The 57,671-nt window shown below is 53.0% G+C and carries 52 protein-coding genes (1 of these 52 running past the window's edge); 10 read left to right on the forward strand and 42 right to left on the reverse strand.

Annotated elements, in window-relative coordinates; all coding sequences use genetic code 11:
• The first annotated feature begins 243 nt into the window (after positions 1 to 243).
• From Dpoa2040_RS08995 to Dpoa2040_RS09005, 3 genes are all read left to right on the forward strand, one after another.
• Positions 244 to 1,392 carry a porin gene (locus tag Dpoa2040_RS08995; RefSeq protein ID WP_042871120.1) on the forward strand — a complete coding sequence of 383 codons (1,149 nt, stop codon included), beginning with the start codon at positions 244 to 246 and terminating at the stop codon, positions 1,390 to 1,392.
• A gap of 545 nt (positions 1,393 to 1,937) precedes the next feature.
• Positions 1,938 to 3,017 carry a porin gene (locus Dpoa2040_RS09000; RefSeq protein ID WP_168641042.1) on the forward strand — a complete coding sequence of 360 codons (1,080 nt, stop codon included), beginning with the start codon at positions 1,938 to 1,940 and terminating at the stop codon, positions 3,015 to 3,017.
• A gap of 190 nt (positions 3,018 to 3,207) precedes the next feature.
• Positions 3,208 to 4,398 carry an amino acid aminotransferase gene (locus Dpoa2040_RS09005; protein WP_168641043.1) on the forward strand — a complete coding sequence of 397 codons (1,191 nt, stop codon included), beginning with the start codon at positions 3,208 to 3,210 and terminating at the stop codon, positions 4,396 to 4,398.
• Positions 4,399 to 4,494: 96 nt separating this feature from the next.
• On the opposite strand, the gene Dpoa2040_RS09010 is transcribed toward Dpoa2040_RS09005, so the two are convergent.
• From Dpoa2040_RS09010 to btuC, 10 genes are all read right to left on the reverse strand, one after another.
• Positions 4,495 to 5,133, reverse strand: a complete 639-nt coding sequence (locus tag Dpoa2040_RS09010) for an MBL fold metallo-hydrolase (RefSeq protein WP_042871122.1) — start codon at positions 5,131 to 5,133, stop codon at positions 4,495 to 4,497.
• Positions 5,134 to 5,201: 68 nt separating this feature from the next.
• Positions 5,202 to 5,750: a YcbK family protein gene (locus Dpoa2040_RS09015; protein WP_168641044.1), complete on the reverse strand. Its 549-nt coding sequence runs from the start codon at positions 5,748 to 5,750 to the stop codon at positions 5,202 to 5,204.
• 194 nt (positions 5,751 to 5,944) lie between these two features.
• Entirely contained in the window at positions 5,945 to 7,621 is a 1,677-nt protein-coding gene (ldtD, locus tag Dpoa2040_RS09020; RefSeq protein WP_168641045.1) for a L,D-transpeptidase, read from the reverse strand.
• Between the two features lie 391 nt (positions 7,622 to 8,012).
• Complete coding sequence (locus Dpoa2040_RS09025) at positions 8,013 to 9,464, reverse strand: protein adenylyltransferase SelO (protein ID WP_168641078.1); 1,452 nt, start codon at positions 9,462 to 9,464, stop codon at positions 8,013 to 8,015.
• A 156-nt stretch (positions 9,465 to 9,620) separates the two neighbouring features.
• Positions 9,621 to 10,355 (reverse strand): EAL domain-containing protein, encoded by a 735-nt coding sequence (locus Dpoa2040_RS09030; protein ID WP_168641046.1) that lies wholly within the window; start codon positions 10,353 to 10,355, stop codon positions 9,621 to 9,623.
• 329 nt (positions 10,356 to 10,684) lie between these two features.
• Positions 10,685 to 11,701, reverse strand: a complete 1,017-nt coding sequence (locus tag Dpoa2040_RS09035; RefSeq protein WP_168641047.1) for a lipoate--protein ligase A — start codon at positions 11,699 to 11,701, stop codon at positions 10,685 to 10,687.
• A 45-nt stretch (positions 11,702 to 11,746) separates the two neighbouring features.
• The gene (locus Dpoa2040_RS09040; RefSeq protein ID WP_042871132.1) at positions 11,747 to 12,211 is read right to left on the reverse strand and encodes an NlpC/P60 family protein; all 465 of its coding nucleotides are present in this window, start codon (positions 12,209 to 12,211) and stop codon (positions 11,747 to 11,749) included.
• Positions 12,212 to 12,404: 193 nt separating this feature from the next.
• The gene (btuD, locus tag Dpoa2040_RS09045) at positions 12,405 to 13,172 is read right to left on the reverse strand and encodes a vitamin B12 ABC transporter ATP-binding protein BtuD (RefSeq protein WP_168641048.1); all 768 of its coding nucleotides are present in this window, start codon (positions 13,170 to 13,172) and stop codon (positions 12,405 to 12,407) included.
• Positions 13,173 to 13,174: 2 nt separating this feature from the next.
• Positions 13,175 to 13,726, reverse strand: coding sequence for a glutathione peroxidase (locus Dpoa2040_RS09050; protein WP_168641049.1), 552 nt, complete (start codon positions 13,724 to 13,726; stop codon positions 13,175 to 13,177).
• Between the two features lie 54 nt (positions 13,727 to 13,780).
• Positions 13,781 to 14,782, reverse strand: a complete 1,002-nt coding sequence (gene btuC / locus Dpoa2040_RS09055; protein WP_042871137.1) for a vitamin B12 ABC transporter permease BtuC — start codon at positions 14,780 to 14,782, stop codon at positions 13,781 to 13,783.
• 256 nt (positions 14,783 to 15,038) lie between these two features.
• Between btuC and Dpoa2040_RS09060 the strand changes: the two genes are divergently transcribed.
• On the forward strand, positions 15,039 to 15,293 hold the full coding sequence (locus Dpoa2040_RS09060) for a hypothetical protein (RefSeq protein ID WP_168641050.1): 255 nt from the start codon (positions 15,039 to 15,041) through the stop codon (positions 15,291 to 15,293).
• On the opposite strand, the gene cobB is transcribed toward Dpoa2040_RS09060, so the two are convergent.
• From cobB to lolC, 5 genes are all read right to left on the reverse strand, one after another.
• Positions 15,285 to 16,115 (reverse strand): Sir2 family NAD+-dependent deacetylase, encoded by an 831-nt coding sequence (gene cobB / locus Dpoa2040_RS09065; RefSeq protein ID WP_042871141.1) that lies wholly within the window; start codon positions 16,113 to 16,115, stop codon positions 15,285 to 15,287. The two genes, Dpoa2040_RS09060 and cobB, sit on opposite strands and share 9 nt — an antisense overlap.
• Before the next feature lie 98 nt (positions 16,116 to 16,213).
• Positions 16,214 to 17,140 carry an N-acetylglucosamine kinase gene (gene nagK / locus Dpoa2040_RS09070; RefSeq protein WP_168641051.1) on the reverse strand — a complete coding sequence of 309 codons (927 nt, stop codon included), beginning with the start codon at positions 17,138 to 17,140 and terminating at the stop codon, positions 16,214 to 16,216.
• 63 nt (positions 17,141 to 17,203) lie between these two features.
• Positions 17,204 to 18,451 carry a lipoprotein-releasing ABC transporter permease subunit LolE gene (gene lolE / locus Dpoa2040_RS09075; RefSeq protein ID WP_168641052.1) on the reverse strand — a complete coding sequence of 416 codons (1,248 nt, stop codon included), beginning with the start codon at positions 18,449 to 18,451 and terminating at the stop codon, positions 17,204 to 17,206.
• The gene (gene lolD, locus Dpoa2040_RS09080) at positions 18,448 to 19,155 is read right to left on the reverse strand and encodes a lipoprotein-releasing ABC transporter ATP-binding protein LolD (RefSeq protein ID WP_042871146.1); all 708 of its coding nucleotides are present in this window, start codon (positions 19,153 to 19,155) and stop codon (positions 18,448 to 18,450) included. Before lolD ends, lolE begins: the two co-directional genes overlap by 4 nt.
• On the reverse strand, positions 19,148 to 20,353 hold the full coding sequence (lolC, locus tag Dpoa2040_RS09085; RefSeq protein ID WP_042871149.1) for a lipoprotein-releasing ABC transporter permease subunit LolC: 1,206 nt from the start codon (positions 20,351 to 20,353) through the stop codon (positions 19,148 to 19,150). Before lolC ends, lolD begins: the two co-directional genes overlap by 8 nt.
• Before the next feature lie 128 nt (positions 20,354 to 20,481).
• On the opposite strand from lolC, the gene mfd reads away from it, so the two are divergent.
• The 3 genes from mfd (at position 20,482) to yegD (ending at position 27,208) form a co-directional block, all read left to right on the forward strand.
• The gene (gene mfd, locus Dpoa2040_RS09090; protein WP_210423888.1) at positions 20,482 to 23,934 is read left to right on the forward strand and encodes a transcription-repair coupling factor; all 3,453 of its coding nucleotides are present in this window, start codon (positions 20,482 to 20,484) and stop codon (positions 23,932 to 23,934) included.
• Between the two features lie 297 nt (positions 23,935 to 24,231).
• On the forward strand, positions 24,232 to 25,737 hold the full coding sequence (locus Dpoa2040_RS09095) for an EAL domain-containing protein (protein WP_042871152.1): 1,506 nt from the start codon (positions 24,232 to 24,234) through the stop codon (positions 25,735 to 25,737).
• 121 nt (positions 25,738 to 25,858) lie between these two features.
• The gene (gene yegD / locus Dpoa2040_RS09100; RefSeq protein WP_168641053.1) at positions 25,859 to 27,208 is read left to right on the forward strand and encodes a molecular chaperone; all 1,350 of its coding nucleotides are present in this window, start codon (positions 25,859 to 25,861) and stop codon (positions 27,206 to 27,208) included.
• 24 nt (positions 27,209 to 27,232) lie between these two features.
• Here the strand turns inward: yegD and Dpoa2040_RS09105 are convergent, their stop codons facing one another.
• The 3 genes from Dpoa2040_RS09105 to Dpoa2040_RS09115 all read right to left on the reverse strand — a co-directional run bounded on the left by Dpoa2040_RS09105 (position 27,233) and on the right by Dpoa2040_RS09115 (position 31,963).
• The gene (locus Dpoa2040_RS09105; RefSeq protein ID WP_168641054.1) at positions 27,233 to 28,048 is read right to left on the reverse strand and encodes an arylamine N-acetyltransferase; all 816 of its coding nucleotides are present in this window, start codon (positions 28,046 to 28,048) and stop codon (positions 27,233 to 27,235) included.
• Between the two features lie 188 nt (positions 28,049 to 28,236).
• Positions 28,237 to 30,636, reverse strand: a complete 2,400-nt coding sequence (locus Dpoa2040_RS09110) for a TIM-barrel domain-containing protein (protein ID WP_042871158.1) — start codon at positions 30,634 to 30,636, stop codon at positions 28,237 to 28,239.
• A gap of 28 nt (positions 30,637 to 30,664) precedes the next feature.
• Positions 30,665 to 31,963: an MFS transporter gene (locus Dpoa2040_RS09115; protein WP_168641055.1), complete on the reverse strand. Its 1,299-nt coding sequence runs from the start codon at positions 31,961 to 31,963 to the stop codon at positions 30,665 to 30,667.
• A gap of 303 nt (positions 31,964 to 32,266) precedes the next feature.
• Here Dpoa2040_RS09115 and Dpoa2040_RS09120 point away from each other — a divergent pair, with 303 nt between their 5' ends.
• The gene (locus tag Dpoa2040_RS09120) at positions 32,267 to 33,340 is read left to right on the forward strand and encodes a LacI family DNA-binding transcriptional regulator (RefSeq protein WP_042871162.1); all 1,074 of its coding nucleotides are present in this window, start codon (positions 32,267 to 32,269) and stop codon (positions 33,338 to 33,340) included.
• A 71-nt stretch (positions 33,341 to 33,411) separates the two neighbouring features.
• Here the strand turns inward: Dpoa2040_RS09120 and Dpoa2040_RS09125 are convergent, their stop codons facing one another.
• The 23 genes from Dpoa2040_RS09125 to yceD form a co-directional block, all read right to left on the reverse strand.
• Positions 33,412 to 33,951 carry a glycine zipper 2TM domain-containing protein gene (locus Dpoa2040_RS09125; RefSeq protein WP_042871164.1) on the reverse strand — a complete coding sequence of 180 codons (540 nt, stop codon included), beginning with the start codon at positions 33,949 to 33,951 and terminating at the stop codon, positions 33,412 to 33,414.
• 489 nt (positions 33,952 to 34,440) lie between these two features.
• On the reverse strand, positions 34,441 to 35,748 hold the full coding sequence (locus tag Dpoa2040_RS09130) for an NAD(P)/FAD-dependent oxidoreductase (protein WP_042871167.1): 1,308 nt from the start codon (positions 35,746 to 35,748) through the stop codon (positions 34,441 to 34,443).
• Between the two features lie 289 nt (positions 35,749 to 36,037).
• Positions 36,038 to 36,580, reverse strand: coding sequence for an alpha/beta hydrolase YcfP (ycfP, locus tag Dpoa2040_RS09135; RefSeq protein WP_042871169.1), 543 nt, complete (start codon positions 36,578 to 36,580; stop codon positions 36,038 to 36,040).
• A 35-nt stretch (positions 36,581 to 36,615) separates the two neighbouring features.
• Positions 36,616 to 37,641 carry a beta-N-acetylhexosaminidase gene (gene nagZ / locus Dpoa2040_RS09140; protein WP_168641056.1) on the reverse strand — a complete coding sequence of 342 codons (1,026 nt, stop codon included), beginning with the start codon at positions 37,639 to 37,641 and terminating at the stop codon, positions 36,616 to 36,618.
• Positions 37,642 to 37,725: 84 nt separating this feature from the next.
• Positions 37,726 to 38,580 (reverse strand): phosphotransferase, encoded by an 855-nt coding sequence (locus Dpoa2040_RS09145; protein WP_168641057.1) that lies wholly within the window; start codon positions 38,578 to 38,580, stop codon positions 37,726 to 37,728.
• Positions 38,558 to 39,151: a penicillin-binding protein activator LpoB gene (gene lpoB, locus Dpoa2040_RS09150; protein ID WP_042871175.1), complete on the reverse strand. Its 594-nt coding sequence runs from the start codon at positions 39,149 to 39,151 to the stop codon at positions 38,558 to 38,560. Before lpoB ends, Dpoa2040_RS09145 begins: the two co-directional genes overlap by 23 nt.
• Positions 39,152 to 39,172: 21 nt before the next feature.
• On the reverse strand, positions 39,173 to 39,556 hold the full coding sequence (locus Dpoa2040_RS09155; RefSeq protein WP_168641058.1) for a YcfL family protein: 384 nt from the start codon (positions 39,554 to 39,556) through the stop codon (positions 39,173 to 39,175).
• 7 nt (positions 39,557 to 39,563) lie between these two features.
• Positions 39,564 to 39,914, reverse strand: a complete 351-nt coding sequence (hinT, locus tag Dpoa2040_RS09160; protein WP_042871178.1) for a purine nucleoside phosphoramidase — start codon at positions 39,912 to 39,914, stop codon at positions 39,564 to 39,566.
• A gap of 114 nt (positions 39,915 to 40,028) precedes the next feature.
• Positions 40,029 to 41,090: a malate/lactate/ureidoglycolate dehydrogenase gene (locus Dpoa2040_RS09165; RefSeq protein ID WP_168641059.1), complete on the reverse strand. Its 1,062-nt coding sequence runs from the start codon at positions 41,088 to 41,090 to the stop codon at positions 40,029 to 40,031.
• A 238-nt stretch (positions 41,091 to 41,328) separates the two neighbouring features.
• A complete protein-coding gene (gene ptsG, locus Dpoa2040_RS09170) occupies positions 41,329 to 42,762 on the reverse strand; it encodes a PTS glucose transporter subunit IIBC (protein WP_042871182.1) in 1,434 nt (477 codons plus the stop codon).
• A gap of 316 nt (positions 42,763 to 43,078) precedes the next feature.
• A complete protein-coding gene (locus Dpoa2040_RS09175; RefSeq protein ID WP_042871184.1) occupies positions 43,079 to 43,873 on the reverse strand; it encodes a metal-dependent hydrolase in 795 nt (264 codons plus the stop codon).
• Between the two features lie 18 nt (positions 43,874 to 43,891).
• On the reverse strand, positions 43,892 to 44,902 hold the full coding sequence (gene holB, locus Dpoa2040_RS09180; RefSeq protein WP_168641060.1) for a DNA polymerase III subunit delta': 1,011 nt from the start codon (positions 44,900 to 44,902) through the stop codon (positions 43,892 to 43,894).
• Between the two features lie 7 nt (positions 44,903 to 44,909).
• Positions 44,910 to 45,554, reverse strand: coding sequence for a dTMP kinase (tmk, locus tag Dpoa2040_RS09185; RefSeq protein ID WP_168641061.1), 645 nt, complete (start codon positions 45,552 to 45,554; stop codon positions 44,910 to 44,912).
• The gene (gene mltG, locus Dpoa2040_RS09190) at positions 45,547 to 46,578 is read right to left on the reverse strand and encodes an endolytic transglycosylase MltG (RefSeq protein ID WP_168641062.1); all 1,032 of its coding nucleotides are present in this window, start codon (positions 46,576 to 46,578) and stop codon (positions 45,547 to 45,549) included. The genes tmk and mltG overlap by 8 nt, the downstream gene beginning before the upstream one ends.
• 6 nt (positions 46,579 to 46,584) lie before the next feature.
• Positions 46,585 to 47,388 carry an aminodeoxychorismate lyase gene (gene pabC / locus Dpoa2040_RS09195; protein WP_168641063.1) on the reverse strand — a complete coding sequence of 268 codons (804 nt, stop codon included), beginning with the start codon at positions 47,386 to 47,388 and terminating at the stop codon, positions 46,585 to 46,587.
• Between the two features lie 124 nt (positions 47,389 to 47,512).
• Complete coding sequence (fabF, locus tag Dpoa2040_RS09200) at positions 47,513 to 48,751, reverse strand: beta-ketoacyl-ACP synthase II (RefSeq protein ID WP_042871192.1); 1,239 nt, start codon at positions 48,749 to 48,751, stop codon at positions 47,513 to 47,515.
• Positions 48,752 to 48,832: 81 nt separating this feature from the next.
• Positions 48,833 to 49,069 (reverse strand): acyl carrier protein, encoded by a 237-nt coding sequence (gene acpP / locus Dpoa2040_RS09205; protein WP_012765204.1) that lies wholly within the window; start codon positions 49,067 to 49,069, stop codon positions 48,833 to 48,835.
• A 154-nt stretch (positions 49,070 to 49,223) separates the two neighbouring features.
• Positions 49,224 to 49,958, reverse strand: coding sequence for a 3-oxoacyl-ACP reductase FabG (gene fabG, locus Dpoa2040_RS09210; RefSeq protein ID WP_042871194.1), 735 nt, complete (start codon positions 49,956 to 49,958; stop codon positions 49,224 to 49,226).
• 14 nt (positions 49,959 to 49,972) lie between these two features.
• Positions 49,973 to 50,902, reverse strand: coding sequence for an ACP S-malonyltransferase (fabD, locus tag Dpoa2040_RS09215; protein WP_042871196.1), 930 nt, complete (start codon positions 50,900 to 50,902; stop codon positions 49,973 to 49,975).
• 19 nt (positions 50,903 to 50,921) lie between these two features.
• Positions 50,922 to 51,872, reverse strand: coding sequence for a beta-ketoacyl-ACP synthase III (locus Dpoa2040_RS09220; RefSeq protein ID WP_042871197.1), 951 nt, complete (start codon positions 51,870 to 51,872; stop codon positions 50,922 to 50,924).
• Positions 51,873 to 51,878: 6 nt separating this feature from the next.
• Positions 51,879 to 52,925, reverse strand: coding sequence for a phosphate acyltransferase PlsX (gene plsX, locus Dpoa2040_RS09225; RefSeq protein WP_146411199.1), 1,047 nt, complete (start codon positions 52,923 to 52,925; stop codon positions 51,879 to 51,881).
• Between the two features lie 26 nt (positions 52,926 to 52,951).
• Positions 52,952 to 53,122 carry a 50S ribosomal protein L32 gene (gene rpmF / locus Dpoa2040_RS09230; RefSeq protein WP_012769343.1) on the reverse strand — a complete coding sequence of 57 codons (171 nt, stop codon included), beginning with the start codon at positions 53,120 to 53,122 and terminating at the stop codon, positions 52,952 to 52,954.
• Positions 53,123 to 53,138: 16 nt separating this feature from the next.
• Positions 53,139 to 53,660 (reverse strand): 23S rRNA accumulation protein YceD, encoded by a 522-nt coding sequence (yceD, locus tag Dpoa2040_RS09235; RefSeq protein ID WP_042871201.1) that lies wholly within the window; start codon positions 53,658 to 53,660, stop codon positions 53,139 to 53,141.
• Positions 53,661 to 53,820: 160 nt separating this feature from the next.
• Between yceD and Dpoa2040_RS09240 the strand changes: the two genes are divergently transcribed.
• The gene (locus Dpoa2040_RS09240) at positions 53,821 to 54,405 is read left to right on the forward strand and encodes a nucleoside triphosphate pyrophosphatase (protein ID WP_168641064.1); all 585 of its coding nucleotides are present in this window, start codon (positions 53,821 to 53,823) and stop codon (positions 54,403 to 54,405) included.
• 49 nt (positions 54,406 to 54,454) lie between these two features.
• On the opposite strand, the gene rluC is transcribed toward Dpoa2040_RS09240, so the two are convergent.
• Entirely contained in the window at positions 54,455 to 55,417 is a 963-nt protein-coding gene (gene rluC, locus Dpoa2040_RS09245) for a 23S rRNA pseudouridine(955/2504/2580) synthase RluC (RefSeq protein ID WP_042871204.1), read from the reverse strand.
• Between the two features lie 580 nt (positions 55,418 to 55,997).
• On the opposite strand from rluC, the gene rne reads away from it, so the two are divergent.
• Positions 55,998 to 57,671, forward strand: the 5' portion of a protein-coding gene (gene rne / locus Dpoa2040_RS09250; RefSeq protein ID WP_168641065.1) for a ribonuclease E. The gene runs 1,467 nt beyond the window's last position; only the first 1,674 of its 3,141 coding nucleotides appear in the window; the start codon lies at positions 55,998 to 56,000; the stop codon falls past the right edge of the window.

The following is a 57,671-nucleotide window of genomic DNA, read 5'->3' on the forward strand; positions in this document are numbered from 1 at the left end:
CGTCTAAAACGAAAAACGCCCCTCAACTATAGTGTGACACGCCTCAAATTTTACATATTTAAACATAAAAAAACAATATGTTTCACAAATCATCAATTGGTATCATTTATGGAGTGGATAATCATCATTATGAATGAAACACTGCCTTCGGACACATAGACACCGACGTATCGCAGAAGTTCAATTCAGATTTCTCTGTAAATATGATCGGACGTGAACCAACACAATGAGGGTTATTTATAAATGAAACGTAATATTCTTGCAGTGGTAATCCCGGCATTGCTGGCCGCTGGCGCAGCGAATGCGGCTGAAATTTATAACAAAGACGGCAACAAACTGAACCTGAATGGTAAACTGGACGGTCTGCACTACTTCTCCAAAGACAACACCGGTAGAAACAGCGGCGACCAAAGTTATGTCCGTCTTGGTTTCACCGGCGAAACCAAGATCAACAGCGACCTGACTGGTTATGGCCGTTTTGAATATCAGTTCAACGCCAACCGTACTGAAGAAACAGAATCTAAAAATTCCACCGCCGCTGGTCAGACTCGTTATGCCTATGCCGGCCTGAAATTTGCTGATTTCGGTTCTCTGGATTACGGTCGTAACCGCAACGTGTCTTACGATGGTATCTCTTACACCGACGTGCTGCCGGAATGGGGTGGCGACTCTGCCTACAACGACGGTTTCACTGGCCGCAGTGCAGGTGTGGCGAACTACCGCAACAAAAACTTCTTCGGTCTGGTTGATGGCCTGAACTTTGGCCTAAGCTACCAGTCAGCACGTTCTGATTCCACAACGCGCAAAAGTAACACTGGCGCTGGCTACGCCCTGTCCACCTCTTATACCTCTCCGTATGGCGTAGGTATTATCGGTTCATACGGCCATGCTAAACGTACTGCGAATACATTCTCTAATGCTACATCACCTGCTACATCAAATGACCAGGCACAAGATGGCCGTGGTACTGATGCTGAAATGTGGGCGACCGGCCTGAAATACGATGCTAACAACATCTATGTAGCCGCTACCTACGGTGAATACCGTAATATGACCTACGGTAACACTTATAAATTTAATATTAGCGGAGTCTCTCAGCACACCACTGCTGCCTTTGACAAAACCAAAGTGTTTGAAGCGGTTGCACAGTATAACTTCGACTTTGGCCTGAAACCGTCTATCGGCTACGTATCAGCTAAAGCGGAAGATAACACTGCGGCCCAAAAAACCAGCGATTATCTGGTCAAATACGCCAGCCTGGGCCTGACCTACTCTTTCAACAAAAACTTCTCGACTTACACCGAGTATGACATCAACCTGCTGAAAGACGACAACCTCTACAAACAAGCAACTAACGACCGTGTTGCTGTCGGTGTGGTTTACCAGTTCTAATCCAGCCTTGCTTCTCTGAAGTAAGCGCATATCAAGCCGAGGCTATGCCTCGGCTTTTTCTCTTCACAGTAGCTCTTCACAATTGTTATTTTTCCGCCGCAGCACATGTGATTCGCACCCGCACCGTTTCTTCCCGGCTATGACGCGGCCACACCCTCTTCTGTTATTACGTCCACGATGTGGAACAAACCCGTCACGAGGTAAAACAGCAGGTGTATTAATAAGAATAAATTCGACACTGACATCGATATTTAAAATTACATATAAAATTAATAAAAACCCAACAAAGCAATACAGCAATAACCCATTGTTTTTCATTCATAAAAAAATAAATAAAAATGAAACATAATATTTTTATTCGAATAAAAACATAATATTTCACCAACAACATTCTGGTATCACTTTCATTCTGGTTACCTCCCCCTCCTGATGTAAGACTGCGGGCGCACATAACAACACATCGACAATGCTCCTGCTGTATCTCTATTGCTGTCAGGCAGAAATGCCTCAGTGGTGATTAACATTTAGTGAGGGTAATGATGATAATGAAGCATCTGATAACTATGCTAACCGCATCAGTATTATTGTCTTCAACCGGGTTGGTCAACGCGGCTGAAGTTTATAATAACCAGGGTAATAAATTTGATTTGTATGGCAAAGTGCGAGCGGGTTATTACTTTGGTGATAACACCAATAGTTTCAAAAGCAATGGTGATTCAACCTATGCACGACTGGGTGTAAAAGGTGAAACGCAGATCACCCCATATATTACCGGTTACGGCAATTACGAATATCATTTTGATGCCAGCAAGGCGGAAGACACCAATGGCGCTAACGGGAAAACCCGCTACGCCTATGCCGGTTTGAAGTTCGATAAATTTGGCAGTATTGATTACGGCAGAAATAAAGGCATCGCCTATGACGGTTTATCCTACACCGACGTATTGCCTGAATTTGGCGGCGATCAAGGCTATACCGACAATATTACTGGCCGCACCGCCGGGGTGGCGACATACCGTAACAAGAACTTCTTTGGTCTGGTCGATGGATGGGACATTGGGCTGCAATATCAGTCCAGCCACAATGACTCCACTGATCCGGCGCGTCAGGTCGGTAATGGCTGGGGAGTCTCTTCTGCGTATACCACACCTGTCGGTATCGGCGTTATCGCCTCTTATGAAGCCGTCAGCCGAACAGCGGCACAGCGAGCGACAAATGAAGGCGACAAGGCTGACGCCTGGGCTGCCGGCGTGAAATACGATGCCAATCGCACCTATTTAGCGATGATGTACGGCATACTCCATAACCTGACACCAATTGGCACCTCAACCGCCGCCTTTGCTGATAAAACCAAAATATTTGAGGCGGTGGCGCAATATCACTTTGATTTTGGACTCACGCCGTCTCTAGCCTATGTATCCGCCAGAGCATACGATGAGACGGATATTGGGCAAGGCACCAGTGGTTATGTCACCCGGTATGCCAGTTTGGGGGTAAATTATACCTTCAATAAGAATATGGTTATGAATGTGGCTTATTTGCGCAATCTGATAAGCAGCACTGATAATCCATTTGCCAGAAAGACCGGTGATACGGTGTTCACCGGTCTGGTATATCAGTTCTGACAGGTGTACACCTTCCCGATACCTGCGGCAAAGTCGGCATATGCGCCGACTTTGCCGGTTTTCAGGCAAAAATCTCGACGGCTTCACCGCTATCACTATTTCCGTTTCTTTTGATGCAAACGGTTGGCAAAGCCAGACGCTGGCGTTAACCTGCTATTTCTATTTAATCTCTGTTATGGATTACTTCGCAATGTTTGAAAAAATCGCTGCCGCACCTGCTGACCCAATTCTGGGGCTGGCCGATCTGTTCCGCGCTGATGAACGCTCCCACAAAATCAATTTGGGGATCGGCGTTTATAAAGATGAAACCGGTAAAACGCCGGTACTCACCAGCGTAAAAAAAGCAGAACAGCTGCTGCTGGAAACCGAAACCACTAAAAACTACCTGAGTATTGATGGCATACCGGAATTCGCTCGTTGCACTCAGGAGCTGTTATTCGGTAAGCAGAGCGAGATCATTGCGAACAACCGTGCGCGCACCGCACAGACACCGGGCGGCACCGGTGGCCTGCGCGTAGCAGCAGACTTTATCGCCACCCAGACCAGCGCCAAACGTATCTGGGTAAGCAATCCGAGCTGGCCGAACCATAAGAATGTTTTCGCTGCCGTTGGTCTCGACGTCTGTGATTACACCTATTACGATGCAGCTCGCCACGAACTGGATTTTGACGGTATGCTGGCCAGCCTGAGTGCGGCACAAGCCGGTGATGTGGTGCTGTTCCACGGCTGTTGCCATAATCCTACCGGTATTGACCCGACCAAAGCGCAATGGGAACACCTGGCCGCACTGGCGCTGGAAAAAGGCTGGCTGCCGCTGTTTGACTTCGCCTATCAGGGCTTTGCCCGTGGTCTGGATGAAGACGCCGAAGGGCTGCGTATTTTTGCCGCCAAACACACCGAGCTGATTGTTGCCAGTTCTTACTCCAAGAATTTTGGTCTGTACAACGAGCGAGTAGGTGCCTGCACTATCGTGGCGGCAGAAGCCACGATTGCCGATACGGCATTTAGCCAGGTCAAGGCGGGAATTCGTGCCAACTACTCCAACCCACCGTCACACGGTGCGGCTGTCGTGGCTACCGTGCTGTCTAATGAGTCGTTGCGTAACATCTGGGAACAGGAATTAACGGCCATGCGTGAACGCATTCAGCGTATGCGTCACCTGTTTGTCAGCACCTTGCAGGAAAAAGGCACTACTCAGGACTTCTCCTTCATTATCAATCAGAACGGCATGTTCTCTTTCAGCGGGTTGAGCAAAGATCAGGTACTGCGCCTGCGCAACGAATTCGGTATCTACGCCGTCAACTCTGGCCGAATCAACGTAGCAGGTATGACGCCGGAAAACATGGCGCCGCTGTGCGAAGCCATTGTTGCCGTGCTGTGATGATGCATCCTGCCTGACTCCCTTTCAAACGGGCGACGGCACACAAAAAGCCAGCAGATCTGCTGGCTTTTGTTTTTTACGCAGATAAAACAGGAGTCAGCCAGCATCGCGCACAAACGGATTGCTAAGGCGCTCTTCTCCGAAAGTGGACATCGGCCCATGACCTGGAATAAAGACGATATCATCCCCCAAAGGGAATAACTTATTACGAATAGAGTCCACCAGCGCCTGATGGTCGCCCTGTGGGAAATCGCTGCGCCCTATGCCGCCATGGAAAATAACATCACCCACCTGAGCGAAGCGTGCCTGCTTATCAATGAATACCACATGCCCCGGCGTGTGACCCGGACAATGCACAACAGATAACACCGACTCGCCAATGCTGACGGTATCGCCCTCTTCCAGCCAGCGGGTCGGCGTCAACGGTGGACAATCATTCAGCCCAAACATGCGGCTCTGAGCGGGTAATCCATCAAGCCAGAAAGCATCGGCACGCTGCGGGCCAACAATAGGCGCCTGATAGTGTTCAGCCAGCGCGACAGCAGCACCGACATGGTCCAGATGACCATGCGTCAGCAGAATCTGGGTGACGACGACACCCGCCTGCGCCACTGCCTGTTTGATTTTTTCTGCTTCACCACCGGGATCAACAATAGCGGCCTGCAACGTTTTCTCACACCACAGTAGTGTGCAATTTTGGCTAAAAGCCGTAACAGGAATAATTTGGTACTTCATACCGCTCCGTTCTTACTTCAAATCCTTGTGCGAGGAGAAAGCCTACCCCGCCCATTCCGTCATTCACATTACCAGGTGCGAACAGCCCCGGTATCAATGTGCACAAAGTTGCTCTGTGGGTAATAACCAACACCGCCCGCACGCATTTTCACAGCAGCTTTCCGGATATTCGCCAATTGAACGCCTTCAATATGGAAATCCATCGCTTTGCCCTGGGTGTGATAGCTCTGTTTCGCCACGCCCTTACTGTGCGACCGCAGATCTTCATTGGTGCTGTAAGAACGATAACCTGAGATCAGCTGTACCGGCTTGGTAGAACCTAACATCACCTGCAGTCGGTATAGCTGATCAAACAGCGCGGGATCAATAATTTTGATTTTATTGGCCCGATAGTCGCGGAAAAAGTGATTCAATCGGGATAACTCTGCTTTGTTATAACGACGACCATCAAAGAATTCGACTTTGATGTGCTCGCCGGTATTAATATTATTCAGTGTGAGAATACGTGGACGAGCAGTGGATAACGAAGCCAACGATTGACCTGGCAACAGCGCTATTCCTAAGGCTGCACCGCCAAGCGCCAGCCATTTGCGTCGATGATTATCAATGTGTTCCATAAAGATCGAGTACCCTGGGCTAAAAAAGCGAAGAGAATAACAGGCGAAGCGGCACCTAATGCACCGCATTGCACCTTAACTGCCTGCAGCAGACCCGTCAACCCGCTTTCTTCGGACTCTGGCGCAGGCTCCCACGGTTTTTTGCTTCACAACACCCAGTGATCTCATCCGGGAATTGCCCGGATTACGCATAGTTACTGTAATAATAATCCCACTTTGGACAAAGCCAGTGCGCCGGTTTTTACCGTATCATCATAATTGTAAATATCTGTGCGGAATTGCGGCTTACCATCATCAGCGACCCAGGCGGTGAGATAATAGAAATTGACCGGCACCCTTTGGCGTACCGCCACGTAGGTGGTGTTGCCCTGCTCTATCGTTGATGAGATGCGTGCATTATTCCACCCAGCATCCTGTAACAACAACGCTGCCAGCTCAGAAGCCTTATTAACGCGCACGCATCCCGAACTCAGCGCCCGGATATCCTTCTGAAACAGATTATGGTTAGGCGTATCATGCAAATAGATGGAATCCGTATTGGGTATATTGAACTTGTAACGCCCCAGCGAATTGCTGTCTCCCGGTGCCTGACGCAGGCGGTACGGGAAGTTGTTGGCAGATACCATCGGCCAGTCGATCGTTGCCGGGTCAATCGGCTGGGCGCTTTCGGTCCAATCTGACAATACCGTGTACCCGTGGCGCTGCAGATACCCAGGGTCCTGAATCACCTTAGGAATAATATCCTGACGGGTAAGCGTAGTCGGCACATTCCACGGTGGGTTCATCACTACATTGCTCAGTGAGCTTATCATCAGTGGCGTCTTGCGTTTAGGCTGGCCGACAATCACCCTCGACGACAGGATCTCTGCTCCATTTTGATAGTAGCTGAGCGAATAGTTAGGAATATTAACCATGATGCCGCTGCTGACTTTATCCGGCACCAGCCGCAAACGCTGAATATTTAACGCCAGCAAAGTAGCACGCATTTGCGATGACACATTGAGCCAGTCGCGGGTGCGCTTGCCGATGACGCCATCATCCTGTAGCCCCTGCGAATGCTGGAAACGTTTTACGGCTTCCACTACCTCTCCGTCATAACGCAATGACGACGAGCTGCCTGACGAGGCATCGTTAAACAGCGGCATTGCCGGGCCATCCTGAGTCAACATACTGGTTCGCCGCAAAATCTCTTTCAACACCGGTAACGCGGTGCTTTCATCACCGGGACGTAATGAGTCCGCCAGTATCAGTTTTGGCCAGGGGCGGTTGTCCGTGAGCATATTTTTCAGCGCATCGTGCATTTTTGCATACTGGGAATGATGAGGCGCTAACGATGCAATAAACGCCAGGCCGTTGCCCGATGCAACGGCCTGCTTCCACTGTCCAACCATCGCTGGTGACGGCGCAGCCAGCTTATAAGGCTCGCTGCCATACAGCCAGTTATTGCCATTTCTTTCTACCCCGGAGACAAACTGCATATACCCCAGCAGGGCATCCGACAGGACTACGTCACGGGCAAAACCGTTTAATTTAGGATCGGTTAACCAGCTCACCCAGGTGGTGAACTGTGGCTGAATACCAGAAAGCGCGAGTTCCGCCAACTGCTGCTGAAAAGCGTTGACGACCTGTTTATCACCCCACATCGGCTGCATGTGCTGGCGCGTATAGAGCGCGGTTAATTCACCGAGATAATGCGGTGTAATGCCCGCGGGCAGAGCACGGGTGACAGAGGCATGATTTTTTGACACGGCGGTTACCGCCACACTGTCTGGTGCCGCCTGAACGGAAAACGAAGCCAACAGACTGCCCAGCCAAATCGAACCGGCTACTCCCCAAAGCAGTCTTTGTGTATTTCGTTTGACTAACAACATCCATTTATCCCCTGTACATAAAATGACACTGCTTTTATTACACCGCGTGTTTTGAGCACACCGAATGTTTTGATTACACCGGGTATGTTGCAACCACCCAGTTTCTGTCAGCTAATACGGTTTTCGCAACCAGTATACGTTTTAAAAACAACATGTTTTTAAAAATTAATCTACCCGTTACCGCAAACGCGTGTCGTGCACCGGAATCATCCTGCGCCAACGGTTTAATCCGCATCACGAAAAACGACCAGATACACCCCATGTTATACTGATTTTACGGAGTGACAGGGGAAATACCGAGCGCGATACACCTGCCATTCTGACCATCATACAATCAGTTATCTGGCTTTTCTTCACCCATGTTGCCTATCGGACTCGCCCAGACCAGATACTAGCTGGAGCAGGAAATCACCAGATGTTTGCCCCAGTCGGGCGGCAGAGCGGCCAGGTCCGCCATATCGGGTTGATCGGCATACGGTTGACGCAAAACCTGATGCAGGCGGGCAAGCAAGCTAACATCCTCTTTTTGTGCCCGCTCAATCGCCTGTTGCGCCAGATAGTTACGCAATACGTAACGCGGGTTGGCCTGCTTCATCCGCCGTTGACGCCCGGCGTCATCCTCGCTTTCCAACGCCAGCCGCTGCCGGTATACACGAAACCAATCGTCAAATGCCGCACGATCAATAAACACATCCCGTAACGGTGAGTGACTGCTGTGACATTCTGTTTCCGACAACAATCGAAAGATATGGCTATAGTCGGCCTGTTCACGCTTCATCAGTTGCAGCAACCCGACCAGCAAATCATTATCCTGCGCCTGCGGAGTACCAAAACCCAGTTTGGCGCGCATTAATTCACCGAACTGCTGCATCAGTGCAGGTTCATAACGGTCCAACGCCTGTTGCAGGAGATTGGCAGGCATCAGCCCTGATAGGGACTGCGCCAGACGATGCAGGTTCCATAACCCTACCGAGGGTTGATTATCAAACGCATAGCGCCCCTGATGATCCGAATGATTACAAACATAATCTGGCTGGTAGTCATCCATAAACCCGAAGGGACCGTAATCGATAGTCAGTCCAAGAACAGACATGTTATCGGTATTCATGACGCCATGGGCAAAACCCACGGCCTGCCAGTGGGCTATCAGCCGCGCAGTACGCTCCACCACATCGCTGAACCACAGATAATAGCGATCCGCTTCTTGCTGCCACTGCGGCCAATAACAGGCAATGACGTACTCAGCCAGCTGACGTACCTTTTCTGGTTCGCGGCGATAATAGAAATGTTCGAAATGACCGAAACGGACATGGCTATCCGCCACCCGCAACAGCATCGCACCCTGCTCTTCCTGCTCACGCTGAACCGGGTGGTCGCTGCTGACGATAGTTAATGCACGCGTGGTGGGAATACCAAGGTGGTGCAACGCTTCCGACGCCAGAAACTCACGCACGACAGAACGCAAGACCGCCCGCCCATCCCCCATACGCGAATAGGGGGTTAATCCCGCGCCTTTGAGGTGCCAGTCTTGCGTACGTCCATCCGCCAATTGTTGTTGTCCGAGCAGGATGCCTCGCCCATCGCCTAACTGTCCGGCCCATACGCCGAACTGATGACCGCTATACACCTGAGCCAACGGCGCCATTCCCGGCAACAGCTGTTCTCCGCTCCAGATACGACCGTTATCACCTTCAAACCAGTCAGCGGATAACCCCAGTTCTTCAGCCAGTGTGGCGTTGTGATACAGCAAACGCGCACCCTGTAGCGGTGTAGGTGTCAGTTCGGTATAAAACCCCGGCAATTGCTGGTGGTAATGATTATTGAACGGCAGGTGATGCGGCATCATTCTCACTCCCTTTTTTATCAGTGTAGAACTGAGGCAGGAGAATTAACACGGAATAAAAACAAGGCTATTTAGCCAGACAGAAAAGCTAAGAATACCAATAAAATAGATAACCAAAGCAGTGGGCGACAGCCACAACTGAACGCCCAAGGGTGCTTAGCCGTAACAGGCAACCGGCATTAACGCATTATCCAGCGCTTCTGGTGGCAAGGGCGACCACAGTTGCCCCTGCACCGCGTTGACATCAAGCTCAAAAACCCGTTCAAAGCTGGCTATATTATCCACCCCTTTCGCCACTACCTTCAGTGAAGGGCACTGCTTTTTCATAACCTGTAACATGGGGTTAACGATAGAAACAGAAACAGGTCGAATTAATAACTTATTAATAAACCCCGCGTCCATTTTTACACAGGAAATGACGCCATCATAAAATGGCTTCATATTCACATTGCCAGCGCCGAAATTATCCAACCACAAATGGAAAGACTGGCTTAATTTCATCAAATCAGGATTATCTCGCCCATGTGATATATCCGGGAAGTGCTCATTAATCTCAAGTTGCAAAAAAGGCAGCGAACGAAACTCATGCCGCAGCAACGCGTCATTAATCAGAATTTCCGTCAATGTATGATCGATTTTCAACGCCACGATCACACGATTATTGATAAACCAGGCTGATTTATCTTTCAGAATCGCCAGTTGTTCTCTTAGCAGCGCTTGCTTGTGCTGGTGATTCAACGCTCCCAGTAAAATCTCCTGCGGTATGGACAAACTTCCCCCCTCACGCTGGAAGCGTCCGACCATTTCCAGCGCCATCAAACGGGAATCCAGATGGTAGACAGGAGAGAAAAAATACTGACTGACATAGTCAACTTCAAGCTGGATACGCATAGTGTTATAGCCAGAGTTAGAAAATTGAACCCGCCGTAACGGGCAGCCAGACAAAAGGTATGCCTGACCTGATCCTATTCGCTGCTACCACTCCAGAAACATCAAGGATTATTAACAATAATATTCAAACGGAGCGCGTGACGCTTATTTAACTCAAACAATATATGTCTGAATCTCCGAAAGAAAATACAATAAATAATCTCTTCCTTTTACGCGAATACCTTATTTCATTACTGCCGAAACCGACATTAAATTTATAATTTACCGTTCATCTAAAAACAATTTGCTTTGCATTTTTCAGACAAATCCCCATCATATATTGCAAATTATTAACGAATACCTTCCGATAACCAGACAATTACTGTGTTTATCTCATTGTGTTGTTGGGGATATTCCGATGCCAGCTGCTCACCAACCTTAGCCAGCGCTTCCGGACGATAAAATATACCGTTAAGCCGGGCAGCCAACACCTCCAACGGAGTAGGATTAAGACTATCAGTAAACAGCTGACAGCGACTGATGACACCGCGCTCTACGTCAAAATGCAGTTCCACACCTCCCCAATCGAAGCGGGTATCCAGCGTATGAGTGAATTCAGGCGCCTGGCCAAAATTCCACGCCCAACTGCTCTGGCGCGCAAACAACTCATCGAACCCCGGCAGTTCGGGGACAACATCAGGCGAAATTCTCTCTGGCTGACACTGGGTTTGATAATGGTCGAAAAATGCCTGAGTAACAGCGCTGCAAACCGTCTCATGATCAATCTCCGGCAATAACTCCACCAGATTCGCAACCCGCGAACGTACCGACTCAATGCCTTTAGCCTGCAATTTCTTAACATCCGGATTGAGATAATCCGCCAGACGAGACAAGTTGGCTGCCAGCAGCAGCGTTCCATGATGAAAGCCGCGATCAGCGCTTTCCCGATAGGCAGAACCAGAAATTTTTCTGACGCCGTCATGCGTTTCAACCACCAGGTCATTACGCCCCGACGCATGGGCTTCAATGCCAAGCGCCGTCAGTGCACGTAAGATAATGCCTGTGGACACACTCTTGTCATAGCCGGGTTTACCCGCCATAAAAGTAAAACAGGTGTTGCCGAGATCATGGAACACCGCACCGCCGCCACTGCTGCGCCGGGCCAGCTTGACGCCATCCTGCTCCATACGCCGGGTATTGCACTCTTTCCACGGGTTCTGAGCGCGGCCAACCACTACCGTTTCAGCATTACGCCACAAAAACAGCACCCGTTGTGTAGTCGGCATCTGGCGGAAAATACACTCTTCCACCGCCAGATTGAACCAGGGGTCAATAGAATCAGAGATCAGCAAACGCAGCGCGGACACAGCAAGGCTCCAAAGACAACAGGCCACCCACCGGTGGCCGGGGAATCAGATGCGGCGAGCCTGCCAGTAGGCCCGTTTCCAGTAAACATTGTTGAGTGATGAACGCATAACACCGCGGCTGGTCGAGGCGTGAATAAACTGGTCATTACTGTCGTAGATGCCGACATGCAATCCATTCTCGCCGCTGCCGGTGCGGAAAAAGACCAGATCGCCCGGCAATAAGGCGTCACGGTCAACACGAGTACCGATTTCCGTCTGCTCCTCGGTCGAGCGCGGCAACGTCAAACCAAACCGATCACGAAACGTCAGATAAACAAAGCCCGAACAATCAATACCATTGTGATCCAGCCCGCCGTAGCGGTAGGGCGTACCACGCCACTTCGCCAGTTGGGCATGTAGCTGTGCGCGCACCTCACTGGCATCGCCCAGGCGGGTACTCTGCGGAACATGGCTGCTACACCCGGCCAGAAACAATGCCACCAGAATTAACCAGACTCTCCAGAACCTCATGCCATCATGCTCACTGTTGCCGGGGACAGCCCCGCAAAATCGAATTACGTCATATTATCATTTGCACTTTGAAGCCAATCGCCAGAAAAAAAGAGAGTTTTCCTATTGTAACGAAATATTATGACTACTTTGACACCACCAGCCATGTAGCCCGTCACCATGCGGATAACCTGACTGGCTCCTCTATCGTCACTCACTCCTGCTGCGCCAGCATCCAGCGACGACCATCCAGCACATAATGCGTAAACGCCACGCCAAAAACCGAAGACAACGTCTCAGGTTGCATCACATCCGCCGCTATCCCTTGCGCTACCAGTTCACCACCGGACATCAGCCAGACTCGATCAGCATGGTGCAAGGTATGGTTCAGATCATGCCCGGAGGCAATCACCGTTACACCAGCCCGGCATAGCTCCGCCAGCAATGCATCCAGCGCCACACGTTGAGCAATATCCAAACTGGCAACGGGTTCATCCAGTAACAATAGCCGGGCAGATGGATTTAATGTCGGCCAGACTTGCAACAACACCGCAGCCAGCCTGACGCGTTGCCATTCACCGCCGGACAGCCGGGTAAGAGGACGACGCAGTTTATCCGCTAACGACAGCCGTTCCGCCAACTGCTGCACCACCGTATCCACATTATTAGTCTCTGCGGAAGGCTGATGCAGGTGCAGGTACTGGAACACCGGCATCATCGCCAGTGCGCCATGGTGCTGTGGCAGATAAGCCCGGACTCTGGCCAGATCGCGCGCCGACCAGACAGCCAATGCTTGCCCCAGCAGCTGTATCTCGCCCACTCCCGGCTGCAACCCAGCCATCAAGGCCAGCAAGGTGCTTTTACCTGCACCGTTAGGGCCAATAATGTGTACCTGTTCACCCCGGTGGCAGCTTAGCTCCACCGAGGATAAGCGCCCGGCGACACTGACATGGCGCAGGGACAGCAACGGTTGAATCGTCACGCTTACTGCACCAGCGCCTGTTCAATGGCTTTAATAATCGCGCTGTCATCCGGCGTCATGTCGGGCGAAAAGCGCGCCACCACATCACCACGACGATTAATCAGAAATTTTTCAAAATTCCACAGAATATCGCCAGGATGTACCGGTGCCTGCCCTTTGCTGATACGACGCTCGTAAAATTCACTCCCTTGTGGTCGCAACGCGTCTGGTTGAGCCTGAATCAGCGCCTGATATAAGGGGTGACGTCCGCTTCCGTTGACCTCAATTTTACTAAACATCGGAAACTGCACACCGAAGGCTCCGCGACAGAAAGCCTGTATCTCTTCGTTACTACCCGGCTCCTGTCCGGCAAATTCATTGGACGGAAACCCCAATACCGCAAACCCGCGTTCACGATAAGTTTCATACAGGTTTTCCAGCGTTTCGTATTGCCGGGTCAGTCCGCACTGTGACGCGACATTCACCACCAGCAGCACATTATTGCGCCAGTTTTCCAGTGACGTTGGACGACCATCGATGGTTTGCAGGGGAATTGCGTAGATGTTATTGCTCATTGTCTCTTCCTGTTTTTTCTAACCGGCTTTTCGCCGAACTGTTTATTATCGGAATCACGCCTGATGGCGCAGCAGCAGCCAGATAAACCAGGGTGATCCCAGTGTGGCGGTGACCACGCCAACCGGCAATTCCGCCGTGGCCAGCAAAGTACGCGCCAGCGTATCTGCCAGCATCAGCACCACTGCGCCAGCCAGCCCACACCCGGTTAATAGATAGCGCTGATCGGTCAAGCCACACAAGCGCAAAATATGCGGGATAACCAATCCGACAAAACCAATCACGCCAGCCAGCGCTACACTCATGCCCAGTAGCGCTCCCATCGCCAAAACCAGCACATTACGCCAGTAGACTACCGCAACGCCTAATTGCCGGGCAGCCGGTTCGCCCAGCGCCAACTGGTTTAGCACCCCGCCGCAACACGCCAGCCAAACCAGCAAAGGGAACATCAGTAGCATTAATGCGCCGTAACGCCAGTCCACGCCACTGAACCCGCCCATCATCCAGTACATTAGCTGGCGTAAATCAAGGCTGGTGCTGAAATAAACCGCCCAGGTCATCATCGCGCTGCAAATAATGCTCAGCGCCACACCAATCAGTAGCAACCGCGTGTTAGACACCCCAGCACGGGAAAAACGCAGCAACAGTAAGGTCACCAACAGCGCACCGGCGATGGCGCACAGGCTAAGGCTCCAGACCGGCAACATTCCATGGCCGATCAACACTGCCAAGACCAGTGCCACGCCCGCGCCGCTGGAAACGCCAAGCAACCCCGGCTCGGCCAATGGGTTATCGAACACCGCCTGCATCACCGCACCGCCCATCGCCAGCCCGGCCCCCACCAGCATCACCGCCAGCGTGCGCGGCAGTCTGAGTTGCCAGATAAATAAGGAGGATTCCGAATCGAACCAATGCGTTGGGCCAATCCAACGCTCACCGACGCACAAGCTCACGATGATTCCCAGCACCAGCAGCAGCCATAACCCCAACAAACGCTGGCGATCTCGCCTGCGCTGCTGGTGTTTCAGTTGGGTATAGCCTACCGGGGTTAACTGCATGGGCGACCTGCAATGAAAAAATCGGACAATGTCACCATGATGCGCATATACACAGTGATATCAAGCTGATGCTGGGAAATTTCGCCGGGGAATGGAAAGCAGTCCGCAACGTATGCTGCAAGGGGCTATGGCGAATATCCCCTGCAACATGGTATGACAGGTGATTACTTCATCTGGCTTGATTGTTTTTTGATCTAAATGACGTCTCAACGACCTGAGTAAGAAATCGTCACCAACCATCCTGCGGGGTAATTGTATGCTGACATCCCTTCTGCGCTTGCTGCAACGCATCCGGCAAAAAGGCGAACATTGGCATAGTAAATCGTCCAACGAGTGCGCCGAATGCGAATACAGCTTCTACAATCATGAAGCCAACCTGCCATTCGACCAGATCGAAGAGTGTCTGCGCGCCCGCCGGGATGCGCTGATGCAGGAACAGCCGCCCGTGGCAGAACCGATGCCCGCAATCATACGCCCACGCTGGGCACGCAAGTCATCAGATTCAGGTTGAGGCTAGCGAGTGGCGCGTAAGCCAGGTGCGGACGAACTCCACCACGACCTTACTGGCAGGGCCATAAATGTGTTCGTCGAACTGACTTTGAACCTGACTGGGTTCCAGATTGAGTTCCACGGTATGTGCGCCATGCACCCGCGCTTCGTGAACAAAACCGGCTGCCGGATAAACATGGCCCGACGTACCGATAGCAATGAAAAGATTCGCTTCTGATAACGCATGATAGATGCGATCCATCCCCAACGGCATTTCGCCAAACCACACCACATGAGGACGCAGCGGCGCCGGAAACTGGCAACAATGGCAACGTTCATCCGCCGAGACATCGTCCGTCCACTCAAACACCTGTCCGCTCTGGCTGCAACGCACTTTCAACAGCTCGCCGTGCATATGGATGATACGTTTGCTGCCGGCACGCTCATGCAGGTTGTCAATATTCTGGGTGACCAGCAGAAAATGATCGCCAAGTGCCGCTTCCAGTTCCGCCAGCGCCAGATGCGCGGCATTGGGCGCAATGTCCGGCTGCTGCAACTGACGACGGCGTTGATTGTAGAAATGTTGAACCGTTTGCGGATCGCGATGAAACCCTTCCGGGGTGGCGACATCCTCCACCCGATGCTCTTCCCACAGTCCATCCGAAGCACGGAACGTGCGAATACCGGACTCAGCAGAAATCCCTGCTCCGGTAAGTACAACAACACGTGGTTTATTCACGTTTTTGACCACCAGATAATCACGATGAAAAATGCGGGCACACAAACGCTGATGACGCAGACGTTTTCGCTGCCGAAAACGGTGTAATCGTTGATGCGAGTGCATGTCTGCTCCTTAGAGTGTCTGTCTTTAGCGCACCAGCGCGACGCTATCGGTTCGCTTTATCTCCGCTCTGACAGCGGGTAATGATAACGCCACAGGAATCAGGGCGATATCGGTTGACTCATCAAGTGTAGCAATGCTGCGCCGCGCACGCCGCCCGCATCGCCATGGCGGGCTTTTTCAATACGCGGCACGCGCGCTACCGGCAACAGGCTCTCTGGCAATCGCCGCGGCAACTGCCGATAAATTTCGTCAACGTTCGACAAGCCACCACCAAACACCACCAGATGCGGGTCAACCAACGTTAACAGATTACCCAGACACACCGCCAGTAATGCCAGATAACGGTCTACATGCGCCTGTGCCCGTGGCTCGCCGGCGTAAAACGCCGTGATAATGTCCGGTGCTGATAGGGGGTGCGAGTAAAAGTGCGCGTATAACCATTCAAATCCGCGGCCAGAGAGGTAGTTTTCCACACAACCGGTGCGACCACAGCCGCATTTTACGCGTGGAATCGACTCGCCGAGGATATCCAGCGCGTCCACCGGCAAGCGAAAGTGACCGAACTCACCGGCAATACCGTTTTTTCCCTCCACAACCTGACCATTCACCACCAGGCCGCCGCCCATACCGGTGCCGAGAATAATCCCCAGTACCACCGGATAAGCGCGAAACTCGTCGTCCCAGGCTTCTGATAGCGCAAAACAGTTCGCATCGTTACTGAGCCGGACTTCACGTTGCAGCAGTCGGCTGAGATCGGCACGCAGCGGTTTCCCCATAGCAGCAGGCAAATTTGCAGCGAATAAGGTGCCATTGTCAGCGTTCTCCATGCCCGGCACGCCGACGCCAACCAGCCCGCGGCCACCTATCTGTGCGTCGGCTTCTTGCGTCAAGTTCAATAAGACACGTAGCAGATGTTCATAATCATCACGCGGAGTGGGAATACGTTTTTGCCAGATGCGCTGCAACCCGGCGTCAAATACCGCCAGTTCAATCTTGGTGCCTCCAATATCAAAACCGTAATACATGGACGCTCCCCAACTTCGGCTGAAAAGGACAAGGCCATTGCTCAAGCGCAATGGCGTTGCAGATTACTGGCCGCTCAATATCCGGGCCGGATCGATACGGCTGGCACGGCGAGCCGGATACCAGCTGGCTACCAGGCTCAGCACCAGCGAGGTACCCAACACAATGACCACATCCAGCATATGTAACTCAGACGGCAGAAAATCGATGAAATAGATATCGCCGGACAAAAAACGGTGACCGGTAAGCCGTTCAAGACCACGGATGATCGGTGTCAGTTGCAGGGTGACCACAATCCCCACCACCGTGCCGACCACACTGCCGAGCAATCCGGCCAGCAAACCATACCAGACAAAAATCGCGCGGATTAACCCATCGCCAGCGCCCAAGGTGCGCAATACGGCGATATCGCTGCTTTTGTCCTTCACCGCCATCACCAGCGTGGAAACGATGTTGAAGCAAGCCACGCCAATCACCAGCACCATCGCCAGATACATAATGGTGCGGATCATCTGAATATCGCGGTACATATAGCCGTAAGTGCCGATCCAACTGCGAATATAGACAAAGAGGTTGGTCGCCTCACCCGCGTCATGCACCAGCTTCTGAGCGGCAAACACATCCTGTGCCTTGATGGCGATACCGGTAATACCGTCGCCCAACTCCAGATACTGCTGGGCATCGGCCAGCGGCACCAACGCCAGACCATGATCCAACTGACCGCTCAACTGCAAGATCCCGGCAACCTGCAAACGGATGCGTTTCGGTTGCAGCAGCTTCATCTGTGGGTCGCTGTTGGGAATCATCACTGTGACCCAGTCACCGCTTTTCACACCCAGCGTATCCGCAACACCTTTACCGATAATCACCTGCTGCGCGCCGGCATGAAAACGAGACCAGGCATTATCCAGCACAAACTGCGGTAACGCGCTGAGCTTCAGTTCCTGCTGCGGGTCCACCCCTTTAAACTGAATCGCCTTCAGGCTGGCGCCGTTTTCCAGCAGCCCGGTAAAACTGACGTAAGGCGCGGCGGCGGCAACGCCGGGCACCTGTTCAATCTTCGACAACTGCGGTCGCCAGTTGCGGAATGGCTGCTCGCCCGCTTCGATCTCGCCATGCGGCACAACCGCCAGAATACGGTTATTAAGCTCACGCTCGAAACCGTTCATTGCGCTTAAGCCAACTATCAATACCGCCACGCCGAGCGCAATGCCGAGCGTGGAAATCACCGAAATCAACGACACCATGCCGCTGCGGCGACGCCCGCGGCTGAAACGCAATCCAACCAGCAGCGAAAGCGGAGGAAAGGTCATTGCGACGCCCCCATCAGGGTTAACTCCTGCTGCAACTGTCCATCACGCATTTCCAGTTGTCGGCCGAGACGGCGGGCCAGACTCAGGTCGTGGGTGACCACCAGAAACGCCGTGCCTTGACGCACATTCAGCTCACCCAGCAGCTCAAAAATGGCATCGGTAGTACGCTGATCAAGGTTGCCGGTCGGTTCGTCCGCCAGTACCAGCGACGGGCTATTCACCAGCGCACGGGCAATTGCCACACGCTGGCGCTCACCGCCGGACAGTTCCGAGGAACGATGCTGGCTGCGTTGTGCCAGACCGACGGCGGCCAGCATCGCCTGCGCCTTTTCTTTTGCTTCTTTCGGCGTCACGTTACCGATCAGAAGCGGCATCGCCACGTTTTCCAACGCGGTGAAATCCGGCAGCAAATGATGAAACTGATAGATGAAACCCAGTTCGCGGTTACGCAGCGCCGCTTTCGCCGCCGCCGACAGCTGATTCAACGTCTTGCCTTTGAACACCACGTCACCGGAGGTCGGCGCATCCAGCCCCCCCAGCAAATGCAGCAAGGTACTTTTGCCAGAGCCGGAACTGCCGACAATCGCCATCATCTCGCCATTCTGCATCTCGAATGACACATCACGCAGCACATCAGTCGACAGGTTGCCTTCCTGATAACGTTTACACAGTTGACGACACTGTAATAAGGGTGAACTACTCATAACGTAAAGCCTCTGCGGGATGGGTGGCGGCCGCGCGCCAGGAAGGATAAAGCGTGGAAAGCAGCGCCAGCAGCATGGCCACCAGCGCAATGGCGATCACCTGCAGCGGTTGAATCTGCACCGGCAGCGCACCGCCGTCAATCAACAGTCCAAGCATCGGTATCAGGGTGTTCAACTGGCTGGCCAGCACCATACCCAATATTGCCCCGACCAGCGCCCCCACCACACCGGCACCACCGCCCTGAACAATAAATACCGCCATGATCTGGCGCTGAGTCAGCCCCTGCGTCTGCAAAATGGCGACCTCGCCCTGTTTCTCCATCACCAGCAAGCCCAGTGAGGTAATAATATTGAACGCCGCGACAGCCACAATCAGACTTAACAGCAGCCCCATCATGTTTTTCTCCATCCGCACCGCCTGGAATAATTCGCCTTTGCGCTCACGCCAGTCTTTCCACACCGTCCCCGGCGGCAACACCTGCTGGCTCAGCGTATCCACCGTGAGCGGTTGATCAAGCCACAGCCGCCAGCCGGTAACGTTACCAAGCGGGTAGCGCATCAGGCGCGACGCATCCTGCTGGTTCACCAGCAATTGATAGCCATCCACTTCACTGTGGGCGTAAAACGTGCCAGCCACGGTAAATAACCGCTGGCTGGGCACACGCCCCATCGGCGTCAACTGGCTGGCGCTGGTCACCATCAACCGCAATTGATCACCCGCTTTGACGCCAAGCTGGTTGGCAAGTTGCTCGCCGAGAATCACCTGATACTGCCCCGGCTGCAACCGTTGCAATGACGTCGCATTGGTCAGGTAGTGCGCCAGCGGTTCCTGTTCATCTGGATTCACGCCGAGCATCACGCCCACCGCGACACTGCGGGCGCTTTGCAGCACCACATCGCCGGTCGTCAGCGATGCGACACGCCTGACGCCTTTCAGGCTGGATAGCGAAGAAGCAGGTAATATCTGTGGATTAAGGGAGCCTTGCGGCGTGGTGATGAGCGCCTGCGGCATCAGCCCCAGAATGCTATTTTCCAGTTCCCGCTCAAAACCGTTCATCACCGACAGCACGGTGACCAGCGCCATCACGCCGAGGGTAATGCCAATGGCGGACAACCAGGAAACAAACCGCCCGAAGCGGTCCGCGGCCCGTCCTCGCATATAGCGCAGGCCAATGAAAAGTGCGACAGGTTGATACATGAAATCCGTCTGGATGAGGTTGCTAAAGCAAAGTGAACAAGGATAATAAAGGGTAGTACTACTTTATGGAACCCTAAGCCCCTCTCTTCCCGACTTTTTCTTAGTGGATATCGAGACCTGATAATCGGATGATGCCTGAACAATATCGCTATACCTTGCCTGGCAAAGCGGGTGAACAACGCCTGCTTGGTCAGCTTACCGGCGCAGGTTGCGCCGTCGAATGCGCCGAGATCGTTGAACGCCACGCCGGGCTGGTGGTACTGATTACCCCCGACATGCAAAATGCCCTGCGGTTGCGCGACGAAATCCGGCAGTTTACCGGGCAACACGTCATGATGCTGCCGGACTGGGAAACCCTGCCCTACGACAGCTTTTCTCCTCACCAGGAAATTATCTCTACCCGTTTATCAACCCTATACCAGCTTCCTTCGCTGACGCGAGGCGTATTGATTCTGCCAGTCAATACCCTGATGCAGAAAGTGTGCCCCCACACCTTCCTGCATGGCCACGCGTTGATGCTGAAAAAGGGCCAGCGCCTGTCGCGCGATACATTACGCAGCCAACTGGAGCAGGCAGGTTACCGTAGCGTCGATCAGGTGATGGAGCATGGTGAATTTGCTACCCGCGGCGCACTGCTCGACCTGTTCCCGATGGGAAGCGAGGAGCCGTTCCGTATCGATTTCTTTGATAATGAAATCGACAGTTTGCGGTTATTCAATGCCGATACCCAGCGCACACTGAATGAAGTCGAACACATTCACCTGTTGCCGGCGCGGGAATTCCCTACTGACAAAAACGCCATCGAACTGTTTCGCAGTCAATGGCGCGAGCAATTTGACGTCAGACGCGATGCTGAGCACCTCTACCAGCAGGTAAGCAAAGGCACCCTGCCCGCCGGGATTGAGTACTGGCAGCCGCTGTTTTTCAGCCAGCCGTTGCCGGCGCTATTCAGCTATCTACCGTCCGATACATTGCTGGTTAACACGGGCGACATTCAACAGGGCGCTGAGCGCTTCTGGCAGGATGTCCAGCAGCGCCATGACAGCCGCCGTATCGACCCGATGCGTCCGCTGTTGCCGCCGGATGCATTGTGGCTGCCGGTTGATGCGCTGTTTGCCGAACTCAAACACTGGCCGCGCGTACAACTGCGCAGCGACACGTTGCCCGATAAGGCCGCCAACCTCAATCTGGGCTACCAGCCGCTGCCGGACCTGGCGGTTCAGCATCAGAGTAAATCGCCGTTGGATGCGCTGCGCCGTTTCGTAGAGCAGTTTGATGGGCAGATTATCTTTTCCGTAGAGAGCGAAGGCCGCCGGGAAACATTGCAGGAACTGTTGTCGCGCATCAAGTTGTCCCCGGTGCCGGTGAACAACGTTGAACAGATGACGTCACCGGGTTGCTACCTGATGATAGGCGCCAGCGAGCACGGCTTTATTGATACCCTGCGCCAACGCGCGCTGATCTGCGAAAGCGACCTGCTGGGCGAGCGCGTCAGCCGCCGACGTCAGGACAATCGCCGCACTATCAATACCGATACCCTGATCCGCAATCTGGCGGAATTGCGCCCAAGTCAGCCGGTGGTGCACCTTGAACACGGTGTTGGCCGTTACGCCGGATTGACCACGCTGGAAGCCGGCGGCATCAAAGCGGAATACCTGATTCTGCATTACGCCGGTGAAGACAAACTGTACGTACCGGTCTCCTCGTTGCACTTGATCAGCCGCTACGCCGGTGGCGCGGAAGAAAGCGCACCTCTGCACAAACTGGGCGGGGACACCTGGACGCGAGCACGCCAGAAAGCGGCGGAAAAAGTGCGTGACGTGGCCGCCGAACTGTTGGATGTCTATGCCCAACGCGCTGCTCACACCGGCTTCGCGTTTAAACATGACCGGGAACAATACCAGTTGTTCTGTCAGGGCTTCCCGTTTGATACCACGCCGGATCAGGCGCAAGCCATCAATGCAGTGCTAAGCGACATGTGCCGCCCGCTGGCGATGGACCGGCTGGTATGCGGCGATGTCGGCTTCGGCAAAACCGAAGTGGCGATGCGCGCCGCGTTTCTGGCGGTGGAAAACCATAAGCAGGTGGCGGTGCTGGTGCCGACCACGCTGCTGGCGCAGCAGCATTTCGACAATTTCCGTGACCGTTTTGCCAACTGGCCGGTACGCATTGAAATGCTCTCTCGCTTTCGCAGCCAGAAAGAACAGACCCAGGTGCTGGAGCAAACCCAGGAAGGCAAAGTGGATATCCTGATCGGGACGCACAAATTACTGCAAAGCGATGTGCGCTGGCGAGATTTGGGCTTGCTTATCGTTGATGAAGAGCACCGCTTCGGCGTGCGTCACAAAGAACGTATCAAGGCGATGCGTGCCAATGTGGATATTCTGACGCTCACCGCGACACCGATTCCGCGTACCCTGAACATGGCGATGAGCGGCATCCGCGATTTGTCGATCATCGCCACGCCGCCGGCGCGCCGTCTGGCGGTGAAAACCTTTGTACGCGAGTACGATAGTCTGGTGGTGCGTGAAGCCATCCTGCGTGAAATCCTGCGTGGTGGGCAGGTCTACTACCTCTACAACGACGTAGAGAATATTGAAAAAGCCGCCCAACGACTCAGCGAACTGGTGCCGGAAGCCCGCATCGCCATCGGCCACGGCCAGATGCGCGAGCGTGACCTGGAACGAGTCATGAACGATTTCCATCACCAACGTTTCAATGTGCTGGTGTGTACCACCATCATCGAAACGGGAATCGATATTCCAAGCGCCAATACCATTATCATTGAACGCGCCGACCATTTCGGCCTGGCACAACTGCATCAGTTGCGTGGCCGTGTCGGACGTTCTCATCATCAGGCTTACGCTTACCTGCTTACCCCGAATCCCAAAGCGATGAGCAGTGATGCCCACAAGCGGCTGGAAGCCATCGCCTCGCTGGAAGATCTGGGCGCGGGTTTCGCGCTCGCCACCCACGATTTGGAAATTCGTGGCGCAGGCGAATTGTTGGGCGAAGACCAGAGCGGCCAGATGGAGAGCGTGGGTTTTTCGCTGTACATGGACTTGCTGGAAAGCGCGGTAGAATCGCTTAAGGCCGGGCGGGAACCGTCGCTGGAAGACCTGCTCAGCAGTCAGACCGATGTGGAACTCCGCCTGCCGGCGCTGTTGCCGGACGATTTCATCCCAGACGTCAACACCCGCTTATCGTTTTATAAGCGTATCGCCAGCGCTAAAGACGGCAACGAGCTGGATGACCTGAAAGCAGAGTTAATCGACCGTTTCGGCACGTTGCCGGATGCCGTCCGTCATCTGCTACAGGTAGCCGCGCTACGCCAGCAAGCGCAGACGCTGGGCATCAAGCGTATCGAAGGCAATGACAAAGGCGGATTCGTCGAGTTCAGTGAGCGCAATCGTGTAGACCCAACGCACCTGATCGGCCTGTTGCAGCGCGAGCCTAAGGTTTATCGGCTCGATGGTCCCACCCGGTTGAAATTCATCAAAGATCTGGGTGGATACCCGCAGCGGCTAACGTTTATTACCGACCTATTGGAGGAGATGGCACAACATACGTGCGCCACCTGATTATTTTTCTTATCTAAATTATGATGGTCCGACTAAAATCAAAAGAATAATAGCCGATATATATCCGGGATAATTTAAGTTGCAGAAAGGCAACCATTACGTCACTCCCCAGGAACTGAGTCAAATCAAGTGACTGGGGGCGACGATAACACTGCCGGATGTTGTGTTGAGCGTTGCCTGTCGTTGCTCCCAAAGAGCAAGTCCCATGAATAAGCCGGGTAATAAAACCAACACGCCTGGAACCTGAAGCACCACAGGTATAGAAAAACTAATAAGGTCATCCAAGGGCCATCACAAATGAATAAACTAATCGCTTTCTTGACCTTTTTAGCGATGTTCGCCATGGGTTTATGGGCTATTTATTATCAGGACTATCGTACTGATAATCAGCGCGCTTATGACAATGCGCAACGGGCGGTCAAAAATATTGAAGAGATCCTCGATGAAGCCAGAGAAGCGGTGGAACACAGTAAACCGCTGCTGACACAACCCTGTACGCCTGACGTGATCCGTCAGTTGAATATGACGGCGGCCATTGAAACCCATTTGCGTACCGTCAGTCTGCTCAAAAATGACGTGGTGTACTGCTCATCGCTGTATGGTGTAGATAACCGTCCTGCCGCGCTGGAACGCTTTCATATGCGGCAACTGGCGTTATTAGCCGGCAATCCCGTCACCCCGGACAAAACTCTAATGATGTATCTCGGCAATACGGCAGACGGCAGTGTTGGTGTCGCGGTACATGGTCAGCATTTCACTAATGTTTTAGACCTGCTCAGTAAACGGCGAAATCTTTATTTGGCCGTCGGCAATACCTGGATATCCCGTGATAATAAGGTGTCGAGATTTAATTCTGAAGATTTACGTAATTTCGTTATTATCCCTTCCAGCCATTACCATTTTTGCATCCTGTTTCCTCGCGACGAAAAATATTCTTTTGCCGACTTTTGGGAACAGGAAAAAATGACGTTGTTGGTGGTTTTCCTTGTTGCCCTCGGTTCTGGCTTCCTGGCTTATAAATATTCAACACATCTTAATTCGCCTTATGACGGCATTCGGCGCGCCATCGAAAATCAGGAAGTGCAGCCCTATTACCAGCCCGTCATTTCTACTGAATCACGGGAAATCTATGGCGTAGAAGTGCTGGCGCGCTGGCACCATCCAGAAAGTGGTTTTATTTCCCCCGATATTTTTATTCCGTTGTGTGAGCAAAGTGGGCTAATTATCCCGATGACTCGCTCACTAATGAGCAGCGTGGTGCGTGATTTAACGCCGCATCTGAACACCCTGCCGGACAATTTGCACATTGCCCTCAATATCAGCGCCCAACACTGTCAGTCAGACGACTTTATTACCGACTGCCAGAATTTCATCTCCGCCTTTGGCGATAAAAACGTGCATTTGATGATTGAGATTACTGAGCGGGAAAAAGTCGAGATTACGCCGGAAATCGTCGCCCGCTTCAAAAAACTCAGCGACGCAGGGGTGCTTATCGCGCTGGATGATTTCGGTACCGGTTATTCCAATTTTGATTATCTGAGAAAACTGCACGTGAATGTCCTCAAGATAGACCAGTCGTTCGTCAGCATGATCGATGAAAACGATCCGCAATCCAGCACACTGGTGAACTGCGTTATCGCTCTGGCGCAACAAATGAACCTGATGACCATCGCCGAAGGGGTGGAAACCGAATATCAGGCCGAATTTTTATCGCGTAAACAGATTAATTTTATGCAGGGGTATTTCTTCTCCCGGCCACTGCCGTTTGATGAACTGGCGCAAACCTGGCTCAGTAAACGCTGAGTCAGGCGGTAGTGCGTTAATGCCTTAACGACACGCGATTTTTATCCGTTAGCGCTCTTTACAAGCACCAAAGCAAACGGTAAATTCCCGCCCCTTCTCTACTGGCATGGGGATAACAATCATGTTTGTCGGCTTTGACTACGGTACGGCCAACTGCTCGTTGGCCGTCATGGAACAAGGAACACCACGTTTGTTGCCACTGGAGCAACACACACCTTACTTGCAATCAATGTTGTGCGCGCCCAGCCGCGAAGCCGTCAGCGAATGGCTGTGGCGGCATCATCAGGTCGTTGCAGAGGGAGAAAATGCCCAACAACTACAACGCGCCATCAACCACAACCGTGAAGAAGATATTCGGGTTCAGCCAGATAGCATCAGGTTCGGGCTGTCGGCGCTGGCGCACTACATGGATGACCCGCAAGACATCTGGTTCGTGAAATCACCCAAGTCATTTCTCGGCGCTACCGGACTAAAACCACAGCAGATAGCGCTGTTTGAAGATTTGGTCTGCGCCATGATGCTGCATATTCGCCAGCAGGCCGAGCAACAACTCGACCAGCCGATTGAACAGGCGGTGATCGGGCGGCCAATCAACTTTCAGGGGATAGGCGGCGAAGACGCCAACCGCCAGGCTCAGGGAATTCTGGAACGCGCCGCACAACGCGCCGGGTTCCGGCAGGTGGCGTTCCAGTTTGAGCCGGTCGCTGCCGGCCTTGATTTCGAAGCTACGCTGCAACAGGAAAAACGGGTTCTGGTGGTCGATATCGGCGGCGGCACCACCGACTGCTCAATGCTGTTGATGGGTCCCGACTGGCGTACGCGCCGCGAGCGTGCGGAAAGCCTGCTGGGCCACAGTGGTTGTCGGGTAGGCGGCAACGATCTGGATATTATGCTGGCGTTCAGGCGATTCTGCCCACTATTGGGGATGAACGGTCTTACCGAAAAAGGCACTGCGCTGCCGGTATTGCCCTGGTGGAATGCGGTTGCTATTAACGACGTACCCGCACAGGCGGAGTTCTACAGCAATGCCTGCGGCAGACTGTTGCGCGATTTGATCCGCGATGCACGCGAACCTGAACGGGTGAAGCGCCTGCTGACGGTATGGCGTCAAAAGCTCAGCTACCGCCTGGTGCGGCTGGCAGAAGAACAGAAAATCGCCTTATCGCAGGCAGAAACCTCACGGGCCAGCCTGCCGTTTATCACCCCTGGACTGGAAACCGATATCAGCGAGAGTCAACTGGAAGAGGCCATTGTCCAGCCGCTGGAACACATTAAGCAGCAGTTGATTCTGGCTCAGCAAAGCAGCCAGACGCAGCCGGACGTCATTTATCTGACTGGCGGCAGCGCCCGTTCACCTTTGCTACGGGCAGCCATCAGCCGCTGTCTGCCCGACGTGCCGATCGCAAGCGGCGACGACTTCGGTTCCGTCACCGCGGGGCTGGCTCGCTGGGCCGAGACGCTATTCCGCTAGGCGATATGCCGCCATACCAACGCCTCAGGAAACCGCGGTGGTGAGGCGTTCAAACCAGTGCTGGCTGTCGTAATCGTCCGTCAGCACAATACCGAATTGTTGTTGCAGGCAATCCAGATACTCACGATGGCTGCCGATAATCTGCTCGCGTTTCTGCCCATGTAAGGTCACGATCAGGCGATTGTCTGATAACGTCACCCTTCCCTGCGAGGTCACACGGGTACAAAGCGACTTCGTGGTGAAAGGCGATAACGGCGAGGTCTGATGGTAGTGCGCCATATCGGTATACTCCGCCAGTTGACGGGGTTGCAACGTAAACTTGTACTGCGGCTTCCACGCCTTGCCGGAAAGCTGTTGCTGCAGTTGATAGCCCTCTTCCACCGTCACCACCCGATAGCTGGCGAGCACTTCGCGGGATACCACACCCGATAGCGGCACCGGAACGCAGAACGAGTCTCCGAAACTGATATCGGCAATCACTGCCGAGCGCGGCAAGTCAACCTTCAGAAACAAATGATCAAACGGCTGCCCATAATGACCGTCATCGTTCCACACCTGACCTGCCAGCAGTTGTACCTCAAACCCCAATGCCTGCAACAATAAATAAAACCCGTAGTTGAGCTCGTAACAGAATCCGCCACGCCGTTCATCAATGATTTTGCGATAGATAGCGGATTGATTGAGGTGTATCGGTTTTCCAAACACCACATCCAGATTTTCAAACGGAATATGCCTCAGGTGGGCAAGATGGAGCAGGTGTAGCTGTGAAGCCGGTTCAGCAGGCAGTGAACTGACGCCAATGCGCTGCAAATAGCGTTGAACTTCTGAATGATCCAGCATATGTCTTCCCGGTGCCTGAACAAAAGCCTATCCCAACAGGCATCATTGGCAATGTACTTTCGATAATACCTCTTCACTACTTATTGATAAACGTAACGTCGCCTTCAATTGGCAAATAAGGCGATAACCGTCACGGAGCGGCGCACCTGTCGATGGAGATATAGCCGACAAATGCGCCGCCTGCCTGATTAGCGACTGACAGGCAACAGGTATTGCGTGGTGCGTTCACCGTTAATATAGAGCGCTCGCCGCTCATTGGGTGGTAACTGTATGGTTACTTGCTGCCACGCCGGAGTAAAGGTTCCTTCCGGGCGGAAGGTGACGTCAATACGTTCGGCGCTGCAACACACTTCCCAACGTAGCCACAACGCCTGTCCATCACGCCAGCGATGCGTTTCGCCGTCATCCTCAAACAACAGCCCTTGCTGGCTGCCGTTGCCTGTCTGCGGGAACAGCATCAAGGTGCGCTGGTCGTCACGCGTTGAACTGACAAAATCGGTACGCGCCGATAACGGCAGCATCGCCCCGGCTCTAACCAGCAGCGGCAAGCGTTCCAGCGGCGCATCCAGCGTCACCGTTTGACCGCCGCTGAACCAGTCGCCGCGATAAAAATCATACCAGCCGTCGCCATTATCCGGCAGATAGACCTCACGCTGACGTTGCCCCGCTTCCACGACGCTCGCCACCAACAGGTCCCTGCCGAACATGAAGTCATCCGTTTCCTCGAAGGTACGCGGGTCATTTTCGTGATCTAAAAAGGTCGGGCGCAACATCGGCTCGTCATCGGCATGGGCCTGCCAGAGCAAGGTGTACAGATACGGCAATAACCGATAACGCAGCTGAATGGCATCACGGATAATCGGCGTTACCGCCGGGTACATCCAGGGTTCGTTGACGGTAGCGTCGTCATTCCACGAATGGATGGTAAAGCGCGGGTGCATCACACCGTTTTGTACCCAACGCACAAACAATTCGGCATCAGGCTTGTTGCCAGCGAAACCGCCTACGTCATGGCCCACGTTATACAGGCCCGACAAACTCATGCCGACTCCCATTCGGGTGTTATAACGCAACGTCTGCCAGTTGGTGCGGTTGTCGCCGCTCCAGGTCTGCACATAGCGCTGCATCCCGGCGCTGCCGGAACGTGAAATCAGATAGGGGCGCAGTTCAGGCGCAAAACGCTGCTGTGCTTCCATCGAGGCGCGCATCATCAACAACGGCATCAACGGGCGGATATGCTTGATGGCAATCGGCTGACCAAATCCGTGACAACGCGCTTCGCCATCCCAAATCTCGAATTCGTTGTTATCGTTCCAGGTAGAGTCGATGCCTTTTTCCAGTAGTTGCCGGGTAACGTTTTCCTGCCACCAAGCGACGGTATCCGGGTTGGTGAAATCCAGATGAGAACCTTCGTCATCCCAGAAACTGGAGCGCTCCGGGTTATCCGATTCCGAATCGCGCACAAACAACCCTTTGGTTGCCACTTCCTGATAACGGGGATGATCCTGTAACAAGCAGGGTTTGATATTGGCCGCCAGATGCAAACCCGCATCATGGAATGCCTGGGTCATCTGCTCAGGTTGCGGCACTTTTTCGTAGTTCCAGTTGAACACGTAACGTTTGTTGCCAATCGAGGTATAGCCCGACGAGAGCTGGAATGAATCGCACGGAATCGTATGCTGGCGGCACAACTCAATGAAAGTGAGCAACTGCCGCTGAGCATCCGGCGCGTCGGTGTAATGCATGGTAGAGCCGCTATAACCGAGGCTCCATTTAGGGCCGAAGCAGGTTTTGCCGGTGAGCCGGACAAATGCCTTGGTCACATCGACAATCGCCGGACCGAGCAGAAAATAGTAATCCAAATCCCCGGCTTCGGCCTGATAGCGCCGGTAAGCCAGGTGGTAATTATCCAGTTCGTTGCCCAAATCCAGCCAGGTGGAGCTGAGGTTGTCATAAAACACACCATAACTGGCGCCCGGTTGATTAGCACTGCCCGGCTGACTAACAATCGTGAACGGCAGGTGCTTATACAGCGGGTCGGTGCTGTGGGCGTTATAGCCCATGGCATCCAGATTACGGAATTCAAAACGACGACCGGCGCGGTTTAACTCTCCCGCCTTTTCTCCCAGCCCGTAGCAACGCTCCTGCGGGGTGCGACGCTGGTAATGCGCCACGCCATCGCCGTGGCTATTGAGCAGATAGGCGCCGGTTGGCCGATCAGACGCCAGCGGTTGCCACTGTCCGTGCGCATCGCAGTATTCCCATGACAGCCACAGCGGCTGGTGAACGGTGACCCGTAACTGTGCGGTGCTTATCTGCAAGGCATCGCCTTGCCAGCCCAACGTATACCCCGGCAACGCGAAACCGTCACTGCTCTCCCGCTCACGGCCTTGCCATGGCACATCCACATCCTGCTGCGGCGCAATGCTCCAGGTACGGTTTAGCCGCAGTTGGTTATGTTGTTTAATCAGCACCCGCATCAATCCCGGTGCCAGTACGTACAACATAAAGCGATGCTTGCCATCCACCAGCAGTTCAACCCGGTCCTCGGCCTGATGGTGCAATACCCATTGTTTCAATGTCTTCATAACATCACTCGTCTATTCAGAAATTCTGTCAGTGTGCACGCTGACGACGTTCCGCGATGAACGCAATCAGGAACAGCGCGCCAAATAAATCAAAAAAGCCCATCGCCACAAACAGCGGGTTGAACCCCACCTTGTCAGCGGTAACACCAATCACCAACGAGAACAGGAAGCTGGCGATCCACGCACTGGCTCCACGCATCCCGTTGACCGTCGCCATCTGGCCTTTATCAAACGAATCCACCACCACGGCGCTCAACATACAGGAAATAATTTGATGACCGAATCCGCCAATAGAAATCAGGATAATCGCCAGATACGGGTTCTGAGTGATGCTGACCAACGCCAGCGACAGCATCAAAAACGCACCGGTCACCGAACTGCCTACCACCGAATTGATACGTGAACAACCAAACAGCCGGGCGTAAAGCCGGGTCAGGTAACCGCTGGCGATACTGCCGAAGTCAGCGGCAAGAAAAGGAAGCCAGGCAAACATGGCGATTTGTTTCAAATCCATGCCACGCTCTTTGGCCAGATACAGCGGCACCCAGAAGCTCAGCACGGCCCAGGCCGGTTCCGCCATAAATGCCGGAATCGCAATGCCGTAGAAACGACGGTCTTTCATCACCGTTTTCATGGCCTTAAAAAACGGTTGTTTCACCGGAGCCGGCTCATTGTCCTGACGAATAAACGCCAGTTCTGCCTTACTCAGGTTCGGGTGATTTTCCGGGTTATGGTAAAACAGCCACCACAGTACAACCCATAACATTGCCAGTACCCCGGCAAAAATGAATGCCCCTTGCCAGCCGAGCAGGGAGTGCGCCGCCACAATGATAGGCGGGGCCAGCATCGCACCGATGGAAAATCCAACGCCTGCCCAACCCGCAGCAATAGGCCGCTCCTGACGAGGAAACCACTCGCCAAGCGTTTTGGCGTTAGCCGGCGTGGCGGCTGCTTCAGCGCCCCCCATCATGAAGCGCAAAACGGCAAGCTGAACCCAACTGCCGGCTCCAGCATGTAACAAACACATCAGCGCCCAGATTACTGCGCAAATCATAAATCCCAGCTTTAACCCAATAACGTCAATTAACCATCCGCACAGCGGCTGAAATATCGTATAGGCCAATTGGAACGCCCCGACAATCCAGGAGTATTGCTCGGTGGTAATATTCAACACCGTTTTTAATTCAGGTGCCAAAATACCCAGCGAGTTGCGGGTAATGTAATTAACGGTGACGCCAAACAGAAATAACGCCAGTACCCACCAGCGCAATTGTTTAAATTTTCTTTTTTCATTGATGACAGGTGAGGAATTAACGTCGAGACTCATGGTGATCTCCTTACGGCAGAATACAGTGGCATACCTTTCAGTACGCACCATCCTGATGTTCTAATATTCAGATTTTTTATAAAATTTTATGCCTGTAAAACCCAATCTCTCCCAGCGTATGCCGCCAGAAGAATCAGGACCGATTCAGCGTAAAAAAATAAAAAAGCCGGAGATACTCACTTTTTTGCAACTATTTTCATGATAGCGTCAAAACCTGCTTTTTTTGCTTATCGTTATGGCTAACTTTCTTCATTTTTGGGTTATGAAAATTTTTTCACCCCTCAAATTGAACAGGATCACAGAATGAAAAAAAACCTCAGGATCCGCGATATCGCCCTGCAAACCGGTTTTTCCGTCAGTACCGTTTCGCGGGTACTGGCAGGCAAATCCAATACCAGTGACGCGGCACGGATGCGCATTCTGACGGCGGCAAGGCAATGCGGCGTGATGGATCATCTGGCGACTGGCCGTTTATTACTCAATAGCCTGACGGTGTTCGCGCCGGAGCGCGCGTTTAATAGCCGGGCAGACATTTTTTATCACAAGGTGCTTCAGGGAATTCTCGATTCACTGGACTCACACGATGTCCGCCTGCGTTACTGCGGACTGGCGGAAAATGACAGCGATGCGTCACTGTTTCTGGAGAAAATGTCATCGCCGGAAACCGAAGGCGCCATTTTGCTCGGCATTGATGACCCGTACATCCACGCACTGGCGGCTGAATTGAACAAACCCTGCGTGTTAGTCAACTGTCTCGACCACAAAATGAAATTATCTGGCGTATCGCCTGCGCACCAACTCATCGGTGAATTTGCCGCCAACTATCTGATTGAACAGGGACATCGCCATATCCTGACGCTATTGTGCCTGCGCCGCTACACCATGGAGTGGCGACTGGCGGGAATCCGCGATGCTTATCAACAGCACAATCTGCCCTTTATCGATGAGTTTCACTTGTTGACGCCCCGTGGCTTTGGTAGTGCGGAAACGGAACAGGCGGTCACCGATTTTCTGGCTACCTGCCCACACGAGCAGTACCCAACCGCCATACTGGCGGGCGGTGACTTTATGGCTGTCGGTGCCGTCAATGCGCTGCATAAAGCAAAACTGCGCGTACCGCAGGATATCTCAGTGATGAGTATGGATGGTGCCAATCTGGCGGCGGTACACGATATTCCGCTGACCTCAGTGCTGATCCCACGAGAAGAGCTGGGGCGAGAAGCCGTCAGATTATTACAACTGCAGTTGATGCAACCGGGGAGAGGGATCGGCAATATTCTGCTGAATGGCACGCTGGCGCTAAGAGATTCCGTAAAACGTATCCGACCCAGCCAACGCCATTCGCTGGTACAGGATACCGATTTGTATGATGCCTGAGTCAGGCTGAAAGCATCAACGTCAGGCCCGCAGTCAGCAGTATGACTTTGCGGGCCTGACGACTCCACGCATCAACTGGACTGATTAATAATCAGTTGACCATTACGATCAAGCGGGATGCGCGTACCTGGGTCACGATCCATCCGGATTTTGCCTTCCTGATTGCCGATTTTATACGTGACATCATAGCCCAGCACTCTCTGCGTCTTGTCATACACCGTCTGGCAACGCTGCTGTGTGGACGCCGCGACATCACTGTCTTGCATTTTCCCCTGCACCTGATTGCCCGCATAGCCACCGGCCAGCGCACCAGCCACTGTTGCTACGTCACGGCCTCGGCCACCACCAAACTGGTGCCCCAGTACACCGCCAGCGACCATGCCCAACAGCGACCCGGCAATACGGTTTTCATCTTGCACGGGCTGACGACGTGTCACAACGATATTGCGGCATTCCTGACGCGGTGTTTTTACGGTTTCTTTGATGGGGGTTGCCGTCAGCACCTGTGCAAACTGTGGTCTGGACGCAAAAACATCCAGACTGGCGACGGCTGCCACGCCCAGAGCTGCGGCTATACCGATACTCATACCTGCTAACATTGACTTGTTCACAGGAAACCTCCTGATATAGATAACCACGCATCTTCCATCGCGCCCAGCATCGAAGCCTTAAATTGCTCCTGATGGGCTGATAGCTTACCCGAAGCCCTAATTTTTCGGCCTTTCGGGACACGGCGTACGCGCTGCGCCGTCTGTGTGAGTTAAAGTCTGCCTAATCCCCCCGACGCTCTCAATCGGATTACTACCTCAAAAAGGTTATACAGATAACATAAATGTTACATTTGAGATTTTTCTTACCTTTAGTTTCCTTTATGTAAATATTTTATTCTTAGATATGTGAAAATATCAGGCAATTTACATGATAGTCACTTACCATGAAAAATAATTATCATGAATGGTAATTACCATAACCAGTCATTGTTATGGCTGGTAATTGTTATGAATGGAAATTGTATGTCCAGGCAATAGCAGCATCAGGAATGACAGGTTGCCCGCCAGACGGCAGGCAACCAAAGACGCAGGACCAGAAAAAATCCGATTTTAGTGCAGTTTAAGACGAGGACGAATGACTCGATTGATGCTGCCGACCAGCATCATCAGGCCGGTTTTGAGATAGCCATGCAGTGCAATCTGATGCATACGATATAGCGAAATGTAAACGAAGCGGGCAATCCGTCCCTCCACCATCACCGAGCCGCGCATCAGGTTGCCCATCAGGCTGCCAACGGTACTGAATTTGGACAATGACACCAGCGAACCGTGGTCTTTGTAGACATAGGGTTTCAGCGGCTGATTATTCATCAACGCCAGAATGTTGCTGTAACAACGCGATGCCATCTGATGCGCAGCCTGCGCGCGCGGAGGCACAAAACCGCCGCCCGGCTGAGGGCAAGAGGCACAATCGCCAATGGCGAAAATGGCCGGATCGCGCGTAGTCTGTAACGTTGGCTCCACCATCAGTTGGTTAATCCGGTTGGTTTCCAGACCAGCGATGTCCTTCATGGCGTCGGCTGCTTTGATGCCCGCTGCCCACACCATCAGGTCGGCGTCAATAAATTCGCCATCCTTGGTATTCAGCCCTCCCTGCTCAGCGCTGGTCACCATGGTTTTGGTCAGAACGCGAACACCGAGTTGGGTCAGTTCATGATGCGCCGCCGCAGAAATACGCGGTGGCAATGCAGGCAGAATACGCTCGCCCGCTTCCACCAGCGTCACGTTCAGTGCCTGATTACTGAGGCTGTCAAACCCGTAACTGTGTAGTTGTTTTACTGCATTGTGTAGCTCAGCGGACAACTCCACCCCGGTAGCGCCGCCCCCGACAATCGCAATATTAACCTTCTCGTTTTCGCCCTGAGAGGCAGAGAATTTAAGGAACAGGTTGAGCATTTCATTATGAAAACGGCGCGCCTGTTTCGGGTTATCCAGAAAAATACAGTGATCTTTGACACCCGGCGTGCCGAAGTCATTGGAGGTACTGCCCAACGCAACGACGAGGATGTCGTACGGCAATGAACGGGCCGCCACCAGCAGTTCCCCCTGTTCATTACGGATTTCAGCCAGTTGGATAGAACGCTGTTCACGGTCAATATTGGTCAGCATACCCAGTTGGAAATTGAAATGATGATTGCGGGCGTGCGCCAGGTAGCTCAGCGCATCCATATCATCATCCAGCGAGCCGGTTGCGACTTCGTGCAGCAGCGGTTTCCACAGGTGGCTGTGATTGCGATCCACCAATGTGATTTCTGCTTTATTTTTACGCCCCAGCTTGCGACCCAGGCTGGTTGCTAATTCCAGCCCTCCGGCGCCACCGCCGACAATCACGATTTTCTTGATTGGCAATGATGTCAAAATGACCCCCTGAAAATTTGTGAACCAATAGTTAATAAAGAGTAAAAAACAATATCCTTTAATTACATATGGTTATGAAAATAAAATGGGATATCTGCTATGAGAATACCATGTAAGGTCATTTGGTCATACCAAAATTGATTTATATCAATTTATTTTAGTTACATATCGCCAACATGCAAAATTAGACAGGTTAAGACAACGAATTAGAGTGAATTTAAAAAAAGGATGCGCTGTCAAACCCGCATGGCGCGGGCCTGACAACCATGAAAAACAACCGGTGGGAAAATCAGCCTAATGATTTAAAGGCTTTGATACGTTGCAGGTGTGAAGAGATATCACGGAACTTATGGCCTTCTGTCTCGTTCCAGATGATTTCGTAATACTCGCCCAGCAGGCGGGCGCTGCGCTGGTTATCCAGCATATCGTCATGCCGCGACAACACGACCATACAACGGTCGCGGTTTTTCTCTCGAAAATTCTCCACACATTTGGTGGCGATATCGACGTATTCTTCCGGGCGATCAATTTTGCCTGCCATATTCTCTTGCGGGAACAGATTGGGGTTGAACACCACCTGACGGATATCACACAGAAAACCGATGCGTTCAGCCCAGAAGCCCCCCAGTCCAACGCCGCAAATCAGCGGACAATCATCTGCATTCCCTTGCAGCATCTTATCCACTTCCCTAAGCAGATGCTGCATGTCATGACGTGGATGCAGGGTACTGTAACTTATCAGTCGGACATCCGGGTCGATGAACCGCAACTGCAGCACTTTTTCATGATTACCCGGACTGCTTGAATCAAAACCGTGCAAATAGATGATCATCTGTGCTTTCCCTCCAGCGTTGTTTAGCGGGTGATTTAACTCGCCGCTTTATGTGCCTGCCAGCGTTCACTCAGTGCCGTCAACTGCGACGTCGCCTGCTTCCAGCGCGATGAATTCAGCAGTTCCCGTCGCGTTATCACTGCACGATGATAAAGCGTCTCCAGCCCCGGTACGTTGACCACAGGCAGATTATCCAATACGTTAATCGCCCCCTGACGCTGATTGCAGACCAGAATCATGTCGCAGCCTGCATCCAGTGAGGCTTGTGCACGCTCCGCATAGCCCCCCATCACCGCCGCGCCTTCCATCGACAGGTCATCAGAAAAGATGATGCCGCCGAATCCCAATTCCTGACGCAATATCTGCCGCAGCCAGTACGGCGACCCGCTGGCCGGGCTAGGATCGGCATCGCTATAAATGACATGCGCAGGCATCACGGCATCTAACTGCTGCCGAGCGATCAGGTCCCGAAATACCCGCATATCCCGTTCCCGAATCTGCGCTAGCGGTCGCCCGTCTCGCGGCGTTTCCTTATGGGAGTCTGCCGTTACCGCGCCATGTCCAGGGAAATGCTTGCCTGTCGCCTTCATACCGGCGGTACGCATACCCACAATAAAATGCTCAACCACCGCCAGCAAGGTATCCGGGTCGTGGTGGAAGGAACGGTCGCCAATCGCGGCGCTCTGATGACCCACATCCAGCACAGGCGCGAAACTGATATCGATATCCATGGCGGTCATCTCCGCCGCCATCACCCAGCCAGCCTCTTGCGCCAGTTGTTGTGCCTGCGGTAACGGATTTAATGCGGCAAAAGACTGCGCAGCCGGCAGTGCGGTAAAACCGTCACGAAACCGCTGTACCCGGCCACCTTCCTGATCCACCGCCACTACCAGCCGTTCACGTGAAGCGCGCCGCGTCTGACGCACCAGCTCTGCCAGTTGGTCGGCATCGTGAAAATTGCGGCTAAACAGGATCACGCCCCCTACCAGCGGGTGCGCCAGCACCTCGCGATCTTCTGCGTCCAGCTCATAGCCGGCCACATCTAACATTAACGGACCCACAAAAACCTCTTTCTGTTAATTGCCATTGGTCACGGCCAGACCGCGCACACCGGTGACTAACCTGGCAGACAGCGCTCAGTCAGATCATCCCGTCGTGTCACGCAACGCATTGGCCGTTTGCCGGTAATACGCCTCACCAGTCTGTCGCCAGCGAACTTCAAACCACATCAGCACCAGATAATCCACCCAATATTGCCAACGCGCGACCTGCCGTCGCAATGAGGTCGGACACAAACCGGGCCAGTGCTGGCAGTATGCTTGCAAAAAATCCTGTTGCTGCGCGTCATTCAGTTCACCGCCGCGGAACAGCAACGCCAGTTCCAGCCCAATATCGCCATCCGCCGCGTACTCCCAGTCAATCAACCGCCATCCTTTATTCGTACACAACAGATTACCGGGATGCACATCCAGATGCAGCGGCGCAATCAGTAACGGCGTCGGTAATGGCTTGTTGATCACCCGTTGGCAGGCACGCATTAGCCGTGGCGAACGTCGGGCCGGGTCCATATGCTGCCAGTGCTGGGCCATCAGGCGTTTCAACGGTAGTGGGTAGCCATAACGCGGCACATGATGCAGACGCGCCATCAATGCCGCCAGCTGTCCTTCCGCCAGTGATTGCGCAAACTGACGGGCATTGGCCGGCTCGCCTGCCAGCCACTCTACCAGCAACCACCCCTCTCGCCAGCACACCGGACGCGGTGCCAGTGACTGCCCACTCAGTTTGCGCAGCACCTGAAACTCGCGCTGTCGAGACGCTCCCAGTTGCCGCCCTTGCGGCGTTTCTCCACGCGCCAGCCACATCCCGACCGGAGAAGCCACCAGCCAGCTTTGGTGACTCAAGCCATTAATCGGCTGTAAATGAAAACCGGCGGTCGCTACCGCCGGCAAAGCCTGCTGTAACAGCGCGTTCAGCGCCTCACTGCTGGCGTACCGTGCCATTGCCGGACCAGACTATTTCACCGGTCTGCACCAGCATCAGTTGCATCGACAAATCCGGCGCTTTCACGTCTCCACTGGCATCGGCATACAGCACATACTGTGCGCCAAGGTAACGGGCCAGCCCTACCGCTTTGCTGCGTGATTCCAGGCTATCCTCTTCGGATAATCCCAGTGACTGCCGGGCCACGCCCAATTGCTCAGGAGACACCATGGTAAACTGCCCGGACGCAGCCAACGCGTTGTACAGCGCCGTCGTCGCCTGAGCGGTTTGCAGCGAACCATTGGTATTGTTCTTGAGTTTATTCAACAGCAGAATGCTGCCCCTGGCGATGCCATCTGTTTTCACCATCTTCCCAACCAGCGGCGTTACCGCAGCCGACCAGTTGAGTACCGGTACCTGAATTTTTGGCGGTGTTGGCAACGGCTGGCTTTCTGGTGATGGCAGTTGCGGTTTCACCGGCCTGGCTGGAACGGCAGGCTCAATGGTAGCCGGTTGTTCTGTTTGCGGCTCACGGCTGCTACAACCTGCAATGACCAGCGCCACCAGCACGATGCCAAGATATTTTTTCATGTCTATCCTCTCAATCACGCATCAGAGAAAAAGATAAAGCCGCACCTGACTGGCTGCCGGATTGGTATGCGTCGCACCAAGGGAGATATCCGTATGAGCAGGGACTACCACCGTCTGGCTGGACCCCAGCGGCGGGACATCCAGCCCTTGCTGATCATACCAGTAAAAGCGATAGTGCAGCGCCACCGGTTGCTCCGACCTATTGCTGATACGGGCAGACGCCTGCTGACCTGCGCTGCCACGCGACAGCGACGGGCGAGAAGCGCTGATGCCGGCAGCCGTTACCGAGGCGTCCAGCACCAGCGTCTGTTTGGAATTAATGCTCAGGCTGGCTGTCTTGCTGCATCCGATAAGCGACATTCCCAGCAGCAGCACGAGCCATGTGCCCGGTAACAATATCCGCATGACCGCATCAACCAGCCAGCAGCGGCCCCAGTGGGCGGCCACCCAGCAGATGCATATGGATGTGATACACCTCCTGTCCGCCGTGGCGATTGCAGTTAATAATCAGACGGTAACCGTCATCTGCAATCCCTTCCTGACGGGCAAGACTACCAGCAACCGTGATCATGCGGCCCAACGCAGCTTCATGCTCCGGCGCGGTATCATTCAAAGTAGGAATCAGAACATTCGGCACAATCAAAATGTGGGTAGGCGTACGCGGCGCAATATCACGAAAAGCCGTCACCAGTTCGTCCTGATAGACGATATCGGCAGGGATTTCCCGACGAATAATTTTACTGAAAATGGTTTCTTCAGCCATAACACAGTTCCTTTAAAAACGAGCGCTATTCAGCAATCCGGCTTGCAGTATGAGTGATAAATCCAATATTTTTCAACTCTCTTTGTCGATGGTTGCCATGCCCTGTCCACAGAGCTATGCCTCGAAAAATTCCGCAGGCATCCCCAGCGAACACCCGGCATCGGTAATCTTTCTCCACTCACCGTCAGAAATGGAGATGCCTTCAGCCAGGCGCTGCTGACGGGCCAGACGCTCTGGTTCACCGGCAACCAAAATCGACGAGGACAGATCCGGCGAACGCGATGCGCGAACATACGCCAGCATGGCATCATATTCCTGTTGCAGCCACGCCATACCCACCAGCTTCGTCGGGTCAATCAGAATAGTGGTCATGTTGTTAACAATAGCGCCTTCACGCGGGTTACCCGGATGAATGGTGCCACCGCCGGAAAGAATGCCCGCCAGCAATTCCGCAGCAAGAATCAGGCCGCCGCCCTTGTGACGCGCAATCGGCAACAATGCACCGGTTGTCTCACCTTCCCACATCACTCTAGGGTCAGCGCTTGGTCGCCCGTCATGGTCCAGCATTACCGGCTCATCAAAGGTTTTACCCGCCAGCCAGGCCACGCGCGTTTTGCCCAGCGCCACCATGCTGGTAGCAAAATCCAGAATAAAGTCGGGATTGTCATCACTGCCCGGAAAAGCGATACAAATAGGGTTGGTACCAAAGCGTGCTTCGCTGCCGCCAAACGGCGCCACCAGCGGTGCAATATCACCAACGTTGACGAAATGGATCGAAATCAGCCCAGCCTGTGCCGCCATTTCACCGTAGTTGCCGATGCGGCCCAGATGACAAGTTGATGCCAGCGTCATCAGGCAAACGCCGGTGGTTTTCACTCGCGTAATCGCCGCCAGCATCGCCTCGCGCCCGGTTCGCTGCCCGAATCCGCGATCACCGGAAAATTGCAGCACCGCGCCGTTATCCTGCAACAGGCGAGCCGGGGTATTAGGACACATGGTGCCTGCGGCGATAAAATTGGCGTATTCCGGCAACATACCGACTCCATGGCTGTCATGCCCTTTGAGATTGGCGCCGACCAGATGAAGCGCCACACACTCGGCTTCATCGTGGTCACACCCGACATGACGTAACAGTTCATAGGCTATCTGCGTTAAGCGCTCAGCTGAAATCTGCATTCGCTGTTCCCTCTGAAAGATGATGTGGTTATACGCCCTTGACGGACGATGTTGTTATTCAGGGCGGCGTTAATTATTACGCTGTCGGTAATGACAACAGATGTATCATGCACGACAACTTTTATCATCCTACTGCCGAATCTCCGATTCTGTCCTGCCAGGAAATGTCAGGATGTAAAAAAGGGGCCGTAGCCCCTTTTCGTCAACTCCCTGTCATTCGTCAGTAGTGACGAATATTTCAGTGATTACGGATGTAATCATCCATATCGGTTTTCAGGTTGTCGGACTTGGTACCAAAGATCGCCTGCACACCGGAGCCAGCAACCACCACACCCGCAGCGCCCAGTTTTTTCAGCTCGGCCTGGTCAACCTTGGACACATCACTCACGCTGACACGCAGGCGGGTGATACAGGCATCCAGGTTAGTGATGTTTTCTTTACCGCCAAATGCGGACACCAGCGACGCTGCCATTTCAGAACTGCCCTGAGCAGACTGCTCAGAGGACGATTCTTCACGACCCGGAGTTTTCAGGTCTAATTTGGCGATCAGCACGCGGAATACCGTGTAGTAAACCGCGGCGTAGCACAGGCCGACAATCGGGAACAGCCACAGCTTGCTGCCGTTGCCGCTCAGCACGATGAAGTCGATCAGGCCATGCGAGAAGCTGGTGCCGTCACGCATACCGAGCAGAATACAGATCGGGAATGCCAGGCCAGCCAGAATGGCGTGGATGACATACAGAATCGGCGCTACGAAGATGAAGGAAAACTCGATAGGTTCGGTAATACCGGTCAGGAACGCGGTCAGCGCGGCGGAGATCATGATGCCGCCCACTTTGGCACGGTTTTCTGGTTTAGCCGAATGCCAAATAGCCAGAGCAGCAGCCGGCAGACCATACATTTTGAACAGGAAGCCGCCAGACAGTTTACCCGCCGTCGGGTCGCCTGCCATATAACGCGGAATATCGCCATGGAACACCTGACCGGCGGCGTTGGTGAATTCACCAACCTGCATCTGGAACGGCACGTTCCAAATATGATGCAGACCGAACGGTACCAGGCTACGTTCAACGATGCCATAGATACCAAACGCCAGCACCGGGTTCTGGTAAGCAGCCCAGTGAGAGAACGTCTGAATCGCGCTGCCCACCGGCGGCCAAATGAACGACAACACCACACCGCTAATAATGGCAGTCAGGCCGGAAATGATCGGCACAAAGCGCTTACCGGCAAAAAAGCCGAGGTATTCCGGCAACCGAATACGGTAAAAGCGGTTGAACATGGAGGCGGCTATCGCACCAGCGATAATGCCCCCCAACACGCCGGTGTCGGCCATGTGGTTAGCAGCGATATCCGCCGGCGACATATGCAGCACCAGCGGCGCGACTACCGCCATGGTTTTCACCATAATGCCATAAGCAACTACCGCAGCCAGCGCAGACACGCCGTCATTATTGGTGAAGCCCAACGCCACGCCGATAGCAAAAATCAGCGGCATGTTGGCAAAAACCGAATCACCCGCCTGCGCCATCACGCTGGAAACAACTGCTGGCAGCCAGCTAAAGTTGGCCGACCCGACGCCCAGTAGAATACCGGCGATAGGCAGCACGGACACTGGCAGCATCAGCGATTTACCTACTTTTTGCAGGTTTGCAAATGCATTCTTAAACATAATAGAGAGTGCTCCTGAGTAATAGTGCTTCTACTTCTGACAGTTCACTGAAGGTGGGGAGGTCATCCTTCATGCGGTCGGGATGTGATATGCATCCTCATTAATTTTTACGCAGGGTAAAATAATTACCGCGTCAAATGTTTGATAGCAGTCACGTTTCAACTCATGGGAAACCCACGTTACTATCAGAAGTCTTATGGTTTGTGATCTAACGCTAAAATCAATCCCCGCCACAGTACAGAATAGGCCGAAAATAGCAGGGATTATCAGCGATTAATTACGAAGCCCAAAAAAACTCGCGTATTCTCAACCAGTATCAGGCCACGGTCAACCGTGCGGCATCAATGTGGAATAGTCGGGCAAAATTTTCGGTGGTGGTGGATGCCAGTTGTTCGAGACTGACATTCTTGAGTACAGCCAGATATTCAGCCACATCGCGTACGTAGGCGGGCTGATTTTCCTTGCCGCGGTAGGGAACCGGCGCCAGCCAGGGGGAATCGGTTTCAATCAGCAGCCGATCCAGTGGTACATAGCGGGCAACGTCGCGCAAGGCATCTGCATTACGGAAAGTCACGATCCCGGAAAAGGAAATATAGAATCCCAAATCCAGCAGTTTCTCCGCCGTTTCCCTATCTTCGGTAAAACAGTGCAGCACGCCGCCACACTCTTGCGCTTTTTCTTCACGCAGGATGGCAAGTGTATCCTCGCGGGCGGAACGGGTATGCACAATCACCGGCTTGTTCAGCGCCCGACCAATACGAATATGCTCACGGAATGACGCCTGCTGTTGCGCAATAGTCTCCTGCTGATAATAGTAATCCAGCCCGGTTTCCCCCAACGCCACTACCGATGGCAAGGCTGCCAGCGTACGCAATTCAGCAAAATCGTATGGTGCTTCCTGACTGAGCGGATGCACGCCACAGGAAAACGCCACATTGTCGCGCTCGCCGATCAACTCGGTCATGGCGCGAAATCCCGGCAATGTGGTGGCAACCGCCAGCAAAAAGCCCACATCACGTTCACGAGCCTTATTCAGTACGTCAGAGACATCTTTGTGCAGCGACTGATAATCCAAACCATCAAGATGACAATGGGAATCAACTAACAACATAATCAGGACTTCCGATATTCAGGAAAAAAATGACGGCACCGGTAGCGTCGGAGATGACAACAGGTTCTCCCACGCCAGCAGTAGTTCCGTTAATAACAATTCGCGGTTAACGCCCGTCACCGACAACAGTTGGTAACGACAGTACAGCCAACGCCGCAGGCTATGATGCAATCGGGCATCGCCAAGTTGTGATGCCAGTTGCGCCACCAGCGATGCCTGATCCTGGTTAGTGCGCTGACCAGCGGCTTGATGACGCCATTTCAGCGCATCCAGAAACAAGGCGCATACCCAATGGATACGGCGGTCGGCATCATCATGATTCAGCACGGATAACAGCGCCAATGCATCACCAGATTGCAAGCTGTGACTTAACTGCTGACAGACCATCTGGCGCGCCTTCCAGCTATCAGGTTGCAACAAGGCGTCAGCCGCCAATGGTGCACCCGCAGCCAGCCGCAACGCACTCTGAACCGCCGTCTCATCATTATGACCGCGTGCACGTAGCCACTGTATGCCTTGCTGCTCAGTCGGCACATCCAAATACAAATGCAGGCAGCGACTGCGCAACGTTGCCAGCAACTGGCCTGGCTCGCGGCATCCCAATAGGAAATAGGTTTGCGCCGGCGGCTCCTCCAACGTTTTCAGCAACGCGTTAGCCGCGGCTTCGGTGAGATTTTCCGCCAGCGGCAGCCAGACCACCTTTGCCCCACCCTGTCGTGAACGCTGGTACACCTGCTCCAGCGCAGCGCGCACCGCATCAACGCCCAGACTGAGTTTGCCTTTTTCAGGACTGAGGGTATGACAATCTGGGTGGGTACCCGCATTCATCAATTCGCAGGAATGGCAGCGTCCACAACTCTTTGCCCCTTCCGGCTGCTGGCACAGCAACCAACGGCTAAATGCGTACATCAACGAAGCATCGCCCATGCCATCAATGGCATGTAGCAACAACGCGTGATGACCGCGCTTCACCTGATGCGACGCCAGCAACTGGCGGTAAGGGACATTCAGCCAGGGATACCACTCCATCAACGGCTCACTCCCCTCGCCCGTTTAATTGCCGCAACCAGTTGGACAACACCTGCCGAATGTCGGCGCTGACCTGAGTCAGCTCGCGGGATGCATCAATCGTCACGATAGACGCATCGGCTGCCGCCAATTGCTGATAGCGCGCACGGGTTCGTTCGAAAAACGCCAGCGACTCCTGCTCGATACGGTCCAGTTCACCGCGCTGGCGAGCGCGTTTCAGCCCCAGCTCAGGTGGGATATCCAGATAAAGCGTCAAATCGGGGCGAAAATCACCCAGCACCGTATCCCGCAACGAGGTCATCAGGTGCGGATCGATCCCCCTCCCTCCCCCTTGATAAGCCTGAGAAGAAAGATCATGTCGATCACCCACTACCCAAGCGCCACGGGCCAGCGCCGGGCGAATCACGTTTTCCACCAGTTGCACGCGTGCTGCGTACAACATCAGTAATTCCGCTTTATCTGTCAGCTTTTCATTTGCGACGCCTTGTTTGATAAGCTCACGCAGTTTTTCCGCCAGCGGCGTGCCGCCGGGTTCGCGGGTAAAAATGACATCATCAATGCCCGATGCCCGCAGCGTTTCCACTACCACAGTATGAGCGCTGGTCTTGCCTGCACCTTCCAGGCCTTCAATCACAATAAATTTACTATTCATGCTTTTCCTTTCCGGCAGCAGCAGCCTGCGCGGAACGATATACCTGTACGGCACGATTATGATCGTTCAGGTTAGAGGTAAATGTGTGACCACCTTTGCCGTCGGCCACAAAATAGAGATAGCTGGTCTTGGCCGGATGCGCTGCCGCTTCAAGTGATGCCTTACTCGGCATGGCAATAGGCGTTGGCGGCAACCCGCTGATGACATAGGTATTGTATGGTGTGGGAGCCTCCAGCGCACTGCGGGTAATCACACCGTTATAACTCTCGCCCATTCCGTAGATCACCGTCGGGTCAGTTTGCAGCCGCATCCCCGCACGCAGACGATTGATAAACACCGACGCCACCAATGGCCGCTCGTCATTAATTGCCGTTTCTTTTTCAATCAACGACGCCATGACCAGTAGCTCTTCAGGGGTTTTATAAGGCAATCCCTCATCCCGCGCAGCCCAGACGTCATTCAGTATTTTTACCATCCGCTGATGCGCACGTTGCAGGATCGATTTATCACTCATCCCGGCAGTATGGAGATAGGTATCCGGATAAAACCAGCCTTCAGGATTGGGCTTGTCTTTCAACCCTACCGCTTCAGCAATCTCCTGTGGAGTTTTATCGTCCAGCGTGTGCCTGAGATAAGGTGCAGACTTCAGCGTTTCCTGCCAGTCCTTCAGGCGTGAGCCTTCCACGAACCGCAGCGAAAACTGCGCTTCTTTGCCGCTGGCCAGCAACACCAACATCTCGCGCACCGCCATACCCGGCATCAACCGATAAGTTCCGGCTTTAAAGGTCGACAGTTCCGGCTCCAGATACAGCAACCACGCAAACCAGTGACTGTCGCCAACAATCTGCTGTTCCACCAGCAAATCTTTTAAGCCTTCACGATTCGTGCCGGCAGGGAGAGTAAAAATGGTTTCCTGTTTGATGGTCAGCGGTGAAGCGGCGAAATGCTGTATTTGCTTCCACCCAATCCAGACACCGATTACCAATAGAACAATAATCCCAAGACCCCACTTTATTCTCTTCATAACGCATCACAACTCACAATTAGGACTCAGAAAGTCGAACAACTCTCGTGAGCGATAACACCAGATATGCGCCTGGTTTACAGGTATAACCGGCATCAGCGCATTACACACCAGCACTTCGTCCGCATCTGCCAACGCCTCCAGTGGTTCTGACACCACATGAAGCGTAAACGCAGAGGCCTGCAACAGCGCCATAATATGCCGACGAGCCACACCGTCAACGCCGCAAAGCGCGATATCCGGCGTAAACACCCGCTTTCCTTTGCGCCAGAATAAATTAGCCGCACAGCATTCCACCAGCGCACCGGAGGTGTCAAGCACCAGTGCCTCGTCGGCACCAGAGCGTTCAAGATGCGTGCGGATCAGCACCTGCTCCAGTCGGTTCAGATGTTTGATACCCGCCAGCCACGCGCTTTGCGCCAGCGTAACCGGGCTAAGCGCCAGCCGGATGCCATCCTGACGCCAATTGACGTAATGTTGTGGATATGGTGCCTGCATCACTATGCGTACAGGGTTGTCACATCCCGCCGGACTATAGCCACGGCCACCGTTCCCCCGGCTGATGATGACCTTCACCACACCATCGACGCGGCCCGCTGCTGCCCGCTGCATCTCATCACCCAGTTGTTGCCAGTCAACATCCGGCAGCAGCAATTTTTCCGCCGCCTGCTGTAGCCGCAGAATATGTCGCTCCAGCCATATTATTTGCCCTGCAACGACTCTGGCGGTGGTAAAACAACCGTCACCAAATTGTACGCTGCGATCCGAAACCGGTAATTGCTGTTCTGCTTTCCCGTCAATCCACCACATATCCGCCTCCTCGGCCAGGGTGCAAGCCTGTCAGCCGTCTTTGCGTCCGGCAAGCGGCAATATCTGATTTTTGAACAGACAAAAAAAAGCCCGGCAGAACCGGGCTTATTATTAAAACATCACATCAGACTTTACGGAACACCACGGAACCATTGGTGCCGCCGAAACCAAAGGAGTTACACAAGGTGTATTCCATGTTGGCGACCTGACGAGCCTCGTGCGCAACGAAATCTAAATCGCAACCATCATCAGGGTTATCCAGGTTGATGGTCGGCGGAACAGCGTTATCACGCAACGCCATAATACAAAAGATTGACTCCACCGCACCCGCTGCACCCAGCAGGTGGCCGATCATCGATTTGGTCGAACTGACCAACACGCGAGTATCCGCACCGAAAACCGATTTCACTGCCTGTGCTTCCGCCTTGTCACCAGCCGGCGTAGACGTTCCGTGCGCATTGATATAACCCACCTGACTCGTAGAAATACCTGCATCACGCAAGGCATTCTCCATCGCCAGCGCCGCACCTGCACCACTTTCCGGTGGGGAGGTCATGTGGTAGGCATCGCTGCTCATACCAAAACCGACGATCTCGGCATAGATTTTCGCGCCACGCTTTTTGGCATGTTCATACTCTTCGAGTACCAAAATACCGGCGCCGTCGCCCAACACAAATCCATCGCGATCTTTGTCCCACGGACGGCTCGCCGCCTGTGGGTTGTCGTTGCGGGTTGACAGCGCTCGTGCCGCACCAAATCCGCCGACCCCCAGAGGGGTACTGGCTTTTTCCGCCCCGCCGGCCAACATAACATCGGCATCGTTGTACGCGATAATGCGTGCAGCGTGGCCGATGTTATGCACACCAGAAGTACAGGCAGTGGCGATCGATATGGTAGGACCACGCAAGCCGAACATGATGCTCAGGTGCCCTGCGACCATGTTAACGATAGTGGATGGCACAAAAAACGGACTGATTTTACGCGGACCACCATGCATCAGCGCGCCATGGTTTTCCTCGATCAGTCCAAGGCCACCAATACCTGACCCAATAGCGGCTCCGATGCGGCTCGCATTAGCTTCCGTTACCTCAAGGCCTGAATCCTGCATGGCCTGAATGCCTGCGGCAATCCCGTATTGAATAAAGGCATCCATCTTGCGCGCTTCTTTGCGCGAGATGAAATCTTCACAGTTAAAGTCCTTTACTAAGCCAGCAAAACGCGTTGCATAGGCACTAGTATCGAAATGATCAATCAGGCTGATGCCACTCTGACCGGCAAGCAGAGCATTCCAGGTTGACGCTACTGTATTGCCGACAGGAGATAACATGCCCAGACCAGTCACAACTACTCGACGCTTAGACACGCTGATCCTCCAGGGAGGGAAAAAATGATACTGAGGTAGAAGAAAACTTAGGCGGTCGGACGACCGCCTAGATATGTTCGATTACTGCTGATTAGCCTGAATGAAATCAATGGCTGCCTGAACAGTCGTGATTTTCTCAGCTTCTTCATCTGGAATCTCGGTATCGAATTCTTCTTCCAATGCCATTACCAGTTCAACAGTGTCAAGAGAATCAGCGCCCAAGTCATCAACGAAAGAGGCATTGTTCACGACTTCTTCAGGCTTAACACCCAGCTGTTCAACGATGATTTTCTTAACGCGTTCTTCGATAGTGCTCATACTCTTAAATTTCCTATCAAAACTCGCTTTCGCGATGGTTTTCGTAGTGTATAAAATGTTGAAAAAGATGCAACAAAATCAAGACTGGTCGAACCAAGATTTTGTGCTTTTTACAGTTTTCGCTGCAAATTAACGCAAATTACCGTGTTACTCATCAGATCATATACATGCCACCATTGACATGCAATGTTTCGCCGGTGATGTAACCCGCCTCATCAGAGGCTAGAAACGCCACAGCACTTGCGATTTCTTTAGCATCACCCAGCCGGTTGGCAGGAACATTCGCCAAAATGCCCGTGCGCTGTTCCTCTGTCAATGCTCGTGTCATATCGGTTTCAATAAAGCCCGGAGCCACTACGTTGACAGTAATACCGCGAGACGCCACTTCCTGAGCTAACGACTTGCTGAAACCAACCAGTCCTGCCTTAGCAGCAGCATAGTTAGCTTGACCAGCGTTGCCGCGGGAACCAATCACAGACCCAACAGTGATGATGCGACCAAAGCGTTTTTTCATCATGGCGCGTAACACCGCCTTAGACAGACGAAAAACGGAACTCAGGTTGGTATCCAGTACCTCCTGCCAGGCGTCGTCTTTCATACGCATTAACAGGTCATCACGTGTGATACCGGCATTGTTCACCAGAATATCAATATCACCGAATGCTTCTTTGATACTGGCCAAAACGCTTTCAATCGAGGCACTATCCGTAACGTTCAACGCGTAGCCTTTGCCTTTCGGCCCCAGCCACGCGCTGATATCCGCAGCCCCTTTTTCACTGGTGGCGGTGCCAATTACGGTAGCGCCACGGGCAGCCAGCGTCTCGGCGATCGCCCGACCAATGCCACGACTTGCGCCCGTCACCAGGGCAATTTTTCCTTCAAAATTCATTATCTTCACCGTTTTTACTGTTCAAGCGCTGCTGATAAAGAAGCAGGATCATTAATCGCCGTTGCCGTAAGGCTGTCAACGATTCGTTTGGTCAACCCGGACAACACCTTGCCAGGACCGACTTCCACCAGGGTCGATACCCCCTGGGTGGCTATATATTCGACACACTCGGTCCAGCGAACCGGGTTATGCAACTGGCGCACCAGTGCGCTGCGAATGGCTTCGGGGGCAGATTCAGTGCGTACATCGACATTATTAACCACCGGGATTTCCGGTGTATTGAAGGTCATGGCCTCTAACGCATCCGCCAGTTTGCGAGCCGCCGGCTCCATCAGTGCGCAGTGAGAGGGGACACTGACTGACAACGGCAAGGCGCGTTTCGCCCCTGCGGCTTTGCAGGCTGCGCCAGCACGTTCAACCGCTTCTTTATTTCCGGCAATAACCACCTGTCCCGGCGAGTTAAAATTAACGGGTGAAACCACCTGACCTTGCGCTGCTTCGGCACAGGCTGCGGCAATCGCGTCGTTATCAAGACCAATGATGGCGTACATTGCCCCTGTACCTTCCGGTACCGCTTCCTGCATCAACTTGCCACGCAACTCGACCAGACTGACCGCCTGCTTGAAGTCCAGCACGCCAGCACATACCAACGCAGAATATTCGCCCAGGCTATGGCCAGACATCAATGCCGGCAACAAACCACCCTGCTGCTGCCAGATACGCCAAAGTGCCACAGATGCCGTTAACAGTGCGGGCTGGGTCTGCCAGGTTTTGTTCAGCTCTTCCGCTGGCCCTTGCTGGGACAGCAGCCACAAATCATACCCCAGCACCGAGGAAGCTTCGTTAAACGTTTCTTTGATCAACGGGAACTGTTCAGCCAGTTCAGCCAACATACCTACAGACTGAGAACCCTGACCGGGAAATACCATCGCAAATTTCGTCATAGTAATACGTCCTGATGAATCAAAAACAAATCAGAGCAGAGCCCCAGGTAAAACCACCGCCAAACGCTTCCAGCAAAATCAACTGTCCACGCTGAATTCGTCCATCGCGGACGGCCTCATCTAACGCAGAAGGAACAGATGCAGCGGACGTATTGCCATGGCGATCCAGTGTCACTACCACTTTATCCATGCCCATGCCCAATTTTTTAGCCGTGGCGCTGATAATGCGCAGGTTTGCCTGATGGGGAACCAGCCAGTCGAGTTTACTTTTATCAAGGCCAGACGCATCTAACGTCTCTTCAACAATATGCGCCAGTTCCGTTACAGCGACTTTAAATACTTCATTGCCCGCCATGCTCAGATACGCAGGCGTAGGCTCTTGCCTATTCGTATTAGGCAATGACAAAAGATTGCCGTAACTGCCATCCGCGTGCAGATGCGTAGAAAGGATTCCTGGTTCTTCGGAACGCCCCAGCAGCACAGCGCCAGCCGCGTCGCCAAACAGAATCAGGGTACTACGATCAGTCGGATCAAGCGTTCTGGACAACGCATCAGAGCCGACGACCAGTGCGTAATCTACCGCGCCGCTTTTCACATACTGATCAGCAACGCTTAATGCGTAGGCAAATCCAGCGCAGGCAGCAGCGAGGTCAAAAGCAATCATATCTTTAATACCCAGCATCTGCTGGATTTGACATGCCGAGCTTGGGAATGCATGGCTGGACGATGTCGTCGCGACGATAAGCAATCCAACCCGATTCTTATCGATCTCTGCCATATCAAGCGCGTTCAGCGCAGCACGGTACCCCATAGCGGCAACGCTTTCATCTGGAGCAGCAATGCGACGTTCGCGAATACCAGTACGGGTGACAATCCATTCATCTGACGTATCCACCATTTTTTCTAAATCAGCATTCGTCCTGATTTGCGCGGGCAAATAACTTCCCGTTCCGAGAATCTTTGTATACATGTACGCTCAGTCACTCTTGGGTAATACAGCTTTTAGTCGCGACGCAATCCGCTCCGGGAGCTGTCGCTGCACCGCCTGCATCGCCTGTTCAATCGCTACAGCAAACGCATTCTGGTTCGCAGCACCGTGGCTTTTTATGACAGTTCCACGTAATCCTAACAGACATGCGCCGTTATAGTGGTCAGGGTTCAGGTGTCCGAAACGTCTGACCAGACGCCGTTGTAACCAACGTCCTAAAAATTTCAACCACCATGGCTGTGCTTGCCGACGCTCTCCCCTGCCAGACGTTCCCTTCAGGAGAGACAGAAACATTCGCACTACCCCCTCCATGGTTTTTAACGTGACATTCCCGACAAAGCCGTCACAAACCATCACATCCGTTTTGCCGGTCAGCAATTCGTTGCCTTCCAGATAACCGATATAATTAATAGAGGACATCGTTTTTAGTTGCGCCGCTGCGTCACGGATACTAGCAAGCCCTTTGCTCTCTTCTTCGCCGATGTTCAACAACGCCACTCGCGGATTCGTTAACCCAAGCACCTCTTCTGCCATGACGGATCCCATCACGGCAAACTGCACCAGCATCGTGCTGTCGCAATCAACATTCGCCCCCAGATCCAGCACCACACTTTTTCCGTGTTGCAGATGAGGCAACATGGTCACCAATGCAGGCCGATCAATGCCCTCAATGGGTTTGATTAATAGCGTCGCCAGTCCCATCAACGCGCCGGTATTACCTGCACTAACACAGGCTTGTGCCCGCCCGTCCCGAATCAACTCCAGAGCGATACGCATAGATGTCCGCCGACTGGCTCGGATAGCCTGGGACGGACGCGCATCACCAGCTATTACCGATTCAGCCGGCACGATTTCCAAACGGGAGAGTAAAGAGGAATCGACTTTGGCAACTAATGGAGTAAGCGCGGAAGGATCGCCAACCAACAGCAAATGGAGGTCTGGATTAGAAGCCAGTGCCTGCAACGCAGCAGGCACTGTAATGCAGGGACCGAAATCCCCACCCATTGCATCTAACGCCAAGGTTAGGCGCGTCAAAGTGTTTCCTTGCTAAATCGCAAGAATTACTTAGCAACAACCTTGCGACCGCGGTAGTAACCATCCGCAGTGACGTGGTGACGCAGATGCGTTTCGCCGGAAACTTTATCTACGGATACAGCGGAAGTGGTCAGCGCATCGTGAGCACGACGCATACCACGTTTGGAACGGCTAGGTTTATTCTGTTGTACGGCCATGGACCTTACTCCTTAATTACTTACGCTTTAAACTGGCTAATACGGCAAATGGATTCGGTTTTTCCGCCTCAGCGGGTAACTGACCAAACACCATATCCGTTTCGGACACTTCACAGTGTTCAGAATCATGCACCGGCGCGATAGGTAAAGAGAGGATGAGCTCATCCTCAATCATCGCCAACAAATCAACCTCACCGAATTCATTGACTTCGATAGGTTCATAAGCTTCCGGCAAGGCTTCAGCCTGTTCATCACTGATGACCGGGCTAAAACAGAACGTGGTGTGGACCTGATGTTCGAAAGGCTTGCCGCAGCGCTGACACAGCAACGTCACCGTTACATCAGCCTGCCCATCAATCACTGCCAGCCGTTGGCTGTCAATGCTGAACGACAGAGTCGCATTCACATCACTGTCCACACTAACCACTGATTCGGCGACACGCATCACCTGCTCAACCGTATAGATACCAACATAATCTAAACGCTTCTGAGCAGTGCGAACCGCATCAAGGGTTAAGGGTAATTTTACCTTTTGCATAGGGCGCGCATATTAACGTCGTAATGACGGAGAGTCAAAGAAAAAGGTGGCGATGTCGGTACTTTCACGTAAATTTGCTTTCGCACACCCAAATTCGCTTCCAGAGCGACAAGCAGTTTAAAATGCATTACCTGATTACGCTATGACCTGGTTGAAATTTATGTCCCGGATTGTCCTTGCCTCTACCTCTGTTTATCGCAAAGCACTTTTTGAAAAACTGGGATTGCCGTTTATATGTGCAGCGCCTGATTTTGATGAAACGCCTGATGATAGCGAAAGTGCCGTCGAGCTAGTCCGCAGACTGGCAATCGGTAAAGCGCAGTCACTGGCCGGGCGTTATCCTGACAGCCTTATCATCGGCAGCGATCAAGTCTGTGTATTGGGAGATACCATTACCGGCAAGCCCCATACCCAGGAAAACGCCATACGCCAGTTGCAGCAAGCCAGTGGACAGCGCATCACCTTTTATACTGGGCTTGCGTTATTCAACAGCGCAACGACACGCCTGCAATGTGTCGTGGAGCCATTCGATGTCTATTTCCGTACACTCGGCATCAGAGAAATTGAGCGCTATGTTGAGATTGAAAATCCTGTTGACTGCGCCGGAAGCTTCAAAAGCGAAGGGCTTGGCATCACCTTATTCGACCGGTTATCTGGCCGGGATCCAAATACGCTTATCGGCTTACCACTGATTACGTTGCTGGAATTATTACGCCAGGAAGGCGTTAACCCGTTATTGCCATAATAATGTGCGCGCTCCGTCCCTGCCGCAAGTCCAGGACGTGCACGCCAACTTATTTCTGGTTTTGGCGTTGCCGAAGAACCAGCAGGCAATGGCGCAAAGCTGCATCAAGCGGTGCCTCAATGCGTAGTGTTTCACCAGTATGAGGATGTTCAAACCGCAATGCCTGCGCATGAAGAAACAGGCGTTTGAGTCCGGTATCCATCAGTTGAGCATCAAAATCACGATCACCATACCGCTCATCAAAAGCAATGGGGTGACCAGCATACTGGGTATGGACACGAATCTGGTGGGTTCGCCCCGTCACCGGGCTGGCACGCACCAACGTGGCACAATCAAATCGCTCTTCCACCTTAAACAGTGTTTCCGACGGCTTACCCTCACTATTTACCCTGACAATACGCTCGCCACTTTGCAGCACATTTTTCAACAGCGGCGCTTGCACTGACTTACAGTGTGACTGCCACTGGCCGCGAACCAGCGCCAGATAATCCTTCTGCATATTTTTGCCGCGCAATTGTTCATGCAATGAACGCAGCGCCGAACGTTTTTTAGCCACCAGCAATACACCAGAGGTATCACGATCCAGACGATGAACCAGTTCCAGAAAACGCGCTTCTGGCCGTAGCGCCCGAAGTCCTTCAATCACGCCGAAGCTAAGCCCGCTTCCGCCATGCACTGCCGTACCCGATGGCTTATTCAGGAGCAACAGATAATCATCTTCATACAGTATGCAATCCGCCAGTGCTGAGACTTTATCCAGACTGGCGGAAACCGCCGGTTCTTCACGCTCCGACTGGCGCACAGGCGGAATACGCACTTCATCGCCATCCAACAGCTTGTATTCCGGCTTGATACGTTTTTTATTCACTCGCACCTCGCCTTTACGCAAAATGCGATAAATCATACTCTTTGGCACACCTTTAAGCCGGGTGCGCAAGAAATTGTCGATTCGCTGACCAGCTTCCTCAGGGGAAATTGTCAGAAACTGTACGGTTGGATTCTCTGTTTTCATGGAGGCGGATTTTAAAGAGCACACACCGATAGCGCCACATCTTTTTCTATGCTTAACTGTCAGTCTGGCTTATGAAGATATTGTTACTGTCCGCGACCAGACTGGTTTTAGCATCAACAGGTATCAGTTTGATGAAAGACAGCACAATAAACTTTATATTGACAGGCAAAGTCACCTTGCTATCGATGTATCAGCAATGGAATAATGCTTTGGCTTTCCGTGCTGATTTCCGGTAAAACAGGGGAAATTGCGGAATTATTATCTTTGTCTGATTACTCATAAACGCAGCAATGGCGTAAGACGTATTGAATAATCAGGCAGTTAGCGAGCTGTGGTTTGCAGCTTGGCCGGCATATGGAATCAGATCTGGCAACCTATTTTTCAGAAGCTGTTCCCGCAGTAAATGCGCTGTATTTCCTGATGAAATACAGGCTACCGAAACATGCGCCTCTATGCAGGCGACAACCGTGAGGTTGACGCCCCTGCGATAAGACACGAGGCCATCGGTCCCCTCCGGTCATGCACCGCGTTCACCCGCAGCTCTATCAATAATGCAAGTAAAAATAATGAGTTAAGCACAATGAAAAGAATGTTGATTAACGCGACTCAGCAGGAAGAGTTGCGTGTTGCCTTGGTTGATGGTCAGCGGCTTTACGATCTGGACATTGAAAGTCCCGGCCATGAACAGAAGAAGGCAAACATTTATAAAGGCAAAATCACCCGCATTGAACCCAGCCTTGAAGCCGCTTTTGTTGATTATGGCGCAGAGCGACATGGCTTCCTTCCTCTTAAAGAAATCGCACGCGAATACTTCCCCAGCAACTATAACTCTCACGGTCGCCCGAATATTAAAGATGTGCTCCGTGAAGGTCAGGAAGTTATCGTTCAGGTGGACAAAGAAGAGCGCGGCAACAAAGGGGCTGCCTTAACGACGTTCATTAGTCTGGCTGGCAGCTATCTGGTGCTGATGCCAAACAATCCACGCGCAGGAGGCATTTCCCGTCGTATTGAGGGTGATGACCGTACTGAATTGAAAGAAGCGCTTGGTTCACTAGAACTACCGGACGGCATGGGACTAATCGTCCGTACCGCCGGGGTGGGCAAATCAGCCGATGCACTGCAGTGGGATCTGGCGTTCCGTCTGAAACACTGGGAAGCTATCAAAAAAGCGGCGGAAGGCCGAGCGGCACCGTTCCTGATTCATCAGGAAAGTAACGTAATCGTCCGCGCATTTCGCGATTATTTGCGTCCTGATATCGGCGAAATCCTCATCGATAATCCGAAAATTCTCGAATTGGCCAAAGAGCATATCGCTGCGCTGGGGCGTCCGGACTTTAGTAGCAAAATCAAGCCGTATACTGGTGAAATTCCGCTGTTCAGCCATTACCAGATCGAATCGCAGATCGAATCTGCCTTCCAGCGTGAAGTGCGCCTGCCTTCCGGCGGTTCAATCGTCATTGATACCACCGAAGCGCTGACCGCCATCGATATCAACTCCGCCAGAGCCACCCGCGGCGGCGACATTGAAGAAACCGCCTTCAACACTAACCTGGAAGCGGCAGATGAGATTGCCCGTCAGTTGCGTCTGCGAGACCTGGGCGGTTTGATTGTTATCGACTTTATCGACATGACGCCGGTCCGCCATCAGCGTGAAGTGGAAAACCGCCTGCGTGAAGCGGTACGACAGGACCGCGCTCGTATTCAAATCGGTCGCATTTCCCGTTTTGGCTTGCTGGAAATGTCGCGCCAACGGCTAAGTCCGTCATTAGGCGAATCCAGCCATCACGTCTGCCCGCGCTGTAGCGGCACAGGTACGATTCGTGACAACGAATCACTGTCGCTGTCGATTCTGCGCTTGATCGAAGAAGAAGCGCTGAAAGAGAACACCAAAGAAGTCCATGCGATTGTGCCGGTCCCTATCGCATCTTATCTGCTTAACGAAAAACGTGAAGCCGTTAATGCTATCGAGAAACGTCAAGGCGGTGTTCGCGCCATTATCGTACCTCACGACGGCATGGAAACTCCGCACTACTCCGTACTTCGCATCCGTAAAGGCGAGGAAAAACAGACTCTGAGCTACATGTTGCCTCAGTTGCTGGATGCTGAAACCCAGCAGTCAACAGAGGAGCAAGTGTCTGAACGCCGGACACCGGAACAGCCGGCACTGGCCTCCTTCACTATGCCTGATATTCCGCCAGGTGAAACCACAACCGCTCCGGCAGTGGCTGCACCAAGTCGTGTGGAAAAACCGGCC

This window comes from Dickeya sp. CFBP 2040 (assembly GCF_012273755.1).
In the GTDB taxonomy this organism is placed as follows: Bacteria; Pseudomonadota; Gammaproteobacteria; order Enterobacterales; family Enterobacteriaceae; genus Dickeya; species Dickeya poaceiphila.

Coding starts and splice junctions, on each gene's coding strand:
- Dpoa2040_RS08995 (WP_042871120.1), top strand. CDS start 244: ATGAAACGTAATATTCTTGCAGTGGTAATCCCGGCATTGCTGGCCGCT.
- Dpoa2040_RS09000 (WP_168641042.1), top strand. CDS start 1,938: ATGAAGCATCTGATAACTATGCTAACCGCATCAGTATTATTGTCTTCA.
- Dpoa2040_RS09005 (WP_168641043.1), top strand. CDS start 3,208: ATGTTTGAAAAAATCGCTGCCGCACCTGCTGACCCAATTCTGGGGCTG.
- Dpoa2040_RS09010 (WP_042871122.1), bottom strand. CDS start 5,133: ATGAAGTACCAAATTATTCCTGTTACGGCTTTTAGCCAAAATTGCACA.
- Dpoa2040_RS09015 (WP_168641044.1), bottom strand. CDS start 5,750: ATGGAACACATTGATAATCATCGACGCAAATGGCTGGCGCTTGGCGGT.
- ldtD (WP_168641045.1), bottom strand. CDS start 7,621: ATGTTGTTAGTCAAACGAAATACACAAAGACTGCTTTGGGGAGTAGCC.
- Dpoa2040_RS09025 (WP_168641078.1), bottom strand. CDS start 9,464: ATGCCGCATCACCTGCCGTTCAATAATCATTACCACCAGCAATTGCCG.
- Dpoa2040_RS09030 (WP_168641046.1), bottom strand. CDS start 10,355: ATGCGTATCCAGCTTGAAGTTGACTATGTCAGTCAGTATTTTTTCTCT.
- Dpoa2040_RS09040 (WP_042871132.1), bottom strand. CDS start 12,211: ATGAGGTTCTGGAGAGTCTGGTTAATTCTGGTGGCATTGTTTCTGGCC.
- Dpoa2040_RS09050 (WP_168641049.1), bottom strand. CDS start 13,726: ATGAGCAATAACATCTACGCAATTCCCCTGCAAACCATCGATGGTCGT.
- btuC (WP_042871137.1), bottom strand. CDS start 14,782: ATGCAGTTAACCCCGGTAGGCTATACCCAACTGAAACACCAGCAGCGC.
- Dpoa2040_RS09060 (WP_168641050.1), top strand. CDS start 15,039: ATGCTGACATCCCTTCTGCGCTTGCTGCAACGCATCCGGCAAAAAGGC.
- cobB (WP_042871141.1), bottom strand. CDS start 16,115: ATGCACTCGCATCAACGATTACACCGTTTTCGGCAGCGAAAACGTCTG.
- nagK (WP_168641051.1), bottom strand. CDS start 17,140: ATGTATTACGGTTTTGATATTGGAGGCACCAAGATTGAACTGGCGGTA.
- lolE (WP_168641052.1), bottom strand. CDS start 18,451: ATGACCTTTCCTCCGCTTTCGCTGCTGGTTGGATTGCGTTTCAGCCGC.
- lolD (WP_042871146.1), bottom strand. CDS start 19,155: ATGAGTAGTTCACCCTTATTACAGTGTCGTCAACTGTGTAAACGTTAT.
- lolC (WP_042871149.1), bottom strand. CDS start 20,353: ATGTATCAACCTGTCGCACTTTTCATTGGCCTGCGCTATATGCGAGGA.
- mfd (WP_210423888.1), top strand. CDS start 20,482: ATGATGCCTGAACAATATCGCTATACCTTGCCTGGCAAAGCGGGTGAA.
- Dpoa2040_RS09095 (WP_042871152.1), top strand. CDS start 24,232: ATGAATAAACTAATCGCTTTCTTGACCTTTTTAGCGATGTTCGCCATG.
- yegD (WP_168641053.1), top strand. CDS start 25,859: ATGTTTGTCGGCTTTGACTACGGTACGGCCAACTGCTCGTTGGCCGTC.
- Dpoa2040_RS09105 (WP_168641054.1), bottom strand. CDS start 28,048: ATGCTGGATCATTCAGAAGTTCAACGCTATTTGCAGCGCATTGGCGTC.
- Dpoa2040_RS09110 (WP_042871158.1), bottom strand. CDS start 30,636: ATGAAGACATTGAAACAATGGGTATTGCACCATCAGGCCGAGGACCGG.
- Dpoa2040_RS09115 (WP_168641055.1), bottom strand. CDS start 31,963: ATGAGTCTCGACGTTAATTCCTCACCTGTCATCAATGAAAAAAGAAAA.
- Dpoa2040_RS09120 (WP_042871162.1), top strand. CDS start 32,267: ATGAAAAAAAACCTCAGGATCCGCGATATCGCCCTGCAAACCGGTTTT.
- ycfP (WP_042871169.1), bottom strand. CDS start 36,580: ATGATCATCTATTTGCACGGTTTTGATTCAAGCAGTCCGGGTAATCAT.
- Dpoa2040_RS09145 (WP_168641057.1), bottom strand. CDS start 38,580: ATGGCACGGTACGCCAGCAGTGAGGCGCTGAACGCGCTGTTACAGCAG.
- lpoB (WP_042871175.1), bottom strand. CDS start 39,151: ATGAAAAAATATCTTGGCATCGTGCTGGTGGCGCTGGTCATTGCAGGT.
- Dpoa2040_RS09155 (WP_168641058.1), bottom strand. CDS start 39,556: ATGCGGATATTGTTACCGGGCACATGGCTCGTGCTGCTGCTGGGAATG.
- hinT (WP_042871178.1), bottom strand. CDS start 39,914: ATGGCTGAAGAAACCATTTTCAGTAAAATTATTCGTCGGGAAATCCCT.
- Dpoa2040_RS09165 (WP_168641059.1), bottom strand. CDS start 41,090: ATGCAGATTTCAGCTGAGCGCTTAACGCAGATAGCCTATGAACTGTTA.
- ptsG (WP_042871182.1), bottom strand. CDS start 42,762: ATGTTTAAGAATGCATTTGCAAACCTGCAAAAAGTAGGTAAATCGCTG.
- Dpoa2040_RS09175 (WP_042871184.1), bottom strand. CDS start 43,873: ATGTTGTTAGTTGATTCCCATTGTCATCTTGATGGTTTGGATTATCAG.
- holB (WP_168641060.1), bottom strand. CDS start 44,902: ATGGAGTGGTATCCCTGGCTGAATGTCCCTTACCGCCAGTTGCTGGCG.
- tmk (WP_168641061.1), bottom strand. CDS start 45,554: ATGAATAGTAAATTTATTGTGATTGAAGGCCTGGAAGGTGCAGGCAAG.
- mltG (WP_168641062.1), bottom strand. CDS start 46,578: ATGAAGAGAATAAAGTGGGGTCTTGGGATTATTGTTCTATTGGTAATC.
- pabC (WP_168641063.1), bottom strand. CDS start 47,388: ATGTGGTGGATTGACGGGAAAGCAGAACAGCAATTACCGGTTTCGGAT.
- acpP (WP_012765204.1), bottom strand. CDS start 49,069: ATGAGCACTATCGAAGAACGCGTTAAGAAAATCATCGTTGAACAGCTG.
- fabG (WP_042871194.1), bottom strand. CDS start 49,958: ATGAATTTTGAAGGAAAAATTGCCCTGGTGACGGGCGCAAGTCGTGGC.
- fabD (WP_042871196.1), bottom strand. CDS start 50,902: ATGACGAAATTTGCGATGGTATTTCCCGGTCAGGGTTCTCAGTCTGTA.
- Dpoa2040_RS09220 (WP_042871197.1), bottom strand. CDS start 51,872: ATGTATACAAAGATTCTCGGAACGGGAAGTTATTTGCCCGCGCAAATC.
- rpmF (WP_012769343.1), bottom strand. CDS start 53,122: ATGGCCGTACAACAGAATAAACCTAGCCGTTCCAAACGTGGTATGCGT.
- yceD (WP_042871201.1), bottom strand. CDS start 53,660: ATGCAAAAGGTAAAATTACCCTTAACCCTTGATGCGGTTCGCACTGCT.
- Dpoa2040_RS09240 (WP_168641064.1), top strand. CDS start 53,821: ATGTCCCGGATTGTCCTTGCCTCTACCTCTGTTTATCGCAAAGCACTT.
- rluC (WP_042871204.1), bottom strand. CDS start 55,417: ATGAAAACAGAGAATCCAACCGTACAGTTTCTGACAATTTCCCCTGAG.